45 protein-coding genes, 2 tRNA genes and 2 other annotated features (1 of these 49 running past the window's edge) are annotated in these 57,671 nt (G+C 31.6%); of the genes, 5 read left to right on the top strand and 42 right to left on the bottom strand.

Annotation, left to right across the window (positions count from 1 at the left end; genetic code table 11):
* On the bottom strand, positions 1-948 hold the 5' portion of the coding sequence (brnQ, locus tag ACCQ40_RS07095) for a branched-chain amino acid transport system II carrier protein (RefSeq protein WP_410033186.1). The gene continues 399 nt to the left of window position 1, outside the view; 948 of the gene's 1,347 nt are visible here — the first part of the coding sequence; the start codon lies at positions 946-948; its stop codon lies off the left edge, out of view.
* Between the two features lie 63 nt (positions 949-1,011).
* Positions 1,012-1,239 (bottom strand) — a binding site (T-box leader).
* A gap of 136 nt (positions 1,240-1,375) precedes the next feature.
* Positions 1,376-2,212, bottom strand: a complete 837-nt coding sequence (locus ACCQ40_RS07090) for an aldo/keto reductase (protein WP_410033185.1) — start codon at positions 2,210-2,212, stop codon at positions 1,376-1,378.
* 51 nt (positions 2,213-2,263) lie between these two features.
* On the opposite strand from ACCQ40_RS07090, the gene ymfI reads away from it, so the two are divergent.
* A complete protein-coding gene (gene ymfI / locus ACCQ40_RS07085; RefSeq protein ID WP_410033184.1) occupies positions 2,264-2,992 on the top strand; it encodes an elongation factor P 5-aminopentanone reductase in 729 nt (242 codons plus the stop codon).
* A gap of 53 nt (positions 2,993-3,045) precedes the next feature.
* Here ymfI and ACCQ40_RS07080 read toward each other — a convergent pair whose 3' ends face one another.
* The 9 genes from ACCQ40_RS07080 to ACCQ40_RS07040 all read right to left on the bottom strand — a co-directional run bounded on the left by ACCQ40_RS07080 (position 3,046) and on the right by ACCQ40_RS07040 (position 17,942).
* Positions 3,046-3,519 (bottom strand): GyrI-like domain-containing protein, encoded by a 474-nt coding sequence (locus ACCQ40_RS07080; RefSeq protein ID WP_410033183.1) that lies wholly within the window; start codon positions 3,517-3,519, stop codon positions 3,046-3,048.
* A 79-nt stretch (positions 3,520-3,598) separates the two neighbouring features.
* Positions 3,599-6,976 (bottom strand): UvrD-helicase domain-containing protein, encoded by a 3,378-nt coding sequence (locus ACCQ40_RS07075; RefSeq protein ID WP_410033182.1) that lies wholly within the window; start codon positions 6,974-6,976, stop codon positions 3,599-3,601.
* Positions 6,969-10,337, bottom strand: a complete 3,369-nt coding sequence (locus ACCQ40_RS07070) for a PD-(D/E)XK nuclease family protein (RefSeq protein ID WP_410033181.1) — start codon at positions 10,335-10,337, stop codon at positions 6,969-6,971. Before ACCQ40_RS07070 ends, ACCQ40_RS07075 begins: the two co-directional genes overlap by 8 nt.
* Positions 10,334-13,390 (bottom strand): AAA family ATPase, encoded by a 3,057-nt coding sequence (locus ACCQ40_RS07065; RefSeq protein WP_410033180.1) that lies wholly within the window; start codon positions 13,388-13,390, stop codon positions 10,334-10,336. The genes ACCQ40_RS07070 and ACCQ40_RS07065 overlap by 4 nt, the downstream gene beginning before the upstream one ends.
* The gene (locus tag ACCQ40_RS07060) at positions 13,387-14,487 is read right to left on the bottom strand and encodes an exonuclease SbcCD subunit D (protein WP_410033179.1); all 1,101 of its coding nucleotides are present in this window, start codon (positions 14,485-14,487) and stop codon (positions 13,387-13,389) included. The genes ACCQ40_RS07065 and ACCQ40_RS07060 overlap by 4 nt, the downstream gene beginning before the upstream one ends.
* Complete coding sequence (yaaA, locus tag ACCQ40_RS07055; protein WP_410033178.1) at positions 14,484-15,206, bottom strand: peroxide stress protein YaaA; 723 nt, start codon at positions 15,204-15,206, stop codon at positions 14,484-14,486. The genes ACCQ40_RS07060 and yaaA overlap by 4 nt, the downstream gene beginning before the upstream one ends.
* Positions 15,207-15,262: 56 nt before the next feature.
* Positions 15,263-16,060 (bottom strand): metal ABC transporter permease, encoded by a 798-nt coding sequence (locus tag ACCQ40_RS07050; RefSeq protein ID WP_394018683.1) that lies wholly within the window; start codon positions 16,058-16,060, stop codon positions 15,263-15,265.
* Positions 16,053-16,718, bottom strand: a complete 666-nt coding sequence (locus ACCQ40_RS07045; protein WP_394018685.1) for a metal ABC transporter ATP-binding protein — start codon at positions 16,716-16,718, stop codon at positions 16,053-16,055. Before ACCQ40_RS07045 ends, ACCQ40_RS07050 begins: the two co-directional genes overlap by 8 nt.
* A complete protein-coding gene (locus ACCQ40_RS07040) occupies positions 16,719-17,942 on the bottom strand; it encodes a metal ABC transporter solute-binding protein, Zn/Mn family (protein ID WP_410033177.1) in 1,224 nt (407 codons plus the stop codon).
* 100 nt (positions 17,943-18,042) lie between these two features.
* Here ACCQ40_RS07040 and ACCQ40_RS07035 point away from each other — a divergent pair, with 100 nt between their 5' ends.
* Positions 18,043-18,456, top strand: a complete 414-nt coding sequence (locus tag ACCQ40_RS07035; protein WP_394018689.1) for a Fur family transcriptional regulator — start codon at positions 18,043-18,045, stop codon at positions 18,454-18,456.
* 37 nt (positions 18,457-18,493) lie between these two features.
* Here the strand turns inward: ACCQ40_RS07035 and ACCQ40_RS07030 are convergent, their stop codons facing one another.
* From ACCQ40_RS07030 to nadE, 5 genes are all read right to left on the bottom strand, one after another.
* Complete coding sequence (locus tag ACCQ40_RS07030; protein ID WP_410033176.1) at positions 18,494-19,756, bottom strand: dicarboxylate/amino acid:cation symporter; 1,263 nt, start codon at positions 19,754-19,756, stop codon at positions 18,494-18,496.
* Complete coding sequence (locus tag ACCQ40_RS07025) at positions 19,743-20,603, bottom strand: SDR family oxidoreductase (protein ID WP_410033175.1); 861 nt, start codon at positions 20,601-20,603, stop codon at positions 19,743-19,745. Before ACCQ40_RS07025 ends, ACCQ40_RS07030 begins: the two co-directional genes overlap by 14 nt.
* A 509-nt stretch (positions 20,604-21,112) precedes the next feature.
* Positions 21,113-21,186 (bottom strand) — tRNA-Arg (locus ACCQ40_RS07020).
* Positions 21,172-21,972 carry a metallophosphoesterase gene (locus tag ACCQ40_RS07015; RefSeq protein ID WP_410033174.1) on the bottom strand — a complete coding sequence of 267 codons (801 nt, stop codon included), beginning with the start codon at positions 21,970-21,972 and terminating at the stop codon, positions 21,172-21,174. The genes ACCQ40_RS07020 and ACCQ40_RS07015 overlap by 15 nt, the downstream gene beginning before the upstream one ends.
* Positions 21,962-23,773 carry an NAD(+) synthase gene (gene nadE / locus ACCQ40_RS07010; protein ID WP_410033173.1) on the bottom strand — a complete coding sequence of 604 codons (1,812 nt, stop codon included), beginning with the start codon at positions 23,771-23,773 and terminating at the stop codon, positions 21,962-21,964. Before nadE ends, ACCQ40_RS07015 begins: the two co-directional genes overlap by 11 nt.
* A 151-nt stretch (positions 23,774-23,924) precedes the next feature.
* Between nadE and ACCQ40_RS07005 the strand changes: the two genes are divergently transcribed.
* Positions 23,925-25,148, top strand: coding sequence for an FprA family A-type flavoprotein (locus ACCQ40_RS07005; protein WP_410033172.1), 1,224 nt, complete (start codon positions 23,925-23,927; stop codon positions 25,146-25,148).
* A gap of 39 nt (positions 25,149-25,187) precedes the next feature.
* Here ACCQ40_RS07005 and ACCQ40_RS07000 read toward each other — a convergent pair whose 3' ends face one another.
* From ACCQ40_RS07000 to ACCQ40_RS06885, 24 genes are all read right to left on the bottom strand, one after another.
* Entirely contained in the window at positions 25,188-26,555 is a 1,368-nt protein-coding gene (locus tag ACCQ40_RS07000; protein WP_410033171.1) for an aldehyde dehydrogenase family protein, read from the bottom strand.
* 96 nt (positions 26,556-26,651) lie between these two features.
* Complete coding sequence (locus tag ACCQ40_RS06995) at positions 26,652-27,104, bottom strand: redoxin domain-containing protein (RefSeq protein WP_394011240.1); 453 nt, start codon at positions 27,102-27,104, stop codon at positions 26,652-26,654.
* 46 nt (positions 27,105-27,150) lie between these two features.
* Positions 27,151-28,347 (bottom strand): amidohydrolase, encoded by a 1,197-nt coding sequence (locus ACCQ40_RS06990; RefSeq protein ID WP_410033170.1) that lies wholly within the window; start codon positions 28,345-28,347, stop codon positions 27,151-27,153.
* 158 nt (positions 28,348-28,505) lie between these two features.
* Entirely contained in the window at positions 28,506-28,877 is a 372-nt protein-coding gene (locus ACCQ40_RS06985) for a RidA family protein (protein WP_394011238.1), read from the bottom strand.
* 76 nt (positions 28,878-28,953) lie between these two features.
* Positions 28,954-29,958 (bottom strand): M15 family metallopeptidase, encoded by a 1,005-nt coding sequence (locus tag ACCQ40_RS06980; RefSeq protein ID WP_410033169.1) that lies wholly within the window; start codon positions 29,956-29,958, stop codon positions 28,954-28,956.
* A gap of 235 nt (positions 29,959-30,193) precedes the next feature.
* A complete protein-coding gene (locus tag ACCQ40_RS06975) occupies positions 30,194-32,389 on the bottom strand; it encodes an RNA degradosome polyphosphate kinase (protein WP_394011236.1) in 2,196 nt (731 codons plus the stop codon).
* Between the two features lie 8 nt (positions 32,390-32,397).
* Positions 32,398-33,303, bottom strand: a complete 906-nt coding sequence (locus ACCQ40_RS06970; RefSeq protein ID WP_394018711.1) for a Ppx/GppA phosphatase family protein — start codon at positions 33,301-33,303, stop codon at positions 32,398-32,400.
* Between the two features lies 1 nt (position 33,304).
* Positions 33,305-34,054 carry a glutamate racemase gene (gene murI / locus ACCQ40_RS06965; RefSeq protein ID WP_394011234.1) on the bottom strand — a complete coding sequence of 250 codons (750 nt, stop codon included), beginning with the start codon at positions 34,052-34,054 and terminating at the stop codon, positions 33,305-33,307.
* Positions 34,051-34,881, bottom strand: coding sequence for a 4-(cytidine 5'-diphospho)-2-C-methyl-D-erythritol kinase (gene ispE / locus ACCQ40_RS06960; protein ID WP_410033168.1), 831 nt, complete (start codon positions 34,879-34,881; stop codon positions 34,051-34,053). The genes murI and ispE overlap by 4 nt, the downstream gene beginning before the upstream one ends.
* 95 nt (positions 34,882-34,976) lie before the next feature.
* Positions 34,977-35,066 (bottom strand) — tRNA-Leu (locus ACCQ40_RS06955).
* Positions 35,067-35,123: 57 nt separating this feature from the next.
* Entirely contained in the window at positions 35,124-35,849 is a 726-nt protein-coding gene (locus tag ACCQ40_RS06950) for an amino acid ABC transporter ATP-binding protein (protein WP_410033167.1), read from the bottom strand.
* Positions 35,842-37,317, bottom strand: a complete 1,476-nt coding sequence (locus ACCQ40_RS06945) for an ABC transporter substrate-binding protein/permease (RefSeq protein ID WP_410033166.1) — start codon at positions 37,315-37,317, stop codon at positions 35,842-35,844. The genes ACCQ40_RS06950 and ACCQ40_RS06945 overlap by 8 nt, the downstream gene beginning before the upstream one ends.
* Positions 37,318-37,338: 21 nt before the next feature.
* Positions 37,339-38,709, bottom strand: coding sequence for an argininosuccinate lyase (argH, locus tag ACCQ40_RS06940; protein WP_410033165.1), 1,371 nt, complete (start codon positions 38,707-38,709; stop codon positions 37,339-37,341).
* A 1-nt stretch (position 38,710) separates the two neighbouring features.
* Positions 38,711-39,952, bottom strand: coding sequence for an argininosuccinate synthase (locus ACCQ40_RS06935; protein WP_394018723.1), 1,242 nt, complete (start codon positions 39,950-39,952; stop codon positions 38,711-38,713).
* Positions 39,953-40,026: 74 nt separating this feature from the next.
* Positions 40,027-40,257 (bottom strand) — a binding site (T-box leader).
* 167 nt (positions 40,258-40,424) lie between these two features.
* Positions 40,425-41,585, bottom strand: coding sequence for an ABC transporter substrate-binding protein (locus ACCQ40_RS06930; protein WP_394018725.1), 1,161 nt, complete (start codon positions 41,583-41,585; stop codon positions 40,425-40,427).
* Positions 41,586-41,988: 403 nt separating this feature from the next.
* On the bottom strand, positions 41,989-43,950 hold the full coding sequence (locus ACCQ40_RS06925; protein WP_394011228.1) for a sodium-translocating pyrophosphatase: 1,962 nt from the start codon (positions 43,948-43,950) through the stop codon (positions 41,989-41,991).
* Positions 43,951-44,130: 180 nt separating this feature from the next.
* The gene (rpsR, locus tag ACCQ40_RS06920) at positions 44,131-44,358 is read right to left on the bottom strand and encodes a 30S ribosomal protein S18 (protein WP_394011227.1); all 228 of its coding nucleotides are present in this window, start codon (positions 44,356-44,358) and stop codon (positions 44,131-44,133) included.
* A 21-nt stretch (positions 44,359-44,379) separates the two neighbouring features.
* Positions 44,380-44,931 carry a single-stranded DNA-binding protein gene (locus ACCQ40_RS06915; RefSeq protein ID WP_394011226.1) on the bottom strand — a complete coding sequence of 184 codons (552 nt, stop codon included), beginning with the start codon at positions 44,929-44,931 and terminating at the stop codon, positions 44,380-44,382.
* Positions 44,932-44,935: 4 nt separating this feature from the next.
* On the bottom strand, positions 44,936-45,220 hold the full coding sequence (gene rpsF / locus ACCQ40_RS06910) for a 30S ribosomal protein S6 (RefSeq protein WP_394018729.1): 285 nt from the start codon (positions 45,218-45,220) through the stop codon (positions 44,936-44,938).
* Positions 45,221-45,316: 96 nt separating this feature from the next.
* Complete coding sequence (locus ACCQ40_RS06905; protein WP_394018731.1) at positions 45,317-46,264, bottom strand: P1 family peptidase; 948 nt, start codon at positions 46,262-46,264, stop codon at positions 45,317-45,319.
* Between the two features lie 41 nt (positions 46,265-46,305).
* On the bottom strand, positions 46,306-46,995 hold the full coding sequence (locus tag ACCQ40_RS06900) for a beta/alpha barrel domain-containing protein (RefSeq protein WP_410033164.1): 690 nt from the start codon (positions 46,993-46,995) through the stop codon (positions 46,306-46,308).
* Positions 46,996-47,045: 50 nt separating this feature from the next.
* On the bottom strand, positions 47,046-48,203 hold the full coding sequence (locus ACCQ40_RS06895) for a nucleotide sugar dehydrogenase (protein WP_410033163.1): 1,158 nt from the start codon (positions 48,201-48,203) through the stop codon (positions 47,046-47,048).
* A 91-nt stretch (positions 48,204-48,294) separates the two neighbouring features.
* Entirely contained in the window at positions 48,295-49,584 is a 1,290-nt protein-coding gene (locus tag ACCQ40_RS06890) for a dicarboxylate/amino acid:cation symporter (protein ID WP_410033162.1), read from the bottom strand.
* A 106-nt stretch (positions 49,585-49,690) separates the two neighbouring features.
* A complete protein-coding gene (locus ACCQ40_RS06885) occupies positions 49,691-50,755 on the bottom strand; it encodes an alpha-glucosidase C-terminal domain-containing protein (RefSeq protein WP_410033161.1) in 1,065 nt (354 codons plus the stop codon).
* An 87-nt stretch (positions 50,756-50,842) separates the two neighbouring features.
* Here ACCQ40_RS06885 and ACCQ40_RS06880 point away from each other — a divergent pair, with 87 nt between their 5' ends.
* Both ACCQ40_RS06880 and ACCQ40_RS06875 read left to right on the top strand, forming a co-directional pair.
* Complete coding sequence (locus ACCQ40_RS06880) at positions 50,843-53,572, top strand: ABC transporter ATP-binding protein/permease (RefSeq protein ID WP_410033160.1); 2,730 nt, start codon at positions 50,843-50,845, stop codon at positions 53,570-53,572.
* Between the two features lie 51 nt (positions 53,573-53,623).
* Entirely contained in the window at positions 53,624-54,526 is a 903-nt protein-coding gene (locus ACCQ40_RS06875; protein WP_410033159.1) for a diacylglycerol/lipid kinase family protein, read from the top strand.
* A 62-nt stretch (positions 54,527-54,588) separates the two neighbouring features.
* Here ACCQ40_RS06875 and ACCQ40_RS06870 read toward each other — a convergent pair whose 3' ends face one another.
* Positions 54,589-55,755: a M20 metallopeptidase family protein gene (locus ACCQ40_RS06870; RefSeq protein WP_410033158.1), complete on the bottom strand. Its 1,167-nt coding sequence runs from the start codon at positions 55,753-55,755 to the stop codon at positions 54,589-54,591.
* Positions 55,756-56,091: 336 nt separating this feature from the next.
* Positions 56,092-57,327, bottom strand: a complete 1,236-nt coding sequence (locus ACCQ40_RS06865; RefSeq protein ID WP_410033157.1) for a YkvI family membrane protein — start codon at positions 57,325-57,327, stop codon at positions 56,092-56,094.
* Positions 57,328-57,671: the final 344 nt, after the last annotated feature.

The following is a 57,671-nucleotide window of genomic DNA, read 5'->3' as shown; positions in this document are numbered from 1 at the left end:
ATAAGATAATCTATGATTAAATAATTCTTCAAAGTATTCCCCACCACTTGTTATTAAACCAACACAAGTTGTAAGACAAGCAAGAGTAAATATAACTGCTAATAAAACTAAACCAAAATTGCCTAGTACCAATTTTATAGATTCAGTAAGTACTTGGGCGCCATTTTCAAGTCCTGGAAATTTTTGAGATCCTATCATACCTATTGTTGCAAGCATAGCATAAACTACAAATAAAACAACTCCTGCAAGAGCACCAGCTTTTACTTCGTACTTTGTAACCTCTTTTTCATCTGTCACACCAAATCTTCTTATAGCTTGGGCTATTACAAAACCAAAATTTAGGGCAGCTACAGCATCCATAGTATCATAGCCAGCTAAAAATCCTTTTGTAACAGGTCCTGTTGCATAATCACCAGTAGGCAAAGAAACATTTCTACTCATTGTAACAACTCTTATAAACATTATAAGTATAAGAACTAATAAAGTTGGTGTAAGGTACTTGCCTATTCTTTTTACTAACTTATTAGGCTTTAGACATATAGCCATAGCTATAGCAAAAAATACCAAAGTATATAAAAATCTTGCTAGACCTAGGCTAAAAGTTTCAGGCACATAAGGAGCTATGGCCATTTCAAACGGAACAGATCCTGCTCTTGGTATGCCAAGTCCTGGTCCTATTGATAAATATATTGCAGTTGTAAAAACAACTGAAAATACTGGACCGACCCTATTAGCTAGTTTTGTTAAACCATTAGTTTTTCCTACTACAATTGCCCCAACAACTGGGAATAATACAGCAGTAACACTAAAAGCAAGCAGTGAAATATAAGTAGCAGATCCAGCTTGGTTACCTAAAAGTGGCGGGAAAATTAAGTTTCCAGCTCCAAAAAATAAACCAAATAGCATTATGCTAACTTGTAAAAACTGACTTCTTGATAATTTTTTCATTATTTCCTCCAAAAAAATATTCCACAATATTTATCCATTAAAAAAGTCCCTTGTCTAAAATAGACAAAGGACGAAAATTTCCGCGTTACCACCTTTATTCTTATATAAAATAAGCAACTCAAGCATCTAACAATGCCGGGTCCTGATAACGCCAACCATAGCGACACATCTTACTTAGTTCAGATGTGCAAAAGAAAAATGATTTTCGAACTTATTTCTAAGGATGGATTTCACCAAACTCCAACTCTCTGTGCTTATAGATAAGCCTACTCGTTTTTTCATAATTTTTATAAATAATTATTGTTAAGATAATTATAGGGCAATTAAATTTTCTTGTCAAATATTTTTACATAAAAATAAATATTAACGTAAATTTATTTAGTTAAATATCTAAATATCAAAGCTATATGAAAGCCTGATAATAATATTACATATTAGCAGCTTTTTCTAACCATTCTTTATCTTCTGGATTTGCAGAATATCTTTCTTTTTTATCAAGACTTGCTAAAGCATTCATATCTTCATCTGTTAAGTTAAAGTCAAATAAATCTATATTTTCATATATTCTTTCTTCGTGAGATGATTTTACTAAAACCATAACTCCTCTTTCGATATTCCATTTTAAGGCAATTTGAGCTGGAGTTTTACCATATTTTTTAGCTATTTCATCAAGGACATTTTCTTTTAATAAATTTGATTTTCCTTGAGCAAGTGGTCCCCATGCTTGGTGAAGGATTTTGTTTTCTTTTAAAAACTGATGAGTATCTTTATCTTGTAAGTGGAGGTGACTTTCTAATTGGTCAACAACTGGTACTGTGCCTTCTTTTAATAATTCTGACATTTGATTTACAGAAAAATTGCATACACCAATACTTTTTATAATCCCTTGGTCTTTATAGTCATTTAAAACTTTCCAAGCTTCTCTAAAATCATCTCCATACCAGTGTAATAAGGCTACATCTAGGTAGTCAACTCCTAAGTCTTTTAAGGATACATCAATAGATTCTTTTGCCTTATCAGCAGAATAAGCATTTGGCCATACTTTTGTAGCTATTTGATAATCTTCACGATTTTTACCATAGGTCTTTAAATATTTTCCTAAAAGATTTTCATTTTCATAAAATTTCGCTGTATCAAAATAAGTATAGCCAGCCTTAAGAGCAGTTTCTACTGCAAGGTCCATATCTTTTTCTTCAGTTATTTTATAAGTACCAAATCCTATTGCAGGTACCTTTGTTCCATCATTTAATGTAAAATAATCCATAATATTCACTCCTTCATTATTATCTATACCCAGTTGTGATATAATTTTAATATGAGAACAGTTTTGATTACAGGATCTTCTCGTGGCATAGGAGCTGCCATTGCTAGAAGGCTAAATGATGAATACAAGATAATAATTAATTATAATAAAAGCAAAGATCAAGCTATAAATCTTATGAATGAGCTTAGAAAAACAAATCCCAATGTTATAGCAGTAAAAGCTGATGTATCTAATGAAGATGAAGTGGAAAATATGTTTGCCATTGCTGAGCAAAACTTCGGTCATGTTGATATTTTAATAAATAATGCTGGGATTTCTCATTTTTCCCTTATCCAAGATATAGACTTTGCCACTTGGAAAAATATTATAAATACCAACCTAAATTCAGTTTTTTTAAATAGTAAGCGTGCTATACCAAATATGATTTCTAACCAGTATGGAGTGATTATAAACATGAGCTCTATTTGGGGAGATTTTGGTGCTAGCATGGAAGCCTTATATTCTACATCAAAGGGTGCTATAAATACTTTTACAAAAGCTATGGCAAAAGAACTAGCTCCCTCTGGGATAAGGGTAAATGCTATTGCCCCAGGAATTGTAGAAACTGATATGATGAAAAATGATTTTAGCAAGGAAGAATTAGAAGCATTAAAAAATGAGGTTGCGATAAATAGGTTTGCAAAACCAGAAGAGATTGCAGGCCTTGTTAGCTATCTAATTTCAGATGAAGCAAGCTATATAACTGGAGATATTATCCATATAAATGGAGGTTTTTATTAAAAAAAGTCTCATAAGCTAAAACAATAGCGTATGAGACTTAAATCAATATTAAATTATATTATTGGTACACAAAGCTCGCATAAGTGATTATCGACCAAACTTTTTTTATATCTTTCTATAATAGGCCTTTTATAATCCTGAGAGTATCCTTTCTGTATCAATATTTTGTGATAATTTATCCAGATACTTTGTATACTCTCTTGGGTGTGTGGAATTAAAAATATTAGATACTTTCCACCTCTAATTTTTCTAGAATAAATTTCTTCTTCTATGTCGTTTTCTATAAAATTATCTTTAAAAATCACTCCTACATCATATCTGCACTCACTTGGACTAACTAGTTCTGGGTTATCTAAAGCTATAGAAAGTATAGTTGTGTCTTTATCAAATGCAATATTATTCCTTAACCAACTTTTAAATCTTTCCATTAATATTTTATTTTCTGGTCCATATTCACCTACTCTTCTCATATATATAAATTCTGAGTCAGGGATATTTTCCAATTCACATTTTAAATAAAAATTCAATTTATATTCTCCAATATTTGTTAGTACATCGATGTCTAAGGAAATTGTATATCGATTTAAAATGGATTTCAAATGAATTTTAAAAATTATGGTTTACTTCTTCTAACTCAGAAAAATTGTACCAATAAATATATGACTTATTCACTGGTTTTTTTAAACTTTCTTCAATGGCTAATTTATATATTTTTAGCTGGTCATCATAGAGGCTTTCTCTTTTGATTTTATCAGTTTTAAAGTCTAGTAAAACTATTTCATCTTCAAGTTCAAACATAATATCTATCTGCCCATTTACATAATAGTCTTCATATTTCATTAAGAAAGTTTCTTCTTTTCTGATATTTGCTGCATTTTGGTAGAGATTTTTTATTAGAGGGTTTTTAAAGTAGGCTATAATTTTTTCTTCTTCTATGACCTTTAGCTCATCTTGTTTTACTTTATTTTCTAGAACTAATCTTTTAAGCGCTCGATCTAGGCTCCTATTATCATATTTTTGATAAGATAGTCCTTGGAAAACTTTATGGATGATAGTTCCCCTATCGGTTGGCTTGTACTCTCTTACTTCAGAAATAAAGTTTGGTTTTCTAAACTCTCCTGTTTCTTCAAATTTACTGTAGGATGGTAGTTCGTATCCATCTTCTTCTGGGTTGAAGTTTTTGCTAATCTCTGTTACAGATTTTTTGATAGAATCTTTGGTATCAGCCTCATATTTATATCTTTTTGTAAATAACTCTACAAACTTATCATAAAGCTTATCGTGAGCATTAGCTGCTAAAATATCTGATATATCCTCTCCCTTACTAACTTTATAGTCACTTTCTTCTGTAAAGGTTAAAATTTCTGCTATATTAGAAAGTTCATCTGTAGTATATTCATTTTCTAATAAATCTAGACTTATCTTATCCTCAGAAAGACTTGCTATAATCCAATCTAGGTAGGTTGACATATTTAGATAATCATCCCTACTATTTAATTTATTTACTGTGTTTAGATTTCTATTTCCCACTATTATAAGTTTATTTATAGCACGAGTTAGAGCAACGTAGAGGACTCTCATCTCTTCTCTTTTATTTTCCATGGTCATTTTTTCTGTAATCAGGTCTTTTTTAAGAGATGTTAGCCTTATTTTATTTTCATAGTCTGCTACATTTATACCTATACCTAGCTCATCGTCAAAAACTACACTTTCTCTAAGGTGCTTGTTGTTAAATCTCTTGTTAGCATCTGCTAAAATAACTACTGGAAACTCTAGTCCCTTGGACTTATGAATGGTCATAATTCTAACTAGATTTTCATTTTCTGATAGGTCACGGGCTGGGTTTATATTATCTGTTTGGTATAAGGATAAATTTTCTACATAGTCTAGAAATCCATACAAGCCATTATCGTTATTCGCTTCATAATCACTCATAAGATCTATAAAAGCTTCGACATTGGCTATCCTGTCACTTGCCCTATCACGGGCCATTAAAAATTCGTAAAACTTAGAATTTTCAAAAATATAGTTACCAAATTCATATAAGTCCATAAGGGATAGTTGGTAGGAAAAATCATTATATGCTGTTTTAAAGTCATTTATTTTTACTAAAATGTCATCATCTTTACTATAATTTTCAAAGGCTTCATAAAATTTGGCATATTTTGAATCTAGCCTAATAGCTGCTATATCATCTTCGCTAAACTTATAGATATCACTGCGGATAACTGATAAGAGAGTGATGTCATCTTTTGGATTTGCAATAAGTTTTAACATATTTATAAAAAATGTAACTTCTACCGCTCCAAAGGAAACTTTACTTATATCGTTAAAAAATGGGATGCCTGCTTTTTTAAAGGCATTTTCGTATAAATAAGATTTAGAACCACTTCTTAAAAGTATTGCTATATCCTTATACTCGTATCCCTCTTCTATTAAATTTTCTATTACCTTTACCAAGTGATTTTCTTCGGATAGTTTTTCTTCTAGAACATGGACTTCTGATTTTGGATTAGCTTTATCAAATTCTTTGGTAGGATTTAGCCTGTGCCCGCCATTTTTATAATCTATGCCAGAAGCTTCTTTAGTCATCAGCCTATCAAAAATATAGTTTACAAATTCTATGATATCCTGATCTGTCCTAAAGTTTTCATTTAGGTTTATCCTAATAGAGTCTTTATATTCATCGCTATCGTATGATTCTAACTTATCTAAGAAAAGTTGTGGCTCTGCACGTCTAAAACCGTAGATAGATTGTTTGACATCGCCTACAAAGAATAAATTGTCTTCTCTTTTTAATTTTTCTATGATATAGTTTTGGATTTCGTTACTATCCTGGTACTCATCAAAGAATATATAGGCAAATCTTTCTCTTAAAACTTGATTAGCTTCTTCATTGTCTATTAATTTTATAAACTCCGCCTCAATATCGTTAAAGTCAAGGTAGGACTTATCTCTCTTTTTAACCTGGTATTTTTTTAGAAATCTTTTGGTCAGATAATTGATTTCTTTTAGAACTTCTACTTCTTTTTTGCCAAATTCACTTATGATATGGGAATTTGTATTTAAAACTAGGGAGCTAATATTTTTTAATTCTTTTTTATAAAGGTCCCTGTTATTTTTTATAATAGCTTGGATGTCTTTTTCATCTTTACGAGCCCTTACCATGGTAGTAAATTTTGCCTTATTGACTTTTTCTATAAATAAGTCCCAGTCTGTAAATATTAGCTGGTTTAGACTATTTACAAGGTTATAGTCATCACTAAGCATATCCTCATATTCGACACGCAAATTATTTTCCCTAGCTATGGTTTTATTTTTGCTGATGTCTGCTAAGATTAAATCTACTTTTTCCCTTACTATTTCTTTAAAAATATTAAAATCAAAAGGACTTTCTGTTTTGCTATCTAGCCAAGCTATAGGGTCTATTTGTGATGTTAGTTTATCGTAAGTTTTTAAAATGATTGATTTTGCTGCCCTGTCATTGCGGCTGGTGGCAAAATTGTGGATAAAGTTATGAAAGTCAGCACTTTTTTTTGCGTATTCCTCATCAAAAACTTCATCTATGGCCTCTTCTTTTAAAATTACATTTGCATTTTCACTAATAATGCTAAAGTTTGGACTAAGATCATCAAAATAGTAAAAGTATCCTCTAAGCATATCTGATGCAAAGGAGTGGAGGGTTTGGATATGGGCGTGTTTTAATAATTTTAGCTGGTCTTTTAAGAATTTATTAGAAGTATCATTTTCTATTTGATCTTCTAAGGCCTCTCTTATCCTATCTTTCATCTCAATGGAAGCTTTGTTGGTAAAGGTAACTATAATCATCTTATCTATAGGAACTTTCTCATCTAGCATAAGGCTTATTACTCTATCAACTAAGACCCTAGTTTTACCAGATCCAGCTGCGGCAGAAATTATTATATTTTTATCTCGCTCTTTTATGGCCTTTGCTTGGCCTGGTGTATAAACTATATCACTCATCTAGATCCTCCCTATCTTTATAAAGGTCAGTTATAGTTTTCTTTTTATCAAATTCCCTATATTTATCACTATCGATACTCTCATCAAACTTACATATGCCTTTAAAATCACAATACTGACACTCATTTTGTGTATCAGAATATCTTATAGGATGAAGTTTTATATTACCCATTTTAATTTCTTTGATATATTTACTGATAAGGTCTTTGGCAAAGTCATTTACTATTTGCTCTTCTTCAGTAGATAAAATATCGGTGTTTTTTGTATCGATAACCCCAATATTTTTGCTATCGTAGTTTTCCTTGTCTATAAGCTTAAAGACCTCCTCATTTACTTTTACAATGAGCCCATTCATTTTAAACTTATCTTCATAAATTTTTTCGATATTGGACTTTTCGTATGCGCCATCCATTTTTTCAAGTTCATCTGATAATGGCATATAAAATGATCCTATTGGAGTAATTTCGTTTCCCCCGGCTTTTGCACTCATCATATAAACTAAAAGCTGGAGATCTAGGCCATTTAGAATATTTACTATTTTAAATACTTTTTTACCAGTCTTATAATCTATAATCCTTAGATAATTTGATGCCTTATCTATCCTATCAATCCTACCTCTGAGGTAATTTTCCTCATCTACATATACTCCTGGCAAGCCATTTTCTTTGTCATAACCAAAGTCTACCTCTACATCTGCTACTTTAAATTCTCCTTTTTTAAGTTGGTTGATGACTTCTTTGGAGTTATTTTTGGTATTTTTGATTAAGTTATTTAAAATAAATTCATTGCGTGGGTCACTTCTACGAGCCGTATCTAGGTAATTATCTATGCTAGTAGAAAAATTTTCTATAATTAATTGGTCAAGCTCTTCATTTGTAATATTTTCTATATCACTATCTTTAATTAGCCTTGATACATCTTCTAGGGAGTTATGAACTATAGATCCTAGCTCTCTGGCATCTACATCATAATTTTCTTCATAGTAAGGTTTGATACCAAAGTTTACAAAGTACCTATAAGGGCACCTAGAGTAAGTTTCTATTTCTGTAACATTAAAATGATTTTTAGGGTATAGATTTTTGGCGTTGGTTTTATCCAAATTATTTTTAATATTTGAGTAATATAAACCATCCACCAAAGTCTGAAAGTCTCCATGATCTTTTATGTAGGATAAGTAAGATTTAGTAAATAATAAATCATTTTTATCTACCTCTTCCCCTTTTCGTACATTCCATAAAGTTTCCATGGCATATTTTTGTGACAATTCTTCAGAAAAAATTATTTCATTTAAAGGTAGACTAGTTAAATCTGTCGTTTTCATTGCCGGGAATATTTTTAAAATATCATTTAAAACTATGGACTTATTAATGGCTCCCCCATCCTTATCACTTAAGGCATAGGATAAATAAATTTTATCTGATACACTTATCATCTTGTAAAGATTAAGCTTTTCGCGTTCTTCCATATCTTCTTCATAGATTTTTAAATCTAGATTAAGGTCAGCTAGTTTATCCTTGTCTTCTTTGCCTACTAGAAAATCTCCACTAGCTTTTGATGGGAAAAATGTATCGTTAAGTCCTAGGGCAAAGTTAACTGGTCTTTGGGAAACTCTTGGTCTTTTAAAATTTGTGACCGTTATGTGATCTTTAGTTGGTGGTATGATACCTATATCAATATCAGCTGCAGTAGCTAGGATAATATCGTAAATTGCTTTTAAAGTTGCTTTCCTATCTGCCATTAGGTTCATAAGTTCTTCTAGTATAGAAATAAACTTATCCCAAACCTGGTCATTCTCATCATAATCATCCAAGTCTCCTTCTTCTAAGAGGATATTTTGATAATTGTTGATTCCCCTTATAAAACCAGGATTGCTTATCATAGTATAAATAGCATTTATAATTTCAGATGTACTGGTATTTTCTTTATTTTTAATCGCTAATAAACCATCTAGAAGGTCTAATATTTGTCTTCTAATCTCTTTTACAATTTTTTCTTTATTTATCTTGGCAAGTAATTTCTCATCTTTATAAGGATCATCCTTGTAAAGATTTTTATAAAAGTCTATGTCTAAGTCAAAGTACTTATCTTCTAAGAACATAGATCCTTTTATTTTACGGGTATTGATATAGTTTTGGAATATTATTATCTTATCAGTCCCCGCTTTTCCAAAGTCAAAAATATTGGACCTTAAAAAGTAGGATAAATCATGACTATTAAAATCATAGATTACAAGCCTAAGGGCTGCCAGCCAGCTTTTTACAATATGGTTTTCGGACAATTTGTTAGTTTTATCAAGAAAAACTGGCAAATCATATCTATTAAATACTTTTTTAATCTCATTTTCGTATTGGTCAGCATCTGTAATATAGACTGCTATATCCTTATAACGTAAGTTTTCTTCATAGACTAATTTATTTATAGTTAAGGCTATATTTTCTACTTCATTTTTTGTAGAAATAGATTCTAATAAATGGATACTTGAAGGATTATCCTTATAGGTTACTGGATTGTATCTTTCAAAATTTATACACAGATGATTGATATCATCGTGGGGATTTATTTGAGTATCTAGATTTATTTCATTTATTGTGGCGATATCATTAAGCCTATAATAAAATTTATTGGCCATATCATAGATTTCTAGGTCTTTGGCCATAGGATTATTTATAAATGTTTTATCTAAGGTAAGGGCTACATTTACCTTTGCCCCAAGTCTTACAAGCTCTGCTATAAAATCCATTTTTATATCAGAAACATAGTCAAACTTATCAAAATAAAAATTTGCATCTTTTAAAAAGTCGCAAGAAGGCAGTCTTGTAATGACTTGGTTTAACCTATCTTCTGAGTCTAGGAACTTATCCTTTATTTCCTTTTGGTAGGCCTCATAGATTAACTTTATTTCTTTAAATTTTAATTTTAATATCTCATCATCAGAATTTTCTTTGATGTTTTCATAAAAAGCTTGGTCAAAGTTATTGTCTTTTATATTTGTAATGATAGATTCTATGTCATTTATAAAATCAATATTGTTATACTTGACCTTAAAAAGGGTTAAATCATCGTTGATATCTCTTAGGATGTTGCTAAGTAAAATAATTTTTCCAGACTTACTTAGGATATTATCAGAAAGGCCCCCGGTCCTATCTATTATAAATCTTGATAGAGATGAAAAGGATAATACCTTGGCATCCATAACTGTCTTATAAGAAATATTATCCATAAGATTTATATCAGACTGTAAGGTATATTGCTCTGGGACTATTAAAAATGCCCTTTCTTTATTATCTAAATTTTCTTCTATTTTTTTGTAAATATACCTGCTATTAGCATCAGGTGACTTTGAAATAATTGTATTTATCATGCTATTACCTCTAAGCTACTTCCTTTATCTTCCCTGTAAGTTACAAGGATTTTGCCATCTATGGCATCTTTTAGTTCATTTACGTGGCTGATTAGGCCTACAAATTTATTATCATAAGAAAGTTTTTCTATCTGTTCTATAACTTTGCCTAAATAATCATCAGATAAGGTTCCAAATCCTTCATCTATAAATAAAGTATCAATGGTGATTCCACCATTTTCTGCACTTATCTCATCTGATAAACCAAGAGCTAAGGAAAGGGAAGCTAAAAATGATTCCCCACCAGAAAGAGTAGATGCTGGACGAGTTTTTCCTGTATTTGCATCTAAGATTTCTATATCAAGTCCAGATTGCGATCTTAGATTTTGTCCCTCTGAAGTTCGAGCCATGGTAAATTGGCCATTTGACATTTGTAAAAGTCTTTTGTTTGCATAATTTAGGATCCTATCAAAATAATAAGTTAGCACAAAGGTCTCAAAATCAACTTTTTGCCTACCGGCTACCTTTCCTGTTGCCCCATTGGCAATTTCTGATAATTTATCTAGGATTAAACTTTCATCAGATAATTTTTCGTATTTTTCTTCTAAAACTTTTATATTTGCTAATATATCTTTGATAGATAAGATTTTGACCTTGGTATTAGAGATTTCTTCATTAATTTGACCTAACATTTGGCTAGCTTCTTCAATCTCGCCTTCTACTTTTTCTAAATCAACTAGGTCTCTACCCTCAAACTCTTTTAAGTTTTTAAAGTTGATTTTTAGTTCCTCTAAAATTTTAAAGTAAGTATCAATTTGATTTGATTTAGCTTTTATTTCATCAAATAAAGCAAGGTATGATTTATATTCATCAAAACCTATAAATTGTTCTGATATTTTATTATCTAAATCAATCGTAGTATTTTCAATATCTTCCTTAGTCTTTTTAATATTTTCTTTATAATTTTTTACCTCAGTTTGAGTTTTTGTTTGAATGTTTAGGAGATTATTATGTTTTGTAGCTATTTCTTTTATCTCTTCTTCTAAAGAGTTTATCTTCTTATCTAGATTTTCTAGTTCACTAGATAAATTTTCTAAATCAAGGTCTGCCATCTTTTCTTTATTAGACTGGTAGTAGATTTTTAGCTCTTCTGAATTCTTAGTTTTTTCTTTTAACTGGTCTAATAGATTATTATTGTTCTCTATATGAGCTGTATTTTGACTTAGATTTCCCTTTTTATCCTTACTTGCTACTAGTAGTTCATTTATCGATTTTTCTATATCTTCTTTTTCTTTTTCAATATTAGCTATTTTAATATCAAGATTGGAATTTACTTTTAAGATTTGATCAATTTCTTTTACTTTTGTTATAGAGTCTTTATAAAAATTATTTTCAGTTTTAAGCTTGGTTATTTCAGCATTTATCTGATTTAAATTTTTATTTATAAGCTCAATGTCTATTTCTTCTACTGGTAGCTTTTCAAAATGATTTGTATGTTTATCCCCACATACTGGACAAGTCCCTGTTTCATTTAGGTCATCTATGAGCTTATTTATTTCTATTATTTTTCTGTTTTGTTCAAAATTTTCTACTTGACCTAGTAATTGACCTTGCTTTTTTTCCTTAGCAAGCAGGTCTTTTTCATTTTCATTTATTTTTTCCAATAAATCTTGATTTTTCTTATAGGTTTCTAGTTCATCACAAGCTTCTTTTTTGCTTTGCTTTAAATCAGTAAGATTTTTCTCTAGGGCTAGATTCTCATTTCTTTTATCATCCAAACTATTATTTAACTCGTATAAGTCCTTGCGATTTTTCTCTAGATTTTCTTTTAACTCTTCATTTGCTTTGCTTATTTCACTTATACTTAGTAAGTCTTTTTCTATTTGTAGGTAGGCTTGCTCTTTCTTCTTAAATTCTTTTAAACTATTAATAGAATCTATTATTTTAGTTTTACTTATTTTAAGCTCATCTAAATCTTTATTTTTCTCATCGATTAGTAAGTAATTTTCTTTACTTTTTTCTATTTCCTGGCTGATTTCTTCTAAAAGCTTACTTGCTTTTTCCAATTGATTTTCATTTAACGCTAGACTTGTCTTACTTTTTTCTAGGTTTTCTTCGATAATTGCTATATTTTTAGCATAAGTAGCTTTTTGTCTTTTTTCACGAAGGTCAATATAATAGGTTTCATCTATTAATTTTTCTTCTAGATTTGTCTTTACCTCTCTAAATTTTAGGATATTTTCATTTAAGTTTTTGTCCTTTTCTCTTTGTTCTAAAAGTGAAGTGTAAGTTTGATTTTCCTTAGCATATGCTTCTTTCTTGCTAGTTAAGTTTTTTTCATAGCTACCACTAATATTTTCAATCTTTTCTACAATTACCTTAAAGTCGTGTGTAATTCTTTCCCCACTATCGATTGCATCATTTATCTCGCTATCTTTTTCTATTTCATTTTGTAGATTTTTATCTATATATTCTAGGTCTTTTTTGCTAGCGCGTGATTTTTCTTTTATGGTTTCTTGGATTTTTTTGTATTGGTCTGTTTTAAATATTTTACCTAATAGATCTGTACGGTCTTTGGAACTAGCATGTAAAAATTGCTGGAATTCTCCTTGGGCTAGTAGCATCACCTTTGTAAATTGGTCTTTATCTAGACCGATTATATTTATTATTTCTTTTTCAACATCCCCTATTTTTTCTGCTAGCAGAATCTTCTCATCTGTTATATCATAAAGGCTTGCTGTATGTTTGATGTCCTGATCTATTTTTGTTCTTTTTGCCCTTTGGCTGGGAATTCGCTCTATTTGATAAATTTTATTATCAACCTCAAAGCTAAATTTTACATAAGTATATAAATCTTCTGGTGTAAGAAAATCTGATCTTAGTTTATCCATGGGAATATCACGGGAAGTTTTTCCATATAGGGCAAAGCTTATAGCATCAAAAATACTAGTTTTACCTGATCCGGTATCTCCAGAAATAATAAATATTTTCTTATCATAAAGCCTGGTAAAATCTATGTCTATTTTCTCCTTGTAGGTTATAAATCCTCTTAGTTCTAGTTTTATAGGCTTCATTCTATAATCCTTCCTATTAAATCTAGTTCATCATTACTTATTTCTTCATCCATCTTGTACTTATAAAATTCCTTAAAAAGTTCGAGGCTATCTTTATTTGCCAAATCAAGCTTTAAATCACTGGTCGCATTAAATATTCCGCTATTTTTATAGGTGACTTGTACTGAATGGGGGAATTTTTCCTTTAATTTACCCATAGCATTATCGATTGTGTGGTCATCTTCTAGGATAAATTTTAGATAATCATCACTAGCATCCATTTTTATTATGTCAGCAAAGTGTCCTTCAATTATTCTAAAATCTCTTAAAGGCTTTATTTCCACATCAAAAGTCTCCACCTTATCTGTTATATCCACTATAGTAACAGACTTACTAGCCTTTGCTTCATCAAAAGAATATTTCATAAAAGTTCCTGAATATCTTATTTTTGGATCTATGACATAGTGTTTGCCATGCAAGTGGCCTAGGGCTACATAGTCAAATCCTAAAAACAAATGCCCATCCATGGCATCTGACCCACCAATTATAAGGGGTTTCTGCCCTTCATAGTAAGCATCCTCATCTTCTATACCGATATTATTGGCATAGCAATGGGTAATTAATACATTTCTATCCTTATAAGATTTGTCCTTTAATAAGTTTTTATAAAGGTCGGTGAAATTTTCTATATCTTCATCAAATAAAAGTTTACCTTGGTTTAGGGAAATGTATGGGATTAGGTGAAAGTTTACCTTACCGTATTCATCTTCTAGAGTGATTACTTCATCTTTGTATTCCCCAAATAAATAATAATTTTTCTCTGTAAAAAATTTAGTATTTACATCTAATCTTTTAGCAGAATCATGGTTACCACTTATAGCTAAAACTGGTTTTGCTCTTTTAAAAATAATTTCATCTATAAAATCAGAATAAAGTCTTAGGGCATCTACACTTGCGATTGTCGTATCAAAGATATCTCCTGCTATAATAACTACATCGATATTTTTTTCATCAATAATATTTAGAATCTGATCTAGAGCGTACTTTTGATCTTCTATTAGAGAATAATTTCCTATATACTTTCCTAAGTGTAGGTCTGATAAGTGGAGTAATCTCATGAATGGCTCCTTATATATACATACTCATTTTCTGTAGAGTTATATGGATCGTATTTGTAGCCATTTACTACAAGTTTTTTTATATCTTCTGGGTCTTCTATTTTTTTACTAATAATTTCCTTTAGCATCTGCCCACGGGCTTGTTTCATCCAGGCTGTATAGGAACGAAGTTTTCCATCCTTATCATCTTTAAAACTTAGGCTAAGAAATTTATCATCCTTTTTTAAAAATGGTCTTATAGTTTTTGTGTACTCCTTGCTGGCTAAATTTATTATTAAATCATTATCTTTATATAATTCCTTATATAAGTCATCTCCCCAAAACTCATATAAGTTAATATCCGAGTTATTAAAGTATAGCCTATAATCAGCCATCCCAGTTAAGGGTTTTAATAATCCATAGAGAGCTGAAATTATATAGACATGGTCATTTAAATATCCCAAATCATCAAAATCTTTTTTATCAAATTGTTTAAAAACAAGGCCATCATAAGCAAAGATTGCTGGATTATCAAGGTTTTCAAAGTCAAACTCTTGGTAATCGTAATAGGCTTTTTCTGTTAATTTATCATTAGTTCTATTGAGATTACCCATCTCATTCATAGAATATTTTTTAAATTTATCTACCAAAATCTTGGTTTTTTCTGGAAATAGTAGACCTTCAGTCTCTATTCCCTCATTTTTCTTAAAACTTTTTGCAGGTGAAATAATTATTTTCATTCTAATTCCTCCATCTATATAAATTATAGCATAGAAAAATAGCAGGCCCTAACCTGCTATTTGCGTGTTTTGATAAATGATATTAAAGATATAATTATGAAAAATCCTACTGCTATTAGGACTATGGCTCCACCAGGCTTTACTCCCATATAGTAACTAGCTATAATTCCTAAAATCATAAAGATAGTAGAAAAAACTATGGAAAGTTTAAAGGTCGACTTATATGATTTGGTAAAAATCATAGCTGAAGCCACCGGGATTGTCATAAGTGATGTAATCATAAGGGCCCCAACAGTTTTTGCTGAAATAGCAACTGTAATTGCTGTTATAAAGGTAAATAAATTATTAATTAGCCTTGTATTTACCCCTGCAAGTCTTGCTAAAACTGAGTTTATAGATGTATATAAAAGTCCATAATAAAAATAAATCGAACTTATAAGAACAATTACAAAAATAAGAGCAACTATATATAAATCATCCTGGCTCACTGTAGTAATTGATCCAAACATAAAGGACTCAAAGTTTGTCCCGCCAGGAGTAAAGTCAGATAAGATTGATGCAATGGCAATACCTGTACTCATTACAATAGCTGTCGCCATATCCCCGTATTTAGGAAATTTCTTCCTTAAAGTTTCTATAGCAAAACTTGCTAGGATACAGACTATAATTGATGTCCACATAGGATTGATACCAAAAATTAATCCAAGACCAATCCCAGCAAGGGAGCTATGACTTAGGGCATCTCCTATCATAGATGTTTTTCTATTTATCATTATAATACCAATCATAGGAATAATAATTGCAAGCATGATTCCTATGGCAAAGGCTCTGCGCATAAAGCTAAATTCAAGCATTTATAAGCCTTCCCTCCTTTAAGACCCTAGTTTTATTTACAAACTTATCTATCAAATCCATCTCATGGCTAATGATAAGAATTGTTATATCATGTCTTTTATTTAAATGGGCCAGCAAGTCCAAAAACTCTTCCTTACTTTTTTGATCAATACCTACTGTAGGCTCATCTAATATAAGTATTTTAGGATTTGCTACCATTGATCTTGCAATCATCACTCGCTGCTGCTGGCCACCTGATAACTTATTAAAAGGCCTATCTTTTAGATTTTCTATATCTAGTCTTTTAAATATATCATTAGTTTTTCTAACGACTTCTTTACTAGGTCTTTTAAAAACATTAAATTCCCTATAGAGATTTAAAATTACATACTCAAAACATGTCAGAGGGAAAGTAATATCTCTTGACTCACTAAGTTGAGGGACATAACCTATATCACTAAAGTCATCAATATTTTCAATAGCTTTGCCTAAAATATTTATCTTTCCATCTTGTTTTTTAAGCTCTCCGGTAAGGATTTTTATTAGGGTTGTCTTACCACTACCATTTTGCCCAGATATGGCTAGAAAGTCTCCTTCATCCACTTCTAAGTTTATATCTTTTAATATTAATTTTTCATTATATCCAAAATTTAAATTTTTTATTTCAATAACACTCATTTATTTTTCCATAGATTTGTATAATTCTTCAAGGTTATATTTTATCAAATCTTGATAGCTAGTTCCATTGTTTAATTCTTCATCAGTTGCAAATTCTAAAGTATTTAAAGGCACTGTCGTAGCATCTATTTCATCTGCAATAGTTTTAGCAGATTTATCTGACCCACCCATTTCATAAAATACTGTATCTATACCTAGGTCTTTAGCCTTGATTATAGCATTTTTTAAAGTTTTTGCATCAGCATCTTCTGTTGCACCAAGGCTTGTAAGAGCTATTTGATTTAGGCCAAAATCGTTAGCTAAATAACCAAAGGCTTGGTGACTTACCAAGAAGTTTTTATTATCTATACTTGCAAATTTTTCCGTATATTCATCAATCATTGCATTAAGTTCTTCTTCAATTTTTTTGTAATTATCCATATAATAGTCTCTATTAGCTGGATCTATTTCAGATAATTTTTCTGCTATTACCTTTGCTTGAGCTATACCATTTTTTGGGCTAAGCCATGTGTGGGGATCAAATTCTCCATGCTGGTGGTGTTCATGATTATCTTCATAGTCATGGTGGTGATATCCATTATCATTTTCATGGTCATGGTGGTGATGTTCATAATCATCTTCATATTCATGATGGTTAGTTCTATAATCATTTTCATAGTCATAGTGGTGATGTCCATTATCATTTTCACGGTCATGGTGGTGATGTCCATTATCATCTTCATAGTCATGGTGGTGATGTCCATAATTATTTTCATGATTATAGTATTCATCGTCGTATTCGTGATCGTGGTTATGGCTACCTTTTATAAGTTCTACATCTTTTGTAGTATTTACTAGCTCAATGTCAGATGAACTTTCTAAAGATTCTTCCCATTCTTCCATGCCAGCACCATTTATAAACATAACTTGGCTATTTGATAGCTCAGCAATATCTTTTGCTGATGGTTCCCAGCCATGGCTTTCTGTTTTAAGGTTAGTAAAAGATTTTACATCAAATTTATCCCCTGCTATTTGCTTAGTTAGGTTATAAATTGGGAAAAATGATGCATAGACACTTACACTTTCCATATTTTGATTGGTATCTTCTACTTTTTTATCAACCTTCTCATTATTAGTTTCATCAATAACTTCTGTTTGTGTATTGTTTTCTGCTGGTTGTTGATTATTACAAGCACTTAAGCCCACACCTAGGGCCATTACTAATGCCATTTTTTTGTATTTCATAATTGCCTCCATTTAGTTAATGCAAATCATTTGCATTTAAGATTATATAATAATTTTTTTATATGTCAAATGCTTGTATAATAATAATTGGAGGTTAATAATGACCATAGATGACCTATTAAAAGAGAAAAACTTAAAAGTTACAAAAAATAGAAAAATAATATTAAAATCCTTGCAAAAAGAAGAAAACCCTATATCAGCAGAAGAGCTTTTTGATAAATTAAAAAGAGAAAATGAAATTGACCTATCGACTATATACAGAAATTTAAATATTTTGGAAGAAAAGGGTGTATTGTTAAAAACAACAAATTTAGATGGAATAAACTATTATCAGATTAACAATAGCAACCACAAGCACTTTTTAACATGTAATAATTGCCACAAGAAATTTGTAATAGAAGACTGTCCAGTTCATGAACTAGAAGAAAAAATAGAAAATCAAACTGGTTTTATTATAAATGGGCATAATTTTGAATTTACAGGCATATGCCCTGACTGCCAAAATAAATATTAAATAAAAAAGCTGTTATAAGATTATAACAGCTTTTATTTTATTCTCTATTAAATTTTTCTTTATTAAAGGCTCCTACTGAGTTTGCCACTATCATTGTTCCTGCAGCATCTCCTGTTAGATTTACTGTTGTTCTTGCCATATCTAGGATTCTATCTATACCCATAATAATTGCTATTCCCTCTACTGGAAGTCCTACTGATTCTAGAACCATTGATAAGGTAATAAGCCCAACTGATGGGATACCAGCTGTACCTACTGATGCAATTGTTGCAGTAAGGATTACAGTCATAAAATCAGATGCAGTTAAATCTATACCATAAGCATTTGCAATAAAGATTACTGCTACCCCTTGCATGATTGCAGTACCATCCATATTTATGGTTGCACCTAAAGGAATAGTAAATGATGATATTTTTTTATCTACACCCATATCATCTAGAGTTTGAATATGGATTGGAACTGTTGCTGATGATGAAGCAGTTGAAAATCCAAAGGTCATAACTGGAGCAAATTTTTTAAGAAACTTAAATGGATTTACCCTTACAAATATTACTATCAAAAGCATATAAACAATTAATAGTTGGACTGCAAGACTACCTAGTACAGCTCCCATATATGAAAGCATCGAAATAATAGCATCATAACCAAGACTTGAAAAAGTTCTAGTGATTAAGAAAAATACACCAATTGGTGCAAGTTTCATAACCCACATAGTCATACCCATCATAAGGTCATTCATTTCTGTAACTATATTTCCTAAAGTTATTAGCCTATCTTCCATAGTAGCTATTAAAAGACCTACTAAAACTGCAAATATAATTATTTGAATCATATTTCCAGTAGCCAAGGCTTCTATAGGGTTAGTTGGGATAAAGTCTAGAATAGTATCTGATAATGATATATCAGTATCGACAGATTCAAAACTTTGATCTCCAAGACTCATATTCATTCCCTTACCTGGGCCTATTACACTTGCAAGGCTTAGGGCAATAAATATGGCAAGAGCTGTTGTAAACATATAAAATATTACAATTCTTATACCAATTTTTCCTAAAGTTTCTGTATCTCCAAGGTTCCTACAACCATCTGCAATTGAAAAAAATACTAGAGGTACAACCAGCATTTGCATCAATCTTATAAATAGCTGGCCTATGGTATAAAATATACCATCAATTAAAATATCATTTTTAAGGTGCGAATCGGGCACAAAAGAGTGCAAGACTATTCCAAAAATAAGACCTAGAATAAGACCTACAAATATCTTTTTGGATTGGGACATCTTTCCTTTATTTTTTTCCATTCAATCCCTCTCTTTCTATATATGCGTGTAAGCTATCTTTCCAATTTGGAATCATTTCTCTACTAGTTAATTTTACAATATAATCATCTATAGCAAAGAACCCAGGCCTAATACCCATCCCTAAGTCATCCGGTATCTGATTAATCTTTGCATCAATTCCAGTACAAGCTAGTATTTCACTTGCAAAATCATGCATAGAAGTAAAACCATCAGCAGAAGCATGGTAGGTACCAAAGGAATTTGTTTCGATAAGTTTGATAATAAATTGGGCTAAGTCATAGGCTGATGTAGGTGACATATATAAGTCTTTAGCAACCTTTACCTCACCTGTCTTAGCTTGTTTTATAATATTTTCTACAAATTGATTTTCTCTAGAATAAAGTCTACTTACTCTAACTATAAAGTGATAGTTAGAAAATGTTCTGACATAATTTTCACCTTCTAGATTACTTTTTCCATAAATAGTTTGAGGATTTACCTTATCAAATTCTGTGTAAGGCTTATCAGTATTTCCATCAAAAACATCAGCAGTAGATAATTGAACAAGTTTTGCCATATACTTATTAGATGCTATGGCTATATTTCTAGCTCCAATAGCATTTAGTAAATATGCATCATCAGGATTTGCCTCACACTTATCCCTATTTGATAATCCAGAACAATTTATAATAGTATGAGGTCTAATACGTCCTACAAATTGACTTACCTCTGCTTGATTTGTAATATCTACCTCATGCTCATCAGTAGCTATGATTTCCGCATCTAATGGATCTAGAAGTCTTAGCATGGATGAACCAAGCCTACCTGAAGATCCTGATATCCAAATTTTCTCACGTGCAATTCTCATAATTTCTCCTTAATAAAAAATTTCATATATAATCTTGTTAGTTAATTATATATGAATTATATCAAAAAATATGGGTTTTATCATCTTTGGGTGTTGTTTTGTGGGTGAATTTTGCCATTTAGATTTAATTCTTAAACTTATAAAGCTTGTGTAGGTTTGCTGACAAAGTTGATAAATCAACTTTGAAACGCCACGACATCTGACCTTCCATCAATTAAGCTACGCTGAATTGGGATAGGTCCTCGGCGATTTTATAACTTGAGGGTTTTCGTACGGGCTTTTAGTTTTTTTAATCTTCAGATTGCTATGTTTATAATTATAATATTTTACTAACTTCTTGTCCTCGTCGCTTTGCTCCTGCGGTAATTTCGCGCTTGTAGAGCGCGACTCCTCCTGAAGCCGGAGAGGCTTGTAATCGGCTTGCTGTCAAAGTTGATAAATCAACTTTGAAACGCCGCGACATCTGACCTTCCATCAATTCAGCTACGCTAAATTGGGATAGGTCATTATGGCATGCCAGGAGAGAATCGAACTCCCATCTTAGGCTTCGGACACCTTTGTTTTACCACTAAACTACTGGCACAAGAGTGATATTACTATACTGGATTTGATCTAAAAATCTTAGGGGTAAGAATGTATTTCCTAGTCCACTATCTACATAGATGGTTGAGTTTTTATATAGAAAGGCTCCCATATCAAAGTCTGGTAAAACTCCTTCTCCCGGGGCTAATAGACCTCCTACTATTGGCATTCTTACTTGGCCTCCGTGGGTGTGGCCTGAGAAAATAAAGTCTTCATCTCCCCTATAATTATCTCTTACATTTTTAGAAAAATGGCTTAAAATAATATTTACGCTTTCTTTGCTTGGCTTATAATTTTCATATGAAAAGCTAAACATACTTGTTCCATATAGGTAAATTTTATTGTCATTTACATTTAAAAGCTCACCCTCATTTTTAAGGTATTTTATGCCTAGTTTGTCTATTTCTTTTAAAAAAACATCTAGATTTGGGCCAGCTTCTTCATGATTTCCTGTAATATAATAGGTCGATTTATTTAAAGTAGATAATTTTTTTAGAAAATAAACTGACCTTTCTATTTTACTTACTGTCCCATAATCAATTATATCTCCAGTTAAAATAATAAAATCTGGATTGAAATTTTTAATATTTATAAGGAGCTCATCCAAATTTTTTATGGCATTTGAATGAAAATCACTAATTTGGGTGATTTTAATAGGGCTTTGTAATTTTTCACTTGCCAAAGTTATTTTTTCTTCCTTGGCTACAAAACATTGCTTGTTTATATATAGACCCAGGGCTAGGGCTGATGTCGTAAGCCCTAGGGCAATTTTCGTTTTATTTTTCATTTAAGTTTTCTAAATATCCTTCACTTCTCATATCACTTGGAATTTTAAATCCTGCTCGTGGGCTAAATGACCTTCCTGTTATATTTGGACCATCTACTGCAGTCGAGCGTTTAAATTGACTTGCTGTAAATCTTTTAAAATATGAAATCAACCATTTTTTGATAGTTTTTTTGTCATACTTATCCTCAAAGGCAGAGATTGCATCTTCCAATATTTCATCCGCTGGCAGATGATAGGTCAAATGTTCGTAGATAAAAAAGTCTATCAATTCGTATGGCCCTATGATGTCTTCTGTTTTTTGACTAATTTCTTTTTTATCTTCACTTATTAGTTCTGGAGATATTGGTGTATCAAGTATATCATTAAGAACTGCTTTTAGTTTTAAATTTTCAGTAGTCTCTGCTATAGCTCCTACTACATAACGAATTTCTGTTTTTGTAAGACTTGCATTTAGTGAATAATTACTCATCTGATCCCCATTAAAGGTTGCAAATCCTTGCATGGACTCAGATAAATCTCCTGTACCTATCACAATCCCATTATGCATATTTGCTAAATCAAATAATATTTGCGTACGCTCACGAGCTTGGGCATTTTCATATGCAGTATCCGGGGTAAGTCCATCATGGCCGATGTCTCTTAAGTGGATTTTTACAGCTTCTGTAATATTTATTTCTTTTAATTCTAAGCCCAAGGCCTCACAAAGTAAATAAGCATTGGATTTTGTTCTATCACTTGTACCAAAGGCTGGCATTGTATAGCAATTTATTCCTGATAAATCATAACCTGCTTTTTTATAAGCATGGACTAAAAATAAAAGGGCCATAGTTGAGTCAAGGCCACCAGATACTCCTAAAAATACACTTTTAACACCAATTTTTTGCATACGAGTTAAAAGTGCGCTTGCTCCTATATCAAGGACATCTCTTACATAAGCATCCCTCTGTTCATATATAGGCAAATATGGGAATTTTTCCCTAGTTATATTTTCACCAAACTTATCAAAGTGTAGTAGCTCTTGATCAGTATATAGCCTATATCTGTTTACATAATCTATCTGATCATTGCAAATAACTTTTTCTATTCGACCATCCTCAGCTATTATATTTAAGCCGTTATATACAAAGTCTGTTGAGCTTTCTCCTCTGCCTTGAGAAGTATAGACGTAGGTTACATCTTTTGATAAAAATCTTACTCTATTTAAAATTTCTTCTTCATTTAAAGCCATTTTTACCTCTGCCGTTGGATTTAAAATAATTTGCGGGCAATTAGCTATATCAGACTTATAAGTTAAGCTTCTTGGTATACCCATCATCTCATCTTCGCCAATGCTTACTGCTATATTTAATTGGCTGATACTTGTTGATGATGGATTTACCTCACACCAGTCATCTAAAAACTGTATAACCTCTCCGTCTGGCATATCACTAGCAAATACATTTTTTTCTATTATAGATAGGTTTTTTTTGGTACATAAATCTACTAAATATCCATCCATTATTAAAGCTATGGCATTATAAATTTTTCTATTGTATTGTAAAGGAAAACCAACAGAAAATAAAATATTATATCCTTTTGAAAACTCCTTTAATTCAAGGATAGCGTCCTCACATAATAAAGCTATATCTTTATATCCATCATAAAGACTAGCTCCTGTAAGGGATAACTCAGGTAAGGATAATATACTTACACCGTCATCATATGCACTTTTCACCAAATCTTTTATAATTTCTTTATTTTTATTAATATCTCCAAGAGATACTTTAAAGTTTGTAGATCTAATTTTTAAATTTTTTCTCATAATCCACCTCTTAAATGTATTTTACCACAAATCAACTTTTCTATTTACAATTCTTTTTCCTAGGTAATTTTAATTATTTTTTCACAAATTATTTTATTTATAATCCTAAGAGTTGTATAATAATAATTGAGATATGTATTTAGGAGGAAAAATGCAAAATATTAGACAAATCCTTGATGGTATTTACTATGTAGGAGTAAATGATAGAAGAATTGATAGATTTGAAAATATGTTCCCAGTTGAAAATGGTGTTTCATATTCTTCATATGTTATAAAAGATGAAAAAAACGCTTTAGTAGATAGTGTGGAGTCTGCATTTACTAGACAATATTTAGAAAATATTGAAGCTGCTCTAGATGGTGAAGACCTTGATTATATAATTGTTCATCACATGGAGCCAGACCACTGCAGAAACATTGATTTTTGTATGAGAAAATGGCCAAATGCAAAACTAGTTGGTAATGCAAAAACTTTCCAATTTTACGAACAATTTTATAATGAGGAATTTAAAGATAGATACTATGAGATAAAAGAAGGCGATGAACTAAATCTAGGTAATCACAACCTTAAATTTGTATTTGCACCAATGGTTCACTGGCCAGAAGTAATGATGTCATATGATACAAACAATCAAATTTTATTCTCAGCAGATGCCTTTGGATCATTTAATGCTATTGAAGGACACTTAAGAGCAGAAAATGTAATCCACAAAGGTGACTGGTTAGACCAAGCTCGTAGATACTATATAAATATAGTAGGTAAATATGGTAAACAAGTACAAGCGGTATTTAGCAAAGTAGCTGACCTTGAAATTAAAGCTATCCTTCCGCTACACGGACCAGTATATGATGATCAAGAATCAATTGGTTTTATCATGAACAAATACAACAAATGGTCAACATACACACCAGAAGAAAAAGGTATCGTAATTGTTTATTCAACCATGTATGGTGATACAGAACAAGCTGCAGATATCCTTGCAAAAGAACTTGCAGAACTAGGTGTCACAGAAGACATTAGAATTTTCGATGTATCTGGTTGGGATCCATCATATGTAATTGCAGCTTGCCATAAATACAGCAATGCAGTATTTGCACCAATTAACTACAATGCAGGCCTATACTACAGAATGGAAGCATTTTTACAAGAACTTGCTGGTACAGGCTACCAAGATAGACACATCTCATTCTTAAATAACTGGTCATGGGGTGGTAACAGTCTTAAAATTTCTAAAGAAATCTTAGAAGCTGGTAACCACACCTATGTTGGAGAAGATGTATTAATCAACTCATCAGTTAAAGATGAACAAGTAGCACAATTAAAAGAACTAGCAAAAGCTATTAAAGAAGACTTAGATAGTCAAGAAGAATATTAAAAAAAATTTAAGGAGCCATTAAGGCTCCTTTTTTATTAGTTATTTTAATTTTTTTAGTAAATTTAATGCTCCATTATCATATGGAGGATATTTCAATTTCATTTCAAAACTAGAATTTGCTTCCATAATTGATTTTTGATTAGAGAAATTTTTAAAACCATAGTACCCATGGTAGCCACCTTGACCACTATAACCTACTCCACCAAATTGTAGGTAAGGGTTTGAGACCATCATTAGAGTGTCATTTACCATACCATTCCCAAATTCCATATTATACATTACTTTTTCTTTTATTCTCTCATCTTCAGTAAATAAGTAAAAAGCCAGTGGTTTTGGTAAAGTTTTTACCTTGTATAAAACTTCGTTTAGATTTGTATAGGTAATAATTGGGAAAATTGGCCCAAATATTTCTTCATCCATAAGCTTATTAGAAAAATCAACTCCATCTACAATAGTAGGTGCTAGTCTTAAGTTTTCCCTATTATATTCTCCACCGTGGATAATATTTTGATTTTCTAGTAGCTTTATTAAACCATCTAGGTGGTCTTTATTAATAATACTTGGATAATCATGGCAATTTATTGGGTCTGGCCCATAAAAATCTAATAAGGCTTTTTCCAATTCTTTAACAAAGCTATCCTTTACTGCTGCATGTACTAAAATATAGTCTGGTGATACGCAAGTTTGACCAGCATTTACAGTATTGCCCCATGCAATAGATCTTGCAGCAAGACTGAGGTTTGCGTCCTTTTCCACAACTGCTGGAGACTTACCTCCTAGCTCTAAGGTAACCTTTGATAAATTTTTGCTAGCAGTTTCCATGATGGTTTTTCCTACTTTTGACCCACCTGTATAGAAGATGTGATCATAGTTATAGGATAAAAGCTCATCATGGCTTACCTTATCATTATCTACAACGTGGATATATTTTTCATCAAAGTTTGCATTTAAAAGCTCCCTTAATAGGCTTGAAGTATGTTTTGATTTTCTACTTGGTTTTAAAATCATAGTATTTCCAGCAGCCATAGCCCCTATTATTGGGTCAATTGCTAGTAAAAATGGATAGTTCCATGGAGAAATTATTAAAGTAACTCCCATAGGTTCAAAAAGTGTATAAGATTTGCCTGGCATGGCCGTAATAGGAGTTTTTTCTGCTATCGGTCTCATCCACTCTTCTAAGTTATCCATGGCAATTTTTATTTCTTCATAGGCCATAGTAAGTTCTGTTGCATAGGCCTCAAAGTTTGATTTACCTAAGTCTTTGGCAAGGGCCATTAATATATTATCTTCAAATCTCACTAGCAAATCTTTTAATTTCTGTAAATTTGCCAGTCTAAATTCTAGGGTTTTAGTTTCTCCTGAATAATAATATTCTCTTTGGAGATCTACAATACGTCCTAAATCCATTATCTGCTCCTTAATCTGCTTTTTCTTTTTATATTTTTACCCTCAATTGGATAAAAAATAAAACCTCCTAGTTTAACTAGAAGGCTTATAATTTTATTATAAGTTTTCGATTACTTCTTCGATATCAGGTAGTTCAGATGGTTCATAAACTTTTACCCATTTTACATTACCTTCTTCATCGATTATTACATTTGCTCTTTGGCTTGCTCCATTTTCTTCATTAAATAGGCCATAAGCTTTTGTTACTTCTCCATATGGGAAAAAGTCTGATGCTATTTTTACATCTTCTATGCAAAGAATATCAGCCCATTTTTGTTTAGCTGGGAATGGATCAATTGAAAGACCTATTACTACTGTATCACCTTTTTCTTGAATTCTGTCATAGTTTCTTTCTAAACTTCTCATTTGATCTGTACAAACAGATGTAAATGCAAGTGGGTGCCAAGAAAGAATAACTTTTTTACCCTTAAGGTCAGATAAATTAATATCATTTTTATATTGATCTTTTAGTGAAAATTCTGGTGCTTTTTCATTAACTTTAATAGTCATTATTTACTCCTTTAAATTTCTAGTTCGATATATTATATATACCCAATTAATTAGCATTTAAAAATTCATTGGCAAATTTAACCATAGCAGTTGCCCCTAGAGAAATAGATTCCTCATCTATATCAAAGTATTCATTATGGTGCTCAGCCCCAGATCCTACTTCTGGATTTTTTGTACCGACAAAGGCAAAAACTGTCGGGCAAAGATTAGCATAACCTGCAAAAGTTTCTGAAGCAAACCAGGTCATATCTTTATAAAGACTTCCCGGCATAAGGTCATTTATAGAATCTTGGGCAATTCTTGCTAGACTTTCATCGTTTATAACTGGTTCATTGTCATGTCTTATATCATTAGCTATAAACTCACATTCATGGGCTTCGGCTGTTAAGCTTCCAACTTTTTTTACAAGTTCAAGTGCCTTTTTACCTTCATCAGTATCAAAATATCTAAGGGTACCAGCAACCCTTACCTCATCTGGAATAACATTTGCAATTTTTCCACCATTTATAAGCCCAAGTCCTAGGGTTACTGTTTTTCTAACATCAACACGATTTACCCAGGCACTAGATAGTCCATTTATAATATTTGTTGCTGCAAAAATAGGACTTATGGATAAGTCTGGTCTAGATCCATGGCCACCCTTACCACGTACGGTAAAATCAACAATACCATTACCAGCCATAACTGGCCCACCATCTACGGCAATTTTGCCAGTTGGTAAAAATGCTGCCAGATGTTCTCCATAAACTGCATCTAAGTTCTCTTTTTTAAGGGCATCAACCATCTTATCAATACCACATCCGGTTTCTTCACCCTCTTCGTAGATAAAAATAATTTTTCCTCTAAGATTATCCTTATGAGCTACTAATACTTTCATTGCTCCAAGTAAAGTTGCCATGTGTCCATCATGACCACAAGCATGAAATACTCCATCTACATTTGATTTGCAAAGTCTAATTGATTTTTGATTTGACTCTTTTTCTACTATTGGTAAAGCATCTATATCAGTACGTAGACCTAAAGTTTTACCAGGTTTTCCTGTGTCTAGGATAGCATAAAATCCTGTACCCTCTACTTCTACTAGAGGTAAATTTAATTTTTTAACTTCATCTTTTAAAAAATTACTAGTTTTAAACTCTTTTCCAGATAACTCTGGATTTTCGTGCAAATATCTTCTGGTTGCTACTAGATATTCTTCTAAGTTCTCAATATCTTTTAATATACTTTCATTTGAAATACTCATCTTATCTCCTGTTCATTGGTCTAGTTAACTCAGTAAAATTTATAAAAAATTTACCAAATTTAATTTAAATTAAATTTTATAGACCTATAGATTTACTTTACTCTGATAAGATAAAAAAACGACAATGGATTTCATTGCCGTTTGTTAGTTTAAAATTATTATAATGAAGCGATTGCTTCTATTTCTACTGCTGCTCCTAGTGGTAGGGCTGCTACTTGTATAGCAGATCTTGCTGGTTTATGGTCGCTAAAAAATTCTTTGTAAACTTCATTAACTGCTGCAAAATCATTGATGTCTGCTAAAAAAACTGTGCATTTAATAACTTTATCAAGTGATGAACCAGCTTCTTCTAAAATAGCTTTAATGTTATTTAAAGATTGTCTAGCTGCAGCTGAAATTTCTGTAACTAATTCTCCTGTTTCAGGATTTAGTGGAATTTGACCAGATGTAAATACAAATTCTTCTGTACCAATTGCTTGTACATATGGTCCTACTGCTGCTGGAGCTTTGTCTGTGTGAAATGATTTCATAAATATTTCTCCTTAAATTTTTAAATGTTTTATATTACATTTATATAACAAATTTACGAATAATTCAAGCAAATATCTAATTAATCTTTAAGTATTCCTCTAAGGTTAAATCATTTTCATAGATATTTTTTGCATTTTCTACACCTACAAATCTAAAGTGCCAAGCCTCTGCTTTATGGCCAGTTTTATTTTCCTTACCCTTTGGATATCTTTCAATAAAACCGTATTTATAAGCATTTTCGGCTAACCATTGATAACTTGCTGTTTTTTCAAATTTATCGTTATATTTGCTACCCTCTGTAAAAAAGTCAAAGGCAGATCCTAGTTGGTGTTCATTTGTTCCAGGAGCTGAGCTATCTGGCTCACCTACCTCATGCATTTTCTTCTCTAAATCATATCCTCTATAGTCAGATGCTATTTTTACATCTAGGTTTTCTCTTTGCATGTCTTGGCGCATAGTTTCAAAAGCACGTCTAGCGGTTTTATCTACTCCCGGATCAAAGTCTTCTGGCAGAGGATAATTTTCACTCACATAAGCTAGTCCATTTACAACTTTTATTTGCTTATCTTCATCTAATTTTGCTAGGCCAAATTTGTTTACATAATAATAAGTATCATCTATCTTTACCTTAGAAAATCCATTTTCTGTGCCGAAATATGGAACATAGGTTCCTTTTTCTATGTATTTTTCTGTCTTAGAATAATCATTTGGAAATTGGTAGGCATACTGAGTTTGGGCACAGATAACATATTCTTTTAAATCTTCTGAATATTTGTCATCTTCTAGGGCCTTGCTTTTATCAATATCAGCCTCTTTAAAACCCACATCAGTTGCAACATGAACTTTGTTATTTACTTCTTCTACTGTCTCTTCTTCTAATTCTTCAAAGTTTCCTGCTGCCTGCCTAATTTCACTTGGTCTTGCAATTTCAAACTCGTTGTCATTACCAGTAAAACCAAAGTGGTAAAGTGAACCTACTAGTACTAGACTTAATCCCGCTGTTGTAAATATCTTTTTGTTTCTTGCTTTTCTTTTTCGTGCTTGTTTTCTCTTTTTTTCTCTGATACCTTTGTTAGACATATAAAGTTCCTATTCATTTATTTCAATATTATAGTAAGTATATTTATTTAAGTATGGTCTGTGGGAAATCACTTTTATAAAATGTATCTCAATTTTATATATAGTGACTATTTACCTATTTATTAACATTATAGCACGAGTTTAGTTATTTTAATAGGGGTAAAAACGCTTTATTTGCATAAATAAGAAAAAAATCGACTATAAAAGTCGATTTTTTTTTAATTTTTGTCAATATTTATTTTTTTCTAAAGATATCTGCTATTCTTTGAAAATAGTTTTTCTCGCTCTTAAGCTTTTTTCTTTCTTCACTTACTTCAATTTTTTCATGTCTTCTATTTCTTTTTGCAACCTTTTCTACCGCCCTTGTTTCCTCAGCTTCAAGACTTCTTTTTTGTGCTTGACTTGCTAGAATATCTTGGGCATCAATATTATTGATATTTTGAACTTTAGTATATTGGCCATTTGCTAATAGTTTTCTAATTTTTACATCATCTGAAAACATTAGGTCCATAAATTCAATTATGCGATTTTTGATATCTTGGTCAAATATTGGAATAGCTACTTCCATCCTATGTCTAATATTTCTTGTCATAAAGTCTGCAGAAGAAATATATACTTTAGCATCTTCACCCTTACCAAATTGGTAAACTCTATGGTGTTCTAAGAATCTACCTACAACTGAATATATTTCAATATTTTCAGTACGGTCTTTAACACCTGGTAAGATACAAGTGATACCTCTAACTAACATTTCTATTTTTACACCAGCATTAGATGCTTCTGATAATTTATCTATCAAAATCCTATCTGAAATTGAGTTTAGTTTTAATCTTATATAACCATTTCCACCATTTTTTTGGATTTTGATTTGCTCATCTATTAATTTATCTAGGCCTTCTTGCATGGATTTTGGACTAACCATAAGGTTTTTATATTCTCCATCAAGGTTACCTAGCATAACATTATCAAATAAATCTTTGGCATCTAAGCCTATGGCACCATTAGATGTCATTAGAGAAAAATCTGTATAAAGCTTAGCTGTTTTTTCGTTATAGTTTCCTGTCGCTACTTGAGTTATATAGTTTATATTTTCTTGGTGGTCAACTCTTGTTATTAAACAAATTTTTGAGTGAGTCTTGTAATCATCAAAACCATAAAGGATTTTACATCCTGCATCCTCAAGTTTGGAGGACCACAAAATGTTATTATCTTCGTCAAATCTTGCGCGAAGTTCCATTAAAACTATAACATCTTTGCCATTTTCGCTAGCTTTTATTAAAGCTTTTGCTATTTTACTATCATGGGCTATTCTATAAAGAGTAATTTTTATAGAAACTACTGTATCATCTTCTGCTGCTTCTTCTAAAAGTCTTATAACCGGATCCATTGACTCGTAAGGAAATGATAAAAATATATCCTTATCATTTATTTGATCTAGCATTTTTCTATTTGGGTCAACCATAGCTGAAGGTTGAGGTGCAAATGGTTTATAAGTGTGGTTTGCAATAAGATTTTCTGGTAAATCTTCTACAAGTCCAAATAAAAATCCTGCTTGCATTAAAGATTTAGTTACAAAGATGCTTTTTTTATCTAAATCAAATTGAGTGCTTAAAAAGTCTAATGCACTATCTGATAAATCTGTATCGACTTCTAGCCTTACTGGATGCAGTCTTTTTCTTTTCTTAAGCTTACCTTTCATATAATCTCTAAAGTCTTGGTCTATATCATAATCGTCATCGTCATATGATATATCGGTATTTCTTGTTAGAGAAATGGTGTATTTATTTACTACTTCATATCCTTCAAAAACTTGGTAGCCAAATTCTTTTATAATATCTTCTATAAATACAAAGCTTGTATCATTTATTTTTAAATATCTTTTTACTTTATCTGGAACTTGGATTAGACCAATATTTTTACTTTCCTCATCCTTATGCCCTATAAGAGAGAATAGTACTGATAAGGCAAGGTTAGGTAGTCTTGGGAATGGGTGCACCCTATCTACTACCTGAAAATTTAATATCGGCTCAATTTTTGTATTAAAATAAAATTCTACTGATTTTCTATCTTTTTCGTTTAGTTCAGAAACTTTAAGCAAATTTATACCATTTACTTTAAGCTCATCTACTATTTGTCCGTAAACTTGGTCTTTCTGCTTGTATAAATCAACACAATCTGATAATATTGCATCAAGTTGCTCATCACTTGTCATACCAGACTTACTATCAACTGGTTTTTTCTTTAGATTCTTAAAGTCAGTTAAACTTCCCACTCTAACCATAAAAAATTCTTCTAGGTTAGTATCAAATATTGAGAAAAATTTAATTCGCTCTAAAACTGGTACATCTCTGTCATTAGCTTCTTCAAGGACTCTTTGGTCAAACTTTAGCCAAGAAAGTTCTCTATTCTGCGTAAAAGATATATCTTTCATTTTATTTTTTATTTCCTTCCTAGTAATTTATTATATACATACCCTTCTCTTACACCTGTCTGACTTATACTTATTTTTTCACAATAAAAATATTTAGTCAAACGATTTAATATTACCATACCAGGAAGTAAGGTGTGGACCCTATCAGGTTTTACCGCTAAGATAGCATCTAAGATATCTCTTGGCTCTCTATCTATAACTTCTTTTACCATATCATTTAATTTGCTTGCTTGCATTACTGTATTATAAGAAGGCTCATCATAATATTCATTATAAAATTTCATTGTCGCACGGGCAGTACCACCTACTGCACACAAAAGATTGTGTTCTTCCCTGTACATTTTATTTGATTCTAGTAAATTTTTCACTTCACTATCTATATCTTTTTTCTCATCTTTACTTACAAATAGACCATCAACGTAGTCATTGAAGGCAGAAAGAGAACCTATAGAAAGCGAAGTTGATTTTATAACTTTATTTTGATCAATAATTACAACTTCAGAAGATCCTCCACCTATATCTGTTAAAATACCGCGAGATACTTCTACAGAAGAGCTTGCTCCTATGAATGCAAGTTTGGCTTCTTCCTCTCCACTAATAATTTCAATATCTAAGCCAACTTCATTTTTTACTCTATCTAAGATTTCACTTCTATTGGCTGCATCACGGATAGTTGCTGTGGCAAATGGGTGAAGCTCGTCTATATCTTCAAAATTATCTACAACTGCCTTAAACTTTTTAAGGGTGCTTACTAATCTATCTATCCCTTTTTCTGATAGAACTCCATCTTTTATATAGGTTTTTAAAGAAGCTTGTTCCTTTTCATTAAATAAATTAGTAACTTTATCCCCATGTATTTTATAAACTGAAAGTCTAACAGTATTTGATCCTATATCTATTACTGCATAAATCATTTTAAATCTCCTTTAGCATAAGCTTGTAGTCACAAGCTAAGATTTTATCAATTATTTGCTTATTTTTTTCATTTACTTCTGACATAAAAATATTTACAGAAGTTTCATCATCTTCTTTAAAGTTAAGTTTGCTAGAAATATTAACCGCAGGATTGATAATATTTGCCTTATACGCAAGGTTTCTTTCTATTTCATTTTTTATTATCGGATAGTGAGTGCAACCTAGAATAATATTTGGAATATGATTTTTATTAGCTATTTTTAAATATTCTTCTAAACTTTCCTCAAGTTTTTTTCCTGATATTACTCCATCTTCAATTAGTGAAACTAAATTTGGAGCTGCAACTTCATGTACAAAAGCTTCAGAATTTTTTTCTATATTTTTTTTATAAAAATGACTGTTAACAGTCGTTTGTGTTGCCAAAACCAAAAAGTCACCCTTAAAAGTTAAGGCATCTTCCAAACCCGATTCAGTTATTGGATAAAAGGGTTTTTTATATTTTTCTTTTAAATAATCAGTAGCAAGGGTAGAAATCGTATTACAAGCTATGATGTATTGGTCTATGTTATAGTTTTCTAAAAACTTAACTATCTGGTCAGAAAAATCTATTATTTTGCTATTGGAAAGATTACCATAAGGAGCTCTTAGGCTATCTCCAAAATAAAAGTAATTTGCTTTTTTATCCTTTACAAGCTCTTTTAAAACTGTAAGCCCACCTAGACCAGAATCAAATACACCAATATTTGTCATATTAATTCCACCTTCCTTACAAATTCATATTTTTGACTCATTTTTATATAAGCGTTGCTAAGCGACTGATTATTCATAAAAATTCCAAATATAGATGCTCCACTCCCGCTAATAAGGCTTAGCTCAGCCCCATAATTTATTAATTCACTTTTTATATCTAGCAAATGAGGATGTAAATCTATTACTACATTTTCCATAACATTTTCAAAGTAGGAAATGGCTGTTTGATCTCCATTTTTTAATTTTTTTACAATTAAACCATTTTCAACATGACCATAATCAGCAAGATTTTTATAAACTTCTGCCGATGAAATCTTTGTGCCATCATTTACTAAAAGTATTTTCATATCAAGATTGTTATTAAAAGGCTCTAAAATTTCTCCAATCCCCTTAGCTCTTGCAGAAGATTCTTCAAAGAAAAATGGAATATCTGCACCAAGCTTTAATCCAATTTTTTGCATATCTTTTCTAGATAAATTTAAATTCCAAAGTTCATTAAGCCCTTTTATCATCTCTGCTGCATCAGTTGATCCACCAGCAAGGCCTGCTGCAAGAGGAATATTTTTCTTTAAATAAACATCCACCCCTACTTTATTAGTTTTATCTTTTAATAATTTCCATGCTTTATAGATTAGATTATCTTCTAGGGGGCAAATGTCATTTAAATTTGAAGAATAGTTAAACTCTCCACTATCATTTGGCTTTATAGAAAGCTCATCAAATAAACCTATACGAGTCATTATAGTATCTATTTCGTGATACCCATCATCTCTTTTATATAGGCTATCCAAAGTTAAATTAATTTTTGCAAAACATTTTCTATTCATTTTAACCTCAGCTCTAATTATAACAAAATTTAGCAATTTTGAGCAAAAAAATAATATGCTTACTACCAGCATATTAATAAAAAAGTTATATATAATGGTGCAGGATAGAAGACTTGAACTTCCACGACCTAAAATCGGTCACAAGATCCTTAGTCTTGCGCGTCTGCCAATTCCGCCAATCCTGCGTAAATACTAAATTATGATACACCTAAAAATAAAAAAAGTCAAATAAGAGTTGCCTCTTAGATGACTTGTGATAAAAATTGTTTGCTTCTTTCATTTTTTGGATTAGCAAAAAATTCTTGAGGATTGCGACTTTCTTCTACAATGTGACCCTTATCCATAAAAACAACTCTATTTGCTACTTCACGCGCAAATCCCATTTCATGAGTTACAACAACCATGGTCATGCCTTCATCTGCAAGTTCTTGCATCATTTCCAAAACTCCCCCTACCATTTCTGGGTCCAGAGCGCTAGTTGGTTCATCAAAAAGCATAAGTTTTGGATTCATCATTAATGCTCTTGCGATAGCCACTCTTTGTTTTTGACCACCAGAAAGACTAACTGGATATACATTTTTCTTTTGGCTTAGACCAATTCTTTCAAGAAGTTTTATAGCCTTTTCGTTTGCTTCTTTTTTTGTCATCTTTCCCCTCATAACTGGAGCAAGGGTTAGATTTTCTATTATAGACATATTTGAAAATAGGTTAAAGTTTTGAAAAACCATACCCATTTCTTCTCTTAGTTTGTTGATGTCTACGCTTGCATCATTTATTTTTTTATCTTCAAAATATATTTCTCCACCATTGGGTTTTTCTAAAAGGTTTAGGCACCTTAAAAATGTTGATTTTCCCGATCCTGATGGGCCGATGATTGAAATTACATCATTTTTTTCAACATCAAGACTTACCTTATCAAGGACTTTTAAAGGACCAAATGATTTTTCTAAATTATTTACTTTAAGCATACAGGTACACCCTTTCTATTTTCTTAAATATTTGTTCTATCAATAAAACTATTAATAGATAAATGATAGCTGCTGAAAAATATGCAGTTGCAGCATCAAAGGTTTGACTAATTACAATTGATGCACCACGGGTTAAATCAGCTAGACCTATAAATCCTGCAATAGAAGTTTCTTTAAATAAGGTAATTACTTCATTACCCAAAGCTGGCAATGAATTTCTCAAAGCTTGGGGCATAGTAACTTTTTTCATAGTTTGAAAATTGCTAAGACCCAGACTTCTTGCAGCCTCTTTTTCTCCTTTAGCAACAGAATTAATCCCGCCCCTAAATAGCTCTGCCATGTAGGCCGATGAGTTTAGAGCAAATGAAATAATTGCAACTAACATTAGGTTATCTAAGTTTACTAAAATAACATTAAACATAATTAATAGCTGAATAGTTGATGGTGTACCACGGATAATTGATACAAAAAGAGTAAGTATTTTATCTAAAATATTTATAAGGACACTAAAAAATCCATTATTTTCATAAGCACTGTCTACATTTGCAGCTCTTACTAAGGCAATTAATAAACCCAATGCAAATGAAATAACTAAAGCACAAATAGTTACTATAATTGTAGTTTTTAGACCATCTAAAAGATATTTATACGCGCCATTGTCAATTATATTTGACTTAAATCTACCAATTAAACCAGTACTAGCCTCAGTATCTTCACTTTTTTGGTATTTTTCCATTATTTTATCAATTTCACCAGATTCTTTTAAGGCAGCTATGGCTTCATTCATATCTTCTAAAAGTTCTGGCTGATCTTTGCTGATTGCTATGGCATATTCTTCTTCAAGGTAAGGAGTTTCAATAATAGTCAAATCCTTATTTGCATTTACAAAATTCTCTGCAGAGTGCTTATCTAGGATAAAGGCATCTACTTTTTTATTTTGTAGGGAAAGGATGCCATCTGGTACTTTATTAAATGAATTTACATTTTCTTCACCAAAATCATCCTTGGCAATGGTATCTCCGATAGTTCCTAATTGAGTACCTATCCTTGCTCCATTGTTTAAATCATCTACTTTTTTAATTGCAGAATCCTTGCGAGTAATTACAACTTGGCTGGTTTTTGTAAATGAATCTGTAAAGTTTACTGATTTTTTACGTTCTTCTGTAACTGTAAAACCTGCTGCTCCCCCATCAATTTTTCCAGAACCAATACTTGCAATGATATTATTAAAGTCCATATCGTGAAGCTTAACTTCAACTCCCATGTGCTCACCAATTGCATGCAATATATCTGGATCGATTCCTACTATTTCATCGCCTTCATAATATTCATACGGTGGGAAATCAGCACTTGTTCCAAAGTCTATAACCCCATCTTCTAAAGTGTTAGTTGCTGCAAAAGTTTTGCCTGGTAAAAATAATACCAAGGCAAAAATAATTGCAAAAAGTTTTTTAAATTTATTTTTCATTACTACTCCATCTAATTTTTTCTATGATATTTTATCTAGGACAAAATTTATTTGTCTTTCTACTTCATCTTTGGCTGGACCACCAAGAGATGTTCTTTTATTGACACATTTTATTATATCAATTTCTTCATAAATGTCTGTTTCAAATAAGTCAGATTCTTTTTTATAAATTTCTAAATCAATCTCATCCAAAGACTTATCATTTTCCATTCCATATTTTACCAGTCTTGCAGAAATATGGTGGGCATCTCTAAAACTTACTCCCTTATTTACCAAATAATCTGCAACATCAGTGGCATTTAAAAATCCATTCTTACAAGCCTTTAACATTTTTTCTTTATTTGCTGTAAGAGTTGATATTTGCCCTGTCATAACTTCTAGGGATATTTTTATAGTATCTATGCTGTCAAAAATAGATTCCTTATCTTCCTGCATGTCTTTTGAATATGCAAGTGGTAAGCCCTTCATCATTACAAAGGATTGGTTCATATTTCCAATTAGCTTTGCAGACTTACTTCTAATTAGCTCTGCCATATCAGGATTTTTCTTTTGTGGCATTATAGAAGAACCAGTGGAAAATTTATCGTCTATTTTTAAAAAATGATAAGGCTGGGATGACCAGATTATTAATTCTTCTGAAAGTCTTGATAAATGAATTGCTATAATTGATAAAACTGACTGAAGTTCTAAAATATAATCCCTATCGCTTACCGCATCCATAGAGTTTTGCATAATAGATTCAAATCCTAATTCACTTGCAGTAAATTCCCTATCAATTGGATAAGTTGTCCCTGCTAGGGCACAAGCTCCTAGTGGAGATTCATTTATTCTTTTTTGAAAGTCTTTAAGTCTATCAAGATCACGCAGACCCATCATTGCATAGGCCATCAAATGGTGGGCAAAGGTTACTGGTTGGGCTGCTTGTAAGTGAGTGTAGCCTGGCATGATTGTTTGTGTATTTTTCTTTGCTTGCTCACATAAGGCATTTATATATTTTTTTAATAAATCAACTATTTCTTCACTTTCATCTCTTAGATTAAGTTTTAAATCAGTTGTTACTTGATCATTTCTTGACCTTGCAGTGTGCATTTTTTTACCAAGATCGCCTATTTCTTCAATTAAGGATGCTTCTACAAAAGTGTGGATATCTTCACTAGTTAAATCTATAGTAAGTTTCTCATCTATAAGTTTTTGGCCAATGGTATGAAGGCCATCTATAATTTGGTCTGCTTCATCGGCTGCTAAGATTTTTGTTTTTTTAAGCATTTTTACATGGGCTATAGATCCTTTTATATCATCAAAAACTAATCTCTGGTCTATTTTGATTGATGAATTAAATTCTTCAGCAAATTTGTCTAGGTCACCTGATAGCATGCCACTCCAAAGTTTCATCTTAATTTACTCCACTTTCTTTTACTGCTTGTGCATACATCTTTGTGCTAAGGCCAAATAAGTTTATAAAACCTGTTGCATCTGATTGATCATATACATCATCTTCTTCAAAGGTCGCATATTCTTCTGAATATAAAGAATTTGTTGCATATATACCTGCTGGTTGCATAGATCCCTTATAAAGTTTTACTTTTACTGTTCCACTTACATTTTCTTGAGTTTTTTCTATAAAGTTATCCATAGCTTCTTTTAAAGGTGTCATCCATTTCCCAGCATAAACTAAATTAGCATAGTCTAAAGCCATTTTTTGCTTATATTGGAGGGCATCTGGATGTACTGTAACTGTTTCTAGTTTCTCGTGGGCAAAGTATAAAACACTTGCTGCTGGGTTTTCATAAACCCCCCTGGATTTCATCCCTACCATCCTACTTTCAACTATATCATCCACACCGATACCGTGCTTACCAGCTAACTCATTTAATTTTTTAACTAGGTCTGAACCCTTTAGGTTTTCCCTATTTAAAGCTACAGGTTTACCTTTTTCAAATTCTATTTCAATAATTTCTGCTTTATCAATAGCTTTTTCTGCGGGAGTTACCCATTTAAGAATTTTTTCTAAATTTGCAGGATTTGCAGGGTCTTCTAAATCTAGACCTTCATGGGATAGGTGCCAAATATTTTCATCCATGGAGTAATCCTCATCTTTTTCTACTTTTAGAGGGATTCCATGCTCTTTTGCATAGGCTTCTTCTTCGCTACGGCCTTTGATATCCCAAATTCTCCATGGTGCTATAACTTTTATTTCTGGAGCAAGGGCCATAATTGAAAGTTCAAAACGAATTTGGTCGTTTCCCTTACCAGTACAACCGTGGACAATTACTTCTGCATCTTCTTTTTTAGCTACATCTACTAAAACTTTTGAAATAAGTGGGCGAGCAATGGCTGTTCCTAGTAAATATATATTTTCATATTTTGCGCCAGCTTTTAATGATTTAAAGGCATAGTCTTCTATAAATTCATCTTCTACATTTACATTATAAAATTTGCTAGCTCCAGATGATAAGGCTTTTTCTTCTAGGGCTTTTGGATTTTCTACTTGACCTAGGTCAACTGATACACAAATGACTTCTTTTACGCCATGTTCTCTAAGCCATGTCACCATTACAGATGTATCTAGGCCACCAGAATAGGCTAATACTACTTTATTTGCTTCTTTTAATACTTCGTACTCGTTTTTTATCATAACTTTCTCCTTTTTTTATTTTTAAAATATAGTCATTTGTGTATTTTCTTGGCAATAAAAAAAGCTTTCATCCCAAAAGGGACGAAAGCTCGTGATACCACCCATATTTATTTATTTCTCGCAAAATAAACCTCATCAAGTACAAATAATACTCTAACTCTATAACGGGAGTTCCCGAATAAATCTCCTTGTATCGACTTATTAGCTCAGAGGTTCTTTTCTTTACCTAACCACTTATCCCCTCTCACCATCTAGGATTCGCTTGAAGCTTTTTAGATAAATACTCTTCTCTTCAACACATTTTTAAGACTAATATTCTAATTAGTGATATTCTATCTTATTATATTTACTTTGTCAAATCTTTTTTAAATTTGGCTCTTATTTTATAATTTGCTATATTAGTAATCTACTAAAATTCCCAGCAAGTTTAAATAGGTTTTGGTAGGCATTTTACTTTAAATGATCAGCATTTTTATTTGATGTCGCTATCTTTTAGACCTAGGCTATTCCAGTATTTTGAAATAAATTCTTCTTTACTTATTTGGGAATCAATTATTCCAAGTTTTGTATAATCTTCTATTACTGTCTCTAAAGTTTTTTCTGTATCTTCTAAGGATACTGCCCAGTTGTATGATTCCATCATTTCTACAGCTGTATCAAAGTCCCCGTCTGCCCAGTTATTATCAAATAATATTTGGGTAGCTTCTTCTACATTATTTTCTATCCATTTTTGAGTTTCTAGGACTGCTTCATTGTAAAGTTTTGCCATTTGTGGATTTTCTTTTACAAAATCACCATTTAGGGCATTTATACAGCAAGCTTCATTCTTGAAATCTTCATCAAATGATAAAGATCTGATTCTTTTAATTGTTCCATTTTCTATAAATTGGCTTGCATACTCATCTGATAAGATAGCCCCTCCAAGTTCACCGCTTTCTAGCGCTTGAATTATAGCAGCATTATCTACTTGCCTATATTTTACATCATCTACATCAATTCCATCGTTGTTAAAGAATCTAATAGCTATATTATGGTCTGCACTACCAATTGCTCCTGGAAATCCTACTATTTTGTTTTTAAGTCCCTCAGTATCATTTATTTCGCCATTATCTAATACATATAAAGACTTACAACCTGTGTGAGCTCCAGATGCAAATACTGCATTTACTCCATTAATTGTAGGAGGAACAAATTTTGCAATATGGCCAATTGTGGCATCGGCTGTGTGGGTACCTATTGAGTCAACATCACTTTTTACATTTATAAACTCAACTTCTAGGCCTCTTTTTTCAAATTCTCCACGTACATCTGCAATTCCTGGAGCACCTGTACATAGACCACCATTGTAGGCAACTTTTATAGGCTTGCCATAGTGAGGCTCATCTTCTATTTTGCCAGTAGTTTCTACATTATTATCTTCATTTTCGTTATCTTTTGCATCTTTGCCTGTTTCTTCTTCAACTGTTTCTGGGTCTTTTTCATTTACATTTTCGCCTGAAGTATCAGTTTTAGGATCACCTGCTGGCATTTCTGCTTGGCTATTTTCTGGTTTTGTTTCTTGGTTATCATTTACACATGCTGTAAAAGATAAAGCCATGGCTAATGTTAGGGCTACTTTTTTAAAATTGTTCATTATTTTCTCCTATTTATGTATAAATTCTAGTTTTTTGCATAAAAAAACCTGTAAAAAGTTTTACAGGGATGTCTCTTTTATATAATTAATCTTTTAAGTTTTTTACTTATAGATTAGCTAAAAAAGAGCGCACTTTCCCCATTCGAAAGCAAACTTTCTCTATCAGTCCAAAGTGTGTACTAAGGATAATCCTATCTTTAGACAATCTATATAGTAAAATAATATATTTTTATGATTATAAGCAAGTGTACTTAATTATCTTTATAGATAATTTTGCTATAAATCAAATATATTACCTATGATATTTAAACATATTTACTTTTTGTTGTCAATGAAGTTTATTATTAGTAGTAAATAAACATAAAAAAACGGAGGAAATTCCTCCGTTTTTATCTTCTACTTATTAGATAAATAATCCAGCAAATACTACTGAAACTATTGTCATAAGTTTAATTAGGATATTTAGAGATGGTCCTGATGTATCTTTGAATGGATCACCTACTGTGTCTCCTACTACTGCTGCCTTGTGAGCATCAGATCCTTTACCACCTTCTACACCAGATTCGATGTATTTTTTAGCGTTATCCCAAGCACCACCAGCGTTTGACATAAAGATTGCCATCATAACACCTGTTACTAGTGCTCCTGCTAAAAGTCCACCAAGGGCATAAGGTCCAAGGATAAGTCCAACTATAATAGGTACTATAATTGCAAGTACTCCTGGAATAATCATTTCTTTTAGAGATGCTGTTGTAGAAATGTTTATACAATTTGCATAGTCTGGCTCTCTTTCACCAGCTAAGATTCTATCATCTTCTCTAAATTGTCTTCTAACTTCTTCAATCATTTCACTAGCTGCTTTTCCTACTGAGTTCATTGTTAGAGCTGAGAATAGGAATGGTAGCATACCACCGATAAACATACCAGCAACTACTCTACTATCTAGGATAGAGATTGCTTCAAGGTTGATTGATTCTGAGTATGTGATAAATAATGAAAGCGCAGTTAAGGCTGCAGATCCGATTGCAAAACCTTTACCAATGGCTGCTGTTGTGTTACCTATTGAGTCAAGTCCATCTGTAATATCACGTACATTTTCTGGTAGGTAGCTCATTTCTGCAATACCACCAGCATTATCTGTAATAGGACCATAAGCATCTACTGTTACTGTTGTTCCTGTGATTGAAAGCATACCTACAGCTGCAAGAGCAATACCAAATACTCCCATAAGATTAAAAGCAACCATGATTGCAATTGCAATTACAAGGATTGGGAAAACTGTTGAAAGCATTCCTGTTGAAAGACCAGAAATGATGTTTGTAGCAACACCTGTTGATGATTCTTTTGTAATGTATCTTACGTGTCTATATTTATCTGATGTGTAGATTTCTGTTAATAGACCGATTAAAATACCTGCAACTAGACCAGTAATTACTGCAAGTGCTGCACTATAGTTACCAAAGTATTTATTTGATAAAACTAGGGCACCAATTAATACGATAGCTCCTGAAATATATAGTGTACGCATTAATGATTTTTGTGGGTTAGCATGTTTTCCTGCTAAAAAGATTATTGATGCAATAATTGATGCAGCAATACCTATAGATGCTAGGAAAAGTGTAAATTGTAGACCAGCTTCTTCGAAATAAACTAATCCAAGAGTCATAGCTGAGATAATAGCTCCAGCATATGATTCAAATAAGTCAGCTCCCATACCAGCAACATCCCCAACGTTATCTCCTACGTTATCAGCAATAACTGCAGGGTTTCTTGGGTCATCTTCTGGAATTCCTGCTTCTACTTTACCAACAAGGTCAGCTCCAAGGTCAGCTGCTTTTGTATAGATACCACCACCAACACGGGCAAAAAGTGCTACTGATGATGCTCCTAGTGAGTAACCCATAAGGATTGTTGGGTCTTTAAAGTAAAGGAAAGTTAAAATAATACCTATAAATCCTAGACCTGTTACAGCCATTCCCATTACTGCTCCACCAGAAAATGCAACTTTTAATGCACCATCTTGGCCATCTTCGTAAGCTTGGTTAGCACATCTTACGTTACTTGCAGTAGAAACTCTCATTCCTATAAATCCTGCTAGCATAGAAAGAATAGAACCTAGTAGGTAGCAGATCATAATTTTAATATCTAAAAATATTGCTAATAAGATTGCTACTATAACGACAAAAATTGCAATGTATTTATACTCTCTTTTTAGAAATGTCATTGCACCATCTCTGATATAGCTTGAGATTTGTAGCATACGTTCATTACCAGCTGATAATGGATTGATTCTTCTTGTGATTGTCACAATCATGAAAAGAATTGCTAGTATTGCTACTATCAAAGATAAAATCTCTACAGACATATGTCCTCCTTATATAGTTTTTTATATTTATATTGTAATAGTAAATTTGAAATATTACAATTATAAATCATATTAAATATTTTTTATAATAAAAGGACGCTAAAGAGATGCAAGTCTGCATTAACTTTTAGCGTCCTATTTATCGCTTATTGAATTTGTTTTATATTTATAATCTAATTATTAATTTTCTTCGTATGGTAATAATGCAACTTGACGAGCACGTTTGATAGCACGTGTTACTTCTCTTTGGTGTTTTGCATTAAGACCTGTTACTCTTCTAGGTAGGATTTTTCCTCTATCAGAGATAAATCTTTTTAAAGTTTCTGTATCTTTGTAATCGATCACTTTTGAAGGGTCTTTTACAAATGGATCAACTTTTCTTCTTGGTTTATATCTTCTTTGAGCCATGATGTTCCTTTCTTAATATTTTTAGAATGGAATCCTTCCATCATCTTCTATTTCAGTGAAATCATCATCAAAGAAGTCATCATCACTATCAAATCCACCTTGGTTTTGATTGTAAGAGTTATTGTTGTAAGAATTATTTTCTTGATAGCCTGTTTGTGAGTAGTTATCATTTCCATAATCTTGGTTATCACCATAATTAGGGCTATAATTTGAAGAACCACCTTGGTTATCTGAACGAGAACCTAAAAATTCTACGTTATCTGCAACAATATCTGTTGTATAGACTGTTTTTCCAGTTTCTCTGTCTTGGTAAGATCCTGTTTGGATTCTACCCTCAACAGCACATTGACTTCCTTTTCTTAAATATCTTTCACAATTAACAGCTTGAGGACCCCATACATTTATACGAATGAAATCAGCTGTTGGACGATTTTGAGATTCTGCTTCTTGCCTTCTTTCTCTACTCATACGCTTATCAACAGCTAGAGTAAAGTTTGCAACTGATTGGTTTGATTGAGTATATCTTAGTTCTGGATCGCGTACTAGTCTTCCTATAAGTGTTACTCGATTCATTAAATTAGTCCTCTTTTCTGATAACCATGTATCTGATTATGAAATCTGAAAGTCTAAGTCTTCTTTCAAATTCTCTGATATGATCAGGTTCTGATTTGAAGTTTACGATATAGTAATAACCTTCTTTAAGATCATTAATTTCGTAAGCTAATCTTCTTTTACCCCAGTCATCTACATCAGAAACTTCACCATTTTCAGAAATGATTCCTTTAAATCTTTCTAATAGTTCAGTTCTGTCTGCATCTTGCATATCAGCTTTGAAAATTAAAACTGCTTCGTAATTATTCATCTTTTCACCTCCCTATGGTCTATGACCCCGTTAATTACTTACGGAGTAGAGTGTTTACCGCTATATTTTACTACTAAAGCTAGTTTTAGTCAATACTTATATATAATTTTCTTGGTTATGAATTTCATTTAAGCTATAAATAGCATTAGCTATAGCACGGCTCATAACATCAGCCGCCATTACACCTACTAGATTTATATCAGCTTTCACCTCATTGGTTGCAAGGGCAAAAACTGTATCGCCATCAAAGCCAGTATGAACAGGATTTATGGACCTTGCAAAACCATCGTGGGTCATTTGAGCAATTTTTTTAAGTTTAGTTTTATCAAAACTTGCATTTGTTGCTACTATACCTATTGTTGTGTTTTTGTTAGCAAGGCTTGAAAAATCTTTCATTATATTTCTCATAGTATTATTAGTTTTTATCATCTTGCCATCTTTGATAGGTCCTGCTATTTGTATGCCTTTTTCATAGTCATAGATATCACCAAAGGCATTTACTGCAGCTAGAGCTGAAACTTTCAAATCTCCTTCTGTAAGAGTAGCTGAACCTAGTCCTGCTTTCATAATATTTTCCATGCCTAAAATTTTGCCAACAGTAGCTCCAGTTCCAGCTCCTATTATTCCCTGACAATTTTCGTTTAATGACGCATTATTATAAGCTTCTTTTCCCATATTTTTATCTGGCCTTATTTTAGAATTTTTATAGGCTAGGTCAAATAAAACTGCTTGCGGCACTATAGGTACTATCCCTACTCCAACATCTAAACCATATCCATCAGCTTCTAATGCTTCCATAACTCCACTGGCTGCATCAAGTCCATAAGCAGATCCACCACTTAAAATAATAGCATTTACACTATTTACCGTATTTATAGGATCGAGTAAATCTGTTTCACGTGTGCCTGGAGCTGAGCCTCTTACTTCTACTGCACAAGTATTATTTGCTGGTGGAATTAAAACTGTAAGACCAGTACCAGCCTCAAAGTTTTGAGCATGGCCTACTTTTATTCCGTTAATATCTGTGATATATCCCTTATACATAATTCTCCTTTAAAAAAGACCCCACTTAGGAGGCCTACAAATTATTGGGCAACATCTTCGTTTCTATATTTATCCATCAATTGTCCAAATACTTCTGAGCTTGATGGAGCAGTATAGGAAATGGCATTAGCCCCAGCTTCTATGGTTTCTAGGATACTTTCACCTGTTTTCCCACCAGTTGCAATTATTGGGAAGTTTTTGCCTATATCTTTTCTAATCTCTCTTACCAAATCTGCAGTATATCTACCACCAGATATATTTAAAATTTCAGCTCCTGCTTGAATTTTGCCTATATAGTCATCTTCTATACTTGTTACAGTCGCAATAACTGGCACATCGACAAAGTTTGCTATTTCTTTTACATCTTTATTTGGCATTGGAGAATTGACAACTACTCCATAGGCACCTGAAAGCTCAGCATCTATAGCTACGTATTTTGATCTAAGACCTTGAGTAGTTCCCCCACCTACACCTATAAAGCAAGGTACGTTTGATACATCCAAAATTGCATTTGAAATTGAACTTTGTGGGGTATATGGGTAAACTGCCATGATACTATCTGCATTTGAATTTCTAATAATTGCAAGATCAGTTGTAAATAGTAAAGATTTTATTCTCTTTTCAAAAATCATTATTCCTGATGCCTTATAAATCTCTTGTGGTACTTTTATAAAAGATTTTCTAAGTTTGGAGTGCACCAAGGGTATATATTTCTCTTTTTTTTCGCTCATAAAAGTCCTCCTATTTTATCATTTTTTATTTTTACTCTCTAAGGTTTTTATCAATCTTTGTTAAAGATATCTCTAGTATAAACTTTTTCTTTTACATCTTTTAACTTTTCATCTAGTCTATTAGCTACGATGATATCAGCTTTTTTAAATTTATCTAAATCATTTACTACTTTTAGATCTTCAAAGTATGCTTCATCTACATTTGGCTCGTATATGATAATTTCAGTTTTATCTTTAATATTACTTATTACATCAAAAATAGCAGACTTTCTAAAATTGTCCGAATCTTTTTTCATAACTAATCTATATATGCCCACAGTTTGTGGTTTATCTTTTAAAATCCTATCGCTAATATAATCTTTTCTAATTTGATTAGCATCGATAACTGCTCCAAACATCGCATTTGGAACATTTTCAAAGTTTGCATAAAGCTGCTTACTATCTTTTGGTAGGCAATAACCGCCGTAACCAAAGGAAGGATTATTATAGTAATTTCCTATTCTAGGGTCAGCTGATACTCCCCTTATAATATCTTTACTAGATAGGCCTTTAGTTTCTGCAAAAGTGTCTAGCTCATTAAAGTAGGAAACACGCATAGCTAGATAGGTATTTGCAAAAAGTTTTACAGCTTCAGCTTCTGTAGAATCCATAAATAAAACTTCAGGGTCATTTAAGGCTTCCTTTTTATATAAAGTAGCTATTTTTTGACCTAAGTCTGTCTTATCTCCTACAATTATTCTCGAAGGGTTAAGACTATCGGAAAGGGCCTTACCTTCTCTTAGAAATTCTGGGGAAAATATTATGTTTTCACATGAAAATTTTTCCCTTTGTTCCTTACTATATCCTATTGGAATAGTAGATTTAATTAAAATTGGTAAATCTTCATTTTCTTTTTTTATATTTGCTATAACATCATCTACAAAACTTGTATCAAAGTATTGGGTTTCTTCATCATAATTTGTAGGCACTGCAATTATAGCAAGATCACTATCTTTTAAATGATCTTGGTAGTTTTTTGTAGCTAATAAGTTTAATTCTTTTTCCTTTAGATATTTAATAATCATCTCATCGCTTAGGGGTGATTTTTTATCATTTATTAAATCTATTTTATGTTGATCTGTCTCTATCCCGATGACTTCATTTGATTGGCTAAGTAAGATTGCATTAGCAAGACCTACATAACCTAATCCAAAAACTAATATTTTCATAAACTCTCCTTAAATAGTTAAGATTATTTTACAAGAAAAGTTATTTTTTACAATAAAAAAAGCCTGGCAATCGCCAAGCTTTTCATTTACTTTATGCTCTATTAAATATTTCTCTATTTAATTTATTTTCGCTAGCAGCAACTATAAGGGCTGATGAGTTTGCAGCTGTAACATTTGTAGCTGTTCTACCCATATCTGCTAGAGTTGAAATTGGTGCAAGAAGTACAACCATTTCAAGTGGCAATCCCATTGCAGCAAATAATGCTGTTGTTGTAATTGTCGCTGTTCCTGGTACTCCTACTGTTCCTAGGGAAACTAAAAGTGCAACTAAAATTAGTTTTCCATATTCTGCTGGTCCCCAAGCAAGTCCCATAACATTAGCAACAAAGATTGCATTAATTACTGGCCAAAATCCTGCACAACCTGGCATACCCATAGTTGCACCAAGTGGTGCTGTAAATGATGCAATTTCTTCAGAAACTCCCTGCTCTTCTGTTAGATTTTCAACATTGGCAGGAATAGCTCCCATAGATGATTGAGTTGTAAAACCAATCATAGTTACAGGCCATACTTTTTTAAAGTAAGCAAAAGGATTTACTTTTGCAAAAGCAGATACTAGAATACCTGTACTTAAGAAAGTATGAATAGCTGATGCTACATAATTTAATACAAGTATTAAAATAAATGGAGCAATAGCTGTAGAATCTACTCTACCAACTGCATTTGTCATTAAAGCAAGCACTGCATATGGAGTAAGGCTTGTAATCATACTTGTTAGCTTAAAGATAATTTCTGCAAAAGAATTTGTAAATGCTGCAAATGGACGAACTGTTTCTTCTTTTCCAGATTCAATTAATTTTAGAGCAGCTAGACCCACTAAAACTGAAAATATAATAATAGGTACTACTTGGCCTTCAGCAGCGTTTGAAACTATATTTGAAGGGAAAAAATTAGTAATAGTTTCTGCAACTGTTGGCACCTCACGGATTTCAGAATCAACTGGTACATCAAAGTGTACTCCTTGGCCAATCTTAAAAGCAACTGCAAGGATAAGACCAATTAAAGATCCCAATACATTATGCAAACTTAAAATACCAACTGACTTTAGACCAACTGATCTAAGCTTTGTAAGGCTTCCTGTATTTAGCATAGTTCTAACTATGGTAGTTAGTAGAAGTGGGATAACCATAGCATAAAGTAGATTTACATAAATACTACCAAAAATTGATACATACTCTGTATTACCTCTAAAAACAAATCCTAAAATAAGACCTGCTATAGTACCGGTAATTACTCTTAAACCAAATGATACTCCTCTTTCTTTCATTTGGTGGAGTATATAAAATAATACTAGAGTTACTAGTACGGCAACAAATTTCATAATTCCTCCTATAATATTTTATTATGATAATTATTATTTTAACATTTTAGAATTATAAATACAAATATTTTTATAAAATATTTCACTTCCATAATATTTTTATAAATTATTTTATAAAGGCTATAAATTCATAGGGTCTTAATAGAAGATTTTTTACAATCCTGCGCCTACCATAATTTCCTATAAGATAGTTAAAATCATTTATGTCTATAAAGTGAAATCTTATGTCAGCAAGTATTTCCTTTTGAGTAAAATTTGCAAATACTATAATTTTATTATCTTTATAAGTTCTAACAAAAGCGTAAATATCTGGATCTTTATTAAAAATTTCTCTGTAAGTTCCTTTACTTATTACTTCATTACTAGTTTTTATTTTTATCAATTTTTGGTAAAAGTCAGACGTTTTATTAGTTTGCTCCAGGATTTTATAATCATTTGAATAAGTTTTATTATCAAAAATCCCCATTTCTTCAAATTTATTTAAAATAATGCTACCCTTTAAGAAGAAACTTATACCAGCAAGCAAAGATCTAGTTAAAAACGGGAAATTTTTATTATTTATAAAGTTCACCAAACCGTTATTTGTGGAGTAAAGCTGGTTTATACCTTCATTTTGACTAGCAGAAAGATATTTTTTAGTATCTACTAAATTTTTAGTTTCTTTTACTAAGTATTTGTTATAAATATAGGAAAAATTATTGTAATCTCTGGAAGCGATATATTTTTGGTATATAAGATCAGCTGTATCTACTTCGCCTATGCTGATAATATTTTTATCAGCAAGAGTATTTTTGCTCAACTCCCTTATATAAAAACTAGGATTCTTATCAAATAGATTTTCAAAGTTTGTAAAATAAAAACCAGATAAGCCATATTTTTTTAAATAATTTATAAATTGGTAAAAGGACTTACGGATTTTAGGATCACTCCATTTTAGTCTACTATCAAGATTTAATAATAAAGCAGATATGTTTGTCACATCTATTTTTACTATTATTCTAATACCTTCACTTTCTAGGATATTATTTAAGGACAATACTTTGTTTATAATTTCTTCATCAATTTTAATAAAGGGATCTATTAAAATAGCATTTATTCCAAGTTTTTGGTAGTATTTTATTTTATTAACAATATCTATTTGATTTTCCTTATAAATTACTAAATTTCCCATATTTTCTCCTCTAAAATATATTACATTTTACTTTAGTTTTGACAAATTTTTAAGGTATAATATGTTGGTCAAAGAAAGAAGGTAAAAATGTTAACTTTAAAAAGTATCTCTAAAATATACAAAACTGGGAACTTTGAACAAAAAGCCTTAAATGATGTTTCTATATCCTTTAGGCAAAATGAATTTGTTTCTATCCTAGGTCAATCAGGTGGTGGAAAAACCACTCTTTTAAATATAATTGGTGGGCTTGATCACTACACATCTGGTGATCTATTAATAAATGGTAAATCTACAAAAAACTTTACTGATAATGATTGGGATTATTATCGTAATGTGTCAGTAGGTTTTGTTTTTCAATCATACAACCTTATTAGCCACCAAAGTATCTTATCTAATGTAGAACTTGCCCTAACCTTATCTGGTGTTTCGAAAGATCAGCGAAAAGACAAAGCTAGAGCAGCTTTAGAAAAAGTAGGTCTTGGTGAGCATATAAATAAAAAACCATCAGAATTATCCGGTGGACAAATGCAAAGAGTTGCTTTAGCTCGTGCTTTGGTAAATAATCCTGATATAGTCCTTGCAGATGAGCCAACAGGAGCTCTTGATACAGAAACCAGCAAGCAAATTATGGAATTATTAAAAGAAATCGCCAAAGATAGATTAGTAATAATGGTAACTCACAATCCAGAGCTTGCAGAGGCTTACTCAACTAGAATTGTTCGTATCAAAGATGGACAAATAATTGGTGATAGTAATCCGTATCACGAAGTAAATGAAGAAGATAATTTTAAAACTAGAAAAATAAGGTTAGGCCTTCCTACTGCTATTAGTTTATCCTTTAATAACCTTTTAACCAAAAAGGCAAGAACATTTTTAACCGCCTTTGCAGGATCTATAGGAATTATTGGTATAGCCCTTATTTTATCAATATCAACTGGAGCCAATGACTTTATAGCTGATAGCCAAAGAAAAGCACTAAAATCTTATCCTATCCAAGTTCAAAAACAATCTGTAAATCTAGGAAATTTAATAACTCCACTCAAAACTGAAGAAAAAAGTCACACAGATGATAAAGTATATACAAATAACTTCATCCTAGATCGCAGGTCAGACTTTGCATCTAATGTTAAAGAAAATAACCTAACTCCTTTTAAAAAATTTGTTGAGGAAAATAGGGATGATTTAAAACAAAACGTCGGGTCAAACTTTATAACCTATCTTTATGATATGAACTTTGATATATTTACCAAAGACCCAAATGGAGAACTTGTAAACACAAATGGTGAGGACTTTGAAGAAAATAAACAACCACCAATTGCTGATTTATTTACTCCAAAACAAGATAATAAAAACTTTACCCAGCTAATAAGCTCGGATGACGGAAAAGTAAGTCCAATAATCACTGATGAATATGAAATAGTTGATGGACATTGGCCAAAAAATGCTGACGAATTAGTATTGTTTACAGATTATAATAATGAAATATTTACAGGTCAAATGTACGAGCTAGGATTTTTACCAGCCAAAGATTACAAAGAAATTATTTCAAAACTAGATAATAATGAAAAAGTATCCCTTGATAATATCGGCATAAAACCACAAGATATCATTGGTCATGAATATAAAATCGTATCTCCTTCTGACTATTATGAAAAAGAAGGCGATAGCTTTATAAATGTAAAAGATGATGAAGTAAAAGTAGACGATATTGTTGACAAAGGCGTAAGTGCAAAAATAGTTGGTATTGCAAAAAGAAAAAGTAATGACGATAACCAAGTAGTAAATGGAACAGTTGGCTTTACAGAAGGTCTAACAGATATGATGATAGACCATGCTAACGATTCTGAAATTGTAAAAGCGCAGGTAGCTGATAAAGATAAAAATGTCTTAACCAACTTACCATTTAGTGCAAAAAATGATGACGATAAACAAAAATCTGCAAGATATTACTTAGAAAACTTAAACGAGAAAGATTCTCTAAGTTTTTCTACTTGGATAGTTAGAAATAAGCCAGAAGTAGCTGAAGAAGCACAAAAAAAAGCAGAAGCAATGGCGCAACAAACTATGGCAAACCCTACCCAACTAAATGAGCAAAATAATACAGCAAATCAAGGCAATAACCAAAATCAACTTGCCCAGTATGTTTTAAATAAAAATGACAAAAAAACTTTGATTGATGTCTATGATGAGTTTTTATCAGGCAATTCTTATAATAAAAACCTAGAAGCTCTAGGAGTAGTAAGCAAAGATGCACCAGCAGAAATAGATATCTATGTAGAAAACTTTGAAAATCGTGAAAATATCAAAAATGTAATCGACAAGTACAATGAAGGAAAAAGCGAAAAAGAGCAAATCACCTACACAGATTATATAGGGTTGATTACCAAGTCTGTTACAGATATCATAAATGCAATTTCCTATGTATTAATAGCCTTTGTCGGTGTTAGCCTTGTAGTTTCATCAATCATGATAGGAATCATTACCTACATTTCAGTATTAGAACGTACTAAGGAAATAGGTATCCTAAGATCAATTGGTGCTAGCAAATCTGATATCAGAAAAGTATTTATGTCAGAAACCTTTATTATAGGACTACTATCAGGCCTAATAGGTATTGGAGTGACCATGCTATTAAATATACCAATTACAAATCTAATTAGAAATCTAACAGGAGTAGATTATATATCATCTACCCTCCCACCACAAGCAGCAGGTATTTTGGTCTTAATATCAGTTTTACTTACACTGATTGCAGGTATTATTCCATCAAGTATGGCAGCCAAAAAAGACCCAGTAGAAGCACTTAGAGAAGAATAGAAAATAAAAGCTAGCCAATAGGTTAGCTTTTTTTATGGTAAAATTAGTACTATGAAAAAATTGTTTTTAATAAGCTCTAATGCAGGAGCAACTGAATTTTACTTTAATAAAAATGATATAGAAAAAGTTTACAAAAACCATGGCAAAGAAGATGAAATTATAGTTTATGAGACAAAATACAAAACCCACTTAGAAAAAATAGTAAATGACTTTATAAAATTAGATTATAAAGATAAAATAATTATTCTTTTAGGTGGAGATGGCTCATTAAACGAAGTAGCAAATCTATGCTATGGTCATGATATAGCCCTAGGATTAATACCAACAGGAACCGGCAATGACTTTGCAAAAAATTTTGACTACAAAAACTTTAAAATAGAAGATACTTTTAATATAAATATAAAACCCATCGACCTTATAAAAATAAACGATAAATATTGTGTAAATATAACAAGCCTAGGCTTTGATACAGAAGTTTTACTAAGGGCCTACCAATATTTAGAAAAAGATAAAACACTGGGAAAAAGAGCCTATATCAAAGCAGTTAGAGAGCAAGTATTTCATTTAACTTACAATAATTTATCCATGGACCTAGTTTTGGCAGATGATAGTAAAATAAGTTTTAAAGATGAATTTTTAATCTCTGCCATCTGCAATGGCTCCTACTACGGATCAGGATTTAATCCAGCTCCAGCTGCTAAAATCGATGATGGAATCATAAACATAGTTTTAGCAAAAAAATTCCCCAAACTTGCATTACCAAGTTTAATTTTAAAATATAAAAAAGGTAAGCACCAAAGCTCAAAATACCTAAGTGAATTAAAAGTAAAATCAGGAACTATAAAATCCGATAAAGAGTTTTTGGCAAATATAGATGGGGAGATATTTAAAGATAAGAAAATAAACTTTGAAGTAGTTCCTAAAGCTATAAATTGGGCATACTTTTATAAGTAAATTTAAAATTAAAAAACTTCTTAAGATTAATGTTCTTAAGAAGTTTTTAATTGCCTATAAACTTAATTTTCAAAATACCTTTTAGTATAATTTATAAAATATTCTGATCCAGTTTTTAATACTTTTTCATCTATAACAAATTTTGAGTTATGGTGAGGATGCTCTTCTCCTTCTACTTTTGCTCCTAAAAACATCATTGCCCCTGGGATTTCTAAAAGATATTTTGCAAAATCCTCTCCACCCATTCGTGGCTTGCTAGCTACTACTTTGTCTTCTCCGACAATTTCTTTTAAAACATCAAAGCCTAGGTCTGCAGATGCTTTTTCATTTACAGTAGCTGGTGTTCCAAAGTTATACTCGAAATTATAGCTAGCTCTATTGGCTTCACACACTCCTTTTACAATTCTTTCTATTGTTTCAGGAAATTTTTCTCTTAGCTCATTATCAAAGGCCCTGGTTGTTCCTAGTAAGGTAGCTGAGTCAGGGATCACATTTTCGCTATTACCTGAGTTAAAAGAAGTTACTGATAAAACCATAGGGTTTGTAGGTGATATTTCTCTGGATGAAATATTATTTAGATTTTGAACTAAAAGGGATCCTATAGTTATCGGATCTACAGTATGGTCAGGCTCTGAGCCATGGCCACCTTTTCCTAGCACTTCTATTTTGAAAGTATCAGCTGATGCCTTAATTGGCCCCTCTTTTATTGATGTGAATCCTTCTTCTAAGGCACTACTTATATGAAGGGCAATAATTCTATCTACGCCTTCTTTTTGTAATATTTTTTCTTCCATGACATGCTTTGCACCAGAATCTTTTATAAATTCTTCTGCAGGTTGAAATAATAATACTACCTTTCCTATCTCATCTTTGATTTCTTGAAGTTTTTTTGCTGCTCCTAAAAGGATGGCTGCATGAGTATCATGGCCACAAGCATGCATTACTCCATCATTTTTTGATTTGAAATCAAGGTCAGTTGCTTCACAAATAGGAAGGGCATCTATATCAGCTCTAATAGCTAAAACTTTACCCTCCTTTTCTGGATTGATTACTCCAAGCACTCCAGTTTTAACAATTTTTTTGACTTTAATGCCTAGTTTTTCTAGTTCATTTAAAATATAGTCTGAAGTCTTTTCCTCTTGCCAGCTTAATTCTGGATTTTGGTGAAAATATCTTCTGTGTCTGATAATATAGTTTTCTAAATTCTTGTCTACGTATTTATATGTCATTTTTCCTACCTTTACTTACTTTTATTATGATTAAATACTAATTGTATATTCTATCAATGATATTGGTACAAGCTTGCAAATTGCAAATATCTTGTTTATAATACTTAATAACATTATTTTCTAAATACTTACTTGTTATTGTTAATTCAAAATTTACAGTTCATACCCTCCTCCGTACATTGTTAAGCATTATACTTTTAGCAATAATATAAATCAAAAATATTAATAAATATTTAAAGGAATTTAGTCTGAAATAGTAAAATTCTATTAAATCTAGATTTAAAAAAAGCCATTTAAAGATGGCTTCTTTTTACTTGTATAATATTTAGTTTTTCTTTAACCTTCTTCTAGTTCGCTTCTTGCAAAATCTTCTGCTGCTTGCTCTATTTGCTCGTTATCTATATTTGATCTTTCTATTAATTTTTCTAATCTCTTTTCATCTTCTTTACTAAAGTCTTCATTATCATCTACTTTTTTTCTCATATAATGGCTAATGCCTAAACGCTTGTAGGATTCGTATTTTATAGCAGATCTTTCTTTATACCAAGCTGCTACTAATACTATCATCATAAGGATGCCTACATATCCAATTATTGGGTAAAATATTGAAACTAATTCTTTAAATCCACCAAAGCTTAATACAAAACCGATTAGGGTTAAGACTATTAAGAATATTTTAAATCTTTTTTCTTCGCCCTTGGAAAACCTACGTGCTAGGGCATAAAATAGAGAGATTCCTGTATTAAATATCATTCCAAATATTACTAGAGCCATTAGGACTCCTAAAATAGGGTTTATATCTTCAATGATATATAGCATTGGTATATCAAGCTTACCTACTTCACCTACTCTTATAAAAAGGGTAAACGATATTAAAATACCAAGTATTCCTGCTATTGCTCCACCTAATAGTCCACCTATTCCTGCATCTTGGGTATTTAATTCTTCTCCACCTAAAACAAGCCCCATGGAAACTCCACTCATCAAACACATTCCATAATAGTTAAATGTGGAAAATATTACACTATTAAAGTTTGATGGCACTTCTATGGCCATATTATTTAATTGATTCCAGTTTGGATTATAGTTAAAGAATGTGTATAAAGAACCTATTAGTGTAAAAATAATTATCAGTGGTGTAAAAGACCCTATAATTTTGGATACTTTTTCAAAGTCCATCATCCCAATTACGATTATAAGACCTGCACTTATAACTTGGCCAATCCATTTTTTAATGCCAAAGGCTTCATTTAAATTTGATCCAGCTCCAGCTATCATTACAAAGCCTATTACAAAGCAAGTAAATATTAGAGAGTAATCCATAAATTTACTCATGTACTTATTGGTAATTTCTCCAAATACTTCTGAATGATCTGTTGCCATATAGTGAGAGCCTAATTGTAAAAGTACTCCCCCTATTAATGTATGTAATAATCCTACCACTCCTGCTCCAACAAGGCCTGGTATCCCTAATGAAACAAAGTATTGTAAGAGTTCTTGCCCTGAAGCAAGGCCTGCTCCTGTAACTACTCCTACATAGGCTAACATTATTACTAATGATTTCTTATTCATATTTCCTCCATTATATATAGTATACTTTTTTATAGAAATATGTAAATTATAATTAATATTTTAAAATTTGATTAAAGTAATTTAAAGTAATTTGTATTAATTTTTACTACTTGTTATAAAGTCTTTAATAAATTTGCATAAAAAAAGAGCAAGCCTAAGCTTACTCTTTTAGTTTATAAATATAATCTAGAATTGTAATTATCTCGAAGAGTCTGAAACTCTTCTCGCTTAGTTATGCGGATCTGGCTTTGCCTTATCTCGCAGATGATAGATTAAAATCCATCAACCATGATGTTGTCCTCTCGAAGAGTCTGTGACTCTTCTCGCTTAGTTTTTCGGACTCA

Origin of the sequence: Anaerococcus cruorum (assembly GCF_046365495.1) — a bacterium.
GTDB lineage: Bacteria > Bacillota > Clostridia > Tissierellales > Peptoniphilaceae > Anaerococcus > Anaerococcus cruorum.
This window is presented reverse-complemented; position numbering and strand designations above follow the sequence as displayed.

What these genes read in the sequence shown, in the direction of transcription:
- ACCQ40_RS07090 (WP_410033185.1), bottom strand. Translation starts at nt 2,212, where the DNA reads ATGGATTATTTTACATTAAATGATGGAACAAAGGTACCTGCAATAGGA.
- ymfI (WP_410033184.1), top strand. Translation starts at nt 2,264, where the DNA reads ATGAGAACAGTTTTGATTACAGGATCTTCTCGTGGCATAGGAGCTGCC.
- ACCQ40_RS07075 (WP_410033182.1), bottom strand. Translation starts at nt 6,976, where the DNA reads ATGAGTGATATAGTTTATACACCAGGCCAAGCAAAGGCCATAAAAGAG.
- ACCQ40_RS07070 (WP_410033181.1), bottom strand. Translation starts at nt 10,337, where the DNA reads ATGATAAATACAATTATTTCAAAGTCACCTGATGCTAATAGCAGGTAT.
- ACCQ40_RS07065 (WP_410033180.1), bottom strand. Translation starts at nt 13,390, where the DNA reads ATGAAGCCTATAAAACTAGAACTAAGAGGATTTATAACCTACAAGGAG.
- ACCQ40_RS07060 (WP_410033179.1), bottom strand. Translation starts at nt 14,487, where the DNA reads ATGAGATTACTCCACTTATCAGACCTACACTTAGGAAAGTATATAGGA.
- yaaA (WP_410033178.1), bottom strand. Translation starts at nt 15,206, where the DNA reads ATGAAAATAATTATTTCACCTGCAAAAAGTTTTAAGAAAAATGAGGGA.
- ACCQ40_RS07050 (WP_394018683.1), bottom strand. Translation starts at nt 16,060, where the DNA reads ATGCTTGAATTTAGCTTTATGCGCAGAGCCTTTGCCATAGGAATCATG.
- ACCQ40_RS07045 (WP_394018685.1), bottom strand. Translation starts at nt 16,718, where the DNA reads ATGAGTGTTATTGAAATAAAAAATTTAAATTTTGGATATAATGAAAAA.
- ACCQ40_RS07040 (WP_410033177.1), bottom strand. Translation starts at nt 17,942, where the DNA reads ATGAAATACAAAAAAATGGCATTAGTAATGGCCCTAGGTGTGGGCTTA.
- ACCQ40_RS07035 (WP_394018689.1), top strand. Translation starts at nt 18,043, where the DNA reads ATGACCATAGATGACCTATTAAAAGAGAAAAACTTAAAAGTTACAAAA.
- ACCQ40_RS07030 (WP_410033176.1), bottom strand. Translation starts at nt 19,756, where the DNA reads ATGGAAAAAAATAAAGGAAAGATGTCCCAATCCAAAAAGATATTTGTA.
- ACCQ40_RS07025 (WP_410033175.1), bottom strand. Translation starts at nt 20,603, where the DNA reads ATGAGAATTGCACGTGAGAAAATTTGGATATCAGGATCTTCAGGTAGG.
- ACCQ40_RS07015 (WP_410033174.1), bottom strand. Translation starts at nt 21,972, where the DNA reads ATGAAAAATAAAACGAAAATTGCCCTAGGGCTTACGACATCAGCCCTA.
- nadE (WP_410033173.1), bottom strand. Translation starts at nt 23,773, where the DNA reads ATGAGAAAAAATTTAAAAATTAGATCTACAAACTTTAAAGTATCTCTT.
- ACCQ40_RS07005 (WP_410033172.1), top strand. Translation starts at nt 23,925, where the DNA reads ATGCAAAATATTAGACAAATCCTTGATGGTATTTACTATGTAGGAGTA.
- ACCQ40_RS07000 (WP_410033171.1), bottom strand. Translation starts at nt 26,555, where the DNA reads ATGGATTTAGGACGTATTGTAGATCTCCAAAGAGAATATTATTATTCA.
- ACCQ40_RS06995 (WP_394011240.1), bottom strand. Translation starts at nt 27,104, where the DNA reads ATGACTATTAAAGTTAATGAAAAAGCACCAGAATTTTCACTAAAAGAT.
- ACCQ40_RS06990 (WP_410033170.1), bottom strand. Translation starts at nt 28,347, where the DNA reads ATGAGTATTTCAAATGAAAGTATATTAAAAGATATTGAGAACTTAGAA.
- ACCQ40_RS06985 (WP_394011238.1), bottom strand. Translation starts at nt 28,877, where the DNA reads ATGAAATCATTTCACACAGACAAAGCTCCAGCAGCAGTAGGACCATAT.
- ACCQ40_RS06980 (WP_410033169.1), bottom strand. Translation starts at nt 29,958, where the DNA reads ATGTCTAACAAAGGTATCAGAGAAAAAAAGAGAAAACAAGCACGAAAA.
- ACCQ40_RS06975 (WP_394011236.1), bottom strand. Translation starts at nt 32,389, where the DNA reads ATGAAAGATATATCTTTTACGCAGAATAGAGAACTTTCTTGGCTAAAG.
- ACCQ40_RS06970 (WP_394018711.1), bottom strand. Translation starts at nt 33,303, where the DNA reads ATGATTTATGCAGTAATAGATATAGGATCAAATACTGTTAGACTTTCA.
- murI (WP_394011234.1), bottom strand. Translation starts at nt 34,054, where the DNA reads ATGACAAATATTGGTGTATTTGATTCTGGTCTAGGTGGGCTTACAGTT.
- ispE (WP_410033168.1), bottom strand. Translation starts at nt 34,881, where the DNA reads ATGAATAGAAAATGTTTTGCAAAAATTAATTTAACTTTGGATAGCCTA.
- ACCQ40_RS06950 (WP_410033167.1), bottom strand. Translation starts at nt 35,849, where the DNA reads ATGCTTAAAGTAAATAATTTAGAAAAATCATTTGGTCCTTTAAAAGTC.
- ACCQ40_RS06945 (WP_410033166.1), bottom strand. Translation starts at nt 37,317, where the DNA reads ATGAAAAATAAATTTAAAAAACTTTTTGCAATTATTTTTGCCTTGGTA.
- argH (WP_410033165.1), bottom strand. Translation starts at nt 38,709, where the DNA reads ATGAAACTTTGGAGTGGCATGCTATCAGGTGACCTAGACAAATTTGCT.
- ACCQ40_RS06935 (WP_394018723.1), bottom strand. Translation starts at nt 39,952, where the DNA reads ATGATAAAAAACGAGTACGAAGTATTAAAAGAAGCAAATAAAGTAGTA.
- ACCQ40_RS06930 (WP_394018725.1), bottom strand. Translation starts at nt 41,585, where the DNA reads ATGAACAATTTTAAAAAAGTAGCCCTAACATTAGCCATGGCTTTATCT.
- ACCQ40_RS06925 (WP_394011228.1), bottom strand. Translation starts at nt 43,950, where the DNA reads ATGTCTGTAGAGATTTTATCTTTGATAGTAGCAATACTAGCAATTCTT.
- rpsR (WP_394011227.1), bottom strand. Translation starts at nt 44,358, where the DNA reads ATGGCTCAAAGAAGATATAAACCAAGAAGAAAAGTTGATCCATTTGTA.
- ACCQ40_RS06915 (WP_394011226.1), bottom strand. Translation starts at nt 44,931, where the DNA reads ATGAATCGAGTAACACTTATAGGAAGACTAGTACGCGATCCAGAACTA.
- rpsF (WP_394018729.1), bottom strand. Translation starts at nt 45,220, where the DNA reads ATGAATAATTACGAAGCAGTTTTAATTTTCAAAGCTGATATGCAAGAT.
- ACCQ40_RS06905 (WP_394018731.1), bottom strand. Translation starts at nt 46,264, where the DNA reads ATGTATAAGGGATATATCACAGATATTAACGGAATAAAAGTAGGCCAT.
- ACCQ40_RS06900 (WP_410033164.1), bottom strand. Translation starts at nt 46,995, where the DNA reads ATGAGCGAAAAAAAAGAGAAATATATACCCTTGGTGCACTCCAAACTT.
- ACCQ40_RS06895 (WP_410033163.1), bottom strand. Translation starts at nt 48,203, where the DNA reads ATGAAAATATTAGTTTTTGGATTAGGTTATGTAGGTCTTGCTAATGCA.
- ACCQ40_RS06890 (WP_410033162.1), bottom strand. Translation starts at nt 49,584, where the DNA reads ATGAAATTTGTTGCCGTACTAGTAACTCTAGTATTATTTTATATACTC.
- ACCQ40_RS06885 (WP_410033161.1), bottom strand. Translation starts at nt 50,755, where the DNA reads ATGGGAAATTTAGTAATTTATAAGGAAAATCAAATAGATATTGTTAAT.
- ACCQ40_RS06880 (WP_410033160.1), top strand. Translation starts at nt 50,843, where the DNA reads ATGTTAACTTTAAAAAGTATCTCTAAAATATACAAAACTGGGAACTTT.
- ACCQ40_RS06875 (WP_410033159.1), top strand. Translation starts at nt 53,624, where the DNA reads ATGAAAAAATTGTTTTTAATAAGCTCTAATGCAGGAGCAACTGAATTT.
- ACCQ40_RS06870 (WP_410033158.1), bottom strand. Translation starts at nt 55,755, where the DNA reads ATGACATATAAATACGTAGACAAGAATTTAGAAAACTATATTATCAGA.
- ACCQ40_RS06865 (WP_410033157.1), bottom strand. Translation starts at nt 57,327, where the DNA reads ATGAATAAGAAATCATTAGTAATAATGTTAGCCTATGTAGGAGTAGTT.